Source organism: Cellulomonas sp. P2_F12 (genome assembly GCF_056403775.1).
The window spans coordinates 1-57,272 of the sequence record NZ_JBFUEV010000005.1 but is presented as its reverse complement, the minus strand read 5'-3'; the positions used below and the strand labels follow the sequence as shown (position 1 = coordinate 57,272).

The 57,272-nt window shown below is 73.6% G+C and carries 49 protein-coding genes (1 of these 49 running past the window's edge); 27 read left to right on the top strand and 22 right to left on the bottom strand.

The window, feature by feature from the left end; translation table 11 throughout:
* Nucleotides 1-1,294: the 5' portion of an anaerobic C4-dicarboxylate transporter gene (locus AC1DWH_RS12875; RefSeq protein WP_477094007.1), read on the bottom strand. The gene continues 143 nt to the left of window position 1, outside the view; only the first 1,294 of its 1,437 coding nucleotides appear in the window; its start codon is at nt 1,292-1,294; its stop codon lies off the left edge, out of view.
* Between the two features lie 25 nt (nt 1,295-1,319).
* A complete protein-coding gene (locus AC1DWH_RS12870; RefSeq protein WP_477094006.1) occupies nt 1,320-1,754 on the bottom strand; it encodes a hypothetical protein in 435 nt (144 codons plus the stop codon).
* Nucleotides 1,755-1,967: 213 nt separating this feature from the next.
* Here AC1DWH_RS12870 and AC1DWH_RS12865 point away from each other — a divergent pair, with 213 nt between their 5' ends.
* On the top strand, nt 1,968-2,360 hold the full coding sequence (locus tag AC1DWH_RS12865) for a DUF7144 family membrane protein (RefSeq protein ID WP_456846897.1): 393 nt from the start codon (nt 1,968-1,970) through the stop codon (nt 2,358-2,360).
* A complete protein-coding gene (locus AC1DWH_RS12860) occupies nt 2,357-3,538 on the top strand; it encodes a peptidoglycan-binding domain-containing protein (protein ID WP_477094005.1) in 1,182 nt (393 codons plus the stop codon). Before AC1DWH_RS12865 ends, AC1DWH_RS12860 begins: the two co-directional genes overlap by 4 nt.
* A gap of 35 nt (nt 3,539-3,573) precedes the next feature.
* On the opposite strand, the gene nhaA is transcribed toward AC1DWH_RS12860, so the two are convergent.
* Nucleotides 3,574-4,947 (bottom strand): Na+/H+ antiporter NhaA, encoded by a 1,374-nt coding sequence (gene nhaA / locus AC1DWH_RS12855; protein WP_456847372.1) that lies wholly within the window; start codon nt 4,945-4,947, stop codon nt 3,574-3,576.
* Between the two features lie 55 nt (nt 4,948-5,002).
* Entirely contained in the window at nt 5,003-5,854 is an 852-nt protein-coding gene (gene ppk2 / locus AC1DWH_RS12850) for a polyphosphate kinase 2 (RefSeq protein ID WP_477094004.1), read from the bottom strand.
* Nucleotides 5,855-5,964: 110 nt separating this feature from the next.
* Between ppk2 and AC1DWH_RS12845 the strand changes: the two genes are divergently transcribed.
* From AC1DWH_RS12845 to AC1DWH_RS12815, 7 genes are all read left to right on the top strand, one after another.
* Nucleotides 5,965-6,369: a TOBE domain-containing protein gene (locus AC1DWH_RS12845; RefSeq protein WP_477094126.1), complete on the top strand. Its 405-nt coding sequence runs from the start codon at nt 5,965-5,967 to the stop codon at nt 6,367-6,369.
* Nucleotides 6,366-7,166: a molybdate ABC transporter substrate-binding protein gene (modA, locus tag AC1DWH_RS12840; protein WP_477094003.1), complete on the top strand. Its 801-nt coding sequence runs from the start codon at nt 6,366-6,368 to the stop codon at nt 7,164-7,166. Before AC1DWH_RS12845 ends, modA begins: the two co-directional genes overlap by 4 nt.
* Nucleotides 7,163-7,963, top strand: a complete 801-nt coding sequence (locus tag AC1DWH_RS12835; RefSeq protein WP_456847368.1) for an ABC transporter permease — start codon at nt 7,163-7,165, stop codon at nt 7,961-7,963. The genes modA and AC1DWH_RS12835 overlap by 4 nt, the downstream gene beginning before the upstream one ends.
* Nucleotides 7,960-9,015 (top strand): sulfate/molybdate ABC transporter ATP-binding protein, encoded by a 1,056-nt coding sequence (locus tag AC1DWH_RS12830; protein WP_477094002.1) that lies wholly within the window; start codon nt 7,960-7,962, stop codon nt 9,013-9,015. Before AC1DWH_RS12835 ends, AC1DWH_RS12830 begins: the two co-directional genes overlap by 4 nt.
* A 126-nt stretch (nt 9,016-9,141) precedes the next feature.
* Nucleotides 9,142-10,500, top strand: coding sequence for an MFS transporter (locus AC1DWH_RS12825; RefSeq protein WP_477094001.1), 1,359 nt, complete (start codon nt 9,142-9,144; stop codon nt 10,498-10,500).
* Nucleotides 10,500-12,647: a molybdopterin oxidoreductase family protein gene (locus tag AC1DWH_RS12820; RefSeq protein ID WP_477094000.1), complete on the top strand. Its 2,148-nt coding sequence runs from the start codon at nt 10,500-10,502 to the stop codon at nt 12,645-12,647. The genes AC1DWH_RS12825 and AC1DWH_RS12820 overlap by 1 nt, the downstream gene beginning before the upstream one ends.
* Complete coding sequence (locus AC1DWH_RS12815; RefSeq protein WP_477093999.1) at nt 12,644-14,149, top strand: FAD-dependent oxidoreductase; 1,506 nt, start codon at nt 12,644-12,646, stop codon at nt 14,147-14,149. The genes AC1DWH_RS12820 and AC1DWH_RS12815 overlap by 4 nt, the downstream gene beginning before the upstream one ends.
* On the opposite strand, the gene AC1DWH_RS12810 is transcribed toward AC1DWH_RS12815, so the two are convergent.
* From AC1DWH_RS12810 to AC1DWH_RS12800, 3 genes are all read right to left on the bottom strand, one after another.
* Complete coding sequence (locus AC1DWH_RS12810; protein ID WP_477093998.1) at nt 14,119-15,660, bottom strand: molybdopterin-dependent oxidoreductase; 1,542 nt, start codon at nt 15,658-15,660, stop codon at nt 14,119-14,121. The genes AC1DWH_RS12815 and AC1DWH_RS12810 overlap by 31 nt on opposite strands.
* A 140-nt stretch (nt 15,661-15,800) precedes the next feature.
* A complete protein-coding gene (locus AC1DWH_RS12805) occupies nt 15,801-16,247 on the bottom strand; it encodes an HIT family protein (protein ID WP_477093997.1) in 447 nt (148 codons plus the stop codon).
* A 14-nt stretch (nt 16,248-16,261) separates the two neighbouring features.
* On the bottom strand, nt 16,262-16,792 hold the full coding sequence (locus AC1DWH_RS12800) for a DUF1697 domain-containing protein (RefSeq protein WP_477093996.1): 531 nt from the start codon (nt 16,790-16,792) through the stop codon (nt 16,262-16,264).
* Between the two features lie 136 nt (nt 16,793-16,928).
* Between AC1DWH_RS12800 and nirB the strand changes: the two genes are divergently transcribed.
* The 6 genes from nirB to AC1DWH_RS12770 are packed head-to-tail and all read left to right on the top strand — an operon-like array spanning nt 16,929 to nt 23,683.
* The gene (nirB, locus tag AC1DWH_RS12795; protein ID WP_477093995.1) at nt 16,929-19,511 is read left to right on the top strand and encodes a nitrite reductase large subunit NirB; all 2,583 of its coding nucleotides are present in this window, start codon (nt 16,929-16,931) and stop codon (nt 19,509-19,511) included.
* Nucleotides 19,508-19,882 (top strand): nitrite reductase small subunit NirD, encoded by a 375-nt coding sequence (gene nirD / locus AC1DWH_RS12790; protein ID WP_477093994.1) that lies wholly within the window; start codon nt 19,508-19,510, stop codon nt 19,880-19,882. The genes nirB and nirD overlap by 4 nt, the downstream gene beginning before the upstream one ends.
* Nucleotides 19,879-21,114, top strand: coding sequence for a uroporphyrinogen-III C-methyltransferase (gene cobA / locus AC1DWH_RS12785; protein ID WP_477093993.1), 1,236 nt, complete (start codon nt 19,879-19,881; stop codon nt 21,112-21,114). Before nirD ends, cobA begins: the two co-directional genes overlap by 4 nt.
* Complete coding sequence (locus AC1DWH_RS12780) at nt 21,111-22,229, top strand: uroporphyrinogen-III synthase (RefSeq protein WP_477093992.1); 1,119 nt, start codon at nt 21,111-21,113, stop codon at nt 22,227-22,229. The genes cobA and AC1DWH_RS12780 overlap by 4 nt, the downstream gene beginning before the upstream one ends.
* Complete coding sequence (locus AC1DWH_RS12775) at nt 22,226-22,954, top strand: sirohydrochlorin chelatase (RefSeq protein WP_456846567.1); 729 nt, start codon at nt 22,226-22,228, stop codon at nt 22,952-22,954. Before AC1DWH_RS12780 ends, AC1DWH_RS12775 begins: the two co-directional genes overlap by 4 nt.
* Before the next feature lie 6 nt (nt 22,955-22,960).
* Nucleotides 22,961-23,683 carry an alpha/beta hydrolase family protein gene (locus AC1DWH_RS12770; protein WP_477093991.1) on the top strand — a complete coding sequence of 241 codons (723 nt, stop codon included), beginning with the start codon at nt 22,961-22,963 and terminating at the stop codon, nt 23,681-23,683.
* A 64-nt stretch (nt 23,684-23,747) separates the two neighbouring features.
* Here AC1DWH_RS12770 and AC1DWH_RS12765 read toward each other — a convergent pair whose 3' ends face one another.
* The 4 genes from AC1DWH_RS12765 to AC1DWH_RS12750 all read right to left on the bottom strand — a co-directional run bounded on the left by AC1DWH_RS12765 (nt 23,748) and on the right by AC1DWH_RS12750 (nt 29,281).
* On the bottom strand, nt 23,748-26,279 hold the full coding sequence (locus AC1DWH_RS12765) for a hypothetical protein (protein WP_477093990.1): 2,532 nt from the start codon (nt 26,277-26,279) through the stop codon (nt 23,748-23,750).
* Nucleotide 26,280: 1 nt separating this feature from the next.
* The gene (locus AC1DWH_RS12760; protein ID WP_477093989.1) at nt 26,281-26,922 is read right to left on the bottom strand and encodes a hypothetical protein; all 642 of its coding nucleotides are present in this window, start codon (nt 26,920-26,922) and stop codon (nt 26,281-26,283) included.
* A 260-nt stretch (nt 26,923-27,182) separates the two neighbouring features.
* The gene (locus tag AC1DWH_RS12755; protein ID WP_456847612.1) at nt 27,183-27,758 is read right to left on the bottom strand and encodes an NYN domain-containing protein; all 576 of its coding nucleotides are present in this window, start codon (nt 27,756-27,758) and stop codon (nt 27,183-27,185) included.
* Between the two features lie 71 nt (nt 27,759-27,829).
* The gene (locus AC1DWH_RS12750) at nt 27,830-29,281 is read right to left on the bottom strand and encodes a glycoside hydrolase family 10 protein (RefSeq protein WP_477093988.1); all 1,452 of its coding nucleotides are present in this window, start codon (nt 29,279-29,281) and stop codon (nt 27,830-27,832) included.
* Nucleotides 29,282-29,460: 179 nt separating this feature from the next.
* Between AC1DWH_RS12750 and AC1DWH_RS12745 the strand changes: the two genes are divergently transcribed.
* Nucleotides 29,461-29,937 (top strand): MarR family winged helix-turn-helix transcriptional regulator, encoded by a 477-nt coding sequence (locus tag AC1DWH_RS12745; RefSeq protein WP_456847563.1) that lies wholly within the window; start codon nt 29,461-29,463, stop codon nt 29,935-29,937.
* 4 nt (nt 29,938-29,941) lie between these two features.
* Here the strand turns inward: AC1DWH_RS12745 and AC1DWH_RS12740 are convergent, their stop codons facing one another.
* Nucleotides 29,942-30,802 (bottom strand): serine/threonine-protein kinase, encoded by an 861-nt coding sequence (locus AC1DWH_RS12740; protein ID WP_477093987.1) that lies wholly within the window; start codon nt 30,800-30,802, stop codon nt 29,942-29,944.
* Nucleotides 30,803-30,941: 139 nt separating this feature from the next.
* Here AC1DWH_RS12740 and AC1DWH_RS12735 point away from each other — a divergent pair, with 139 nt between their 5' ends.
* The 8 genes from AC1DWH_RS12735 to AC1DWH_RS12700 all read left to right on the top strand — a co-directional run bounded on the left by AC1DWH_RS12735 (nt 30,942) and on the right by AC1DWH_RS12700 (nt 39,863).
* Nucleotides 30,942-32,021, top strand: coding sequence for a LacI family DNA-binding transcriptional regulator (locus tag AC1DWH_RS12735; RefSeq protein WP_477093986.1), 1,080 nt, complete (start codon nt 30,942-30,944; stop codon nt 32,019-32,021).
* Between the two features lie 255 nt (nt 32,022-32,276).
* Complete coding sequence (locus AC1DWH_RS12730; RefSeq protein WP_477093985.1) at nt 32,277-33,920, top strand: glycoside hydrolase family 13 protein; 1,644 nt, start codon at nt 32,277-32,279, stop codon at nt 33,918-33,920.
* Nucleotides 33,921-34,019: 99 nt separating this feature from the next.
* Nucleotides 34,020-35,417 carry an ABC transporter substrate-binding protein gene (locus tag AC1DWH_RS12725; RefSeq protein WP_477093984.1) on the top strand — a complete coding sequence of 466 codons (1,398 nt, stop codon included), beginning with the start codon at nt 34,020-34,022 and terminating at the stop codon, nt 35,415-35,417.
* Between the two features lie 102 nt (nt 35,418-35,519).
* A complete protein-coding gene (locus AC1DWH_RS12720; RefSeq protein ID WP_456846279.1) occupies nt 35,520-36,449 on the top strand; it encodes a carbohydrate ABC transporter permease in 930 nt (309 codons plus the stop codon).
* Nucleotides 36,446-37,414 (top strand): carbohydrate ABC transporter permease, encoded by a 969-nt coding sequence (locus AC1DWH_RS12715; RefSeq protein WP_477093983.1) that lies wholly within the window; start codon nt 36,446-36,448, stop codon nt 37,412-37,414. Before AC1DWH_RS12720 ends, AC1DWH_RS12715 begins: the two co-directional genes overlap by 4 nt.
* A gap of 149 nt (nt 37,415-37,563) precedes the next feature.
* On the top strand, nt 37,564-38,778 hold the full coding sequence (locus tag AC1DWH_RS12710) for a ferrochelatase (protein WP_477093982.1): 1,215 nt from the start codon (nt 37,564-37,566) through the stop codon (nt 38,776-38,778).
* 23 nt (nt 38,779-38,801) lie between these two features.
* Nucleotides 38,802-39,494, top strand: coding sequence for a hydrogen peroxide-dependent heme synthase (gene hemQ, locus AC1DWH_RS12705; RefSeq protein WP_456846282.1), 693 nt, complete (start codon nt 38,802-38,804; stop codon nt 39,492-39,494).
* Between the two features lie 12 nt (nt 39,495-39,506).
* Nucleotides 39,507-39,863, top strand: coding sequence for an META domain-containing protein (locus AC1DWH_RS12700; RefSeq protein WP_456846283.1), 357 nt, complete (start codon nt 39,507-39,509; stop codon nt 39,861-39,863).
* A 23-nt stretch (nt 39,864-39,886) separates the two neighbouring features.
* Here the strand turns inward: AC1DWH_RS12700 and AC1DWH_RS12695 are convergent, their stop codons facing one another.
* The 3 genes from AC1DWH_RS12695 to AC1DWH_RS12685 form a co-directional block, all read right to left on the bottom strand.
* The gene (locus tag AC1DWH_RS12695) at nt 39,887-40,939 is read right to left on the bottom strand and encodes an LLM class flavin-dependent oxidoreductase (RefSeq protein ID WP_477093981.1); all 1,053 of its coding nucleotides are present in this window, start codon (nt 40,937-40,939) and stop codon (nt 39,887-39,889) included.
* A gap of 37 nt (nt 40,940-40,976) precedes the next feature.
* On the bottom strand, nt 40,977-42,248 hold the full coding sequence (locus AC1DWH_RS12690) for a Glu/Leu/Phe/Val family dehydrogenase (RefSeq protein ID WP_477093980.1): 1,272 nt from the start codon (nt 42,246-42,248) through the stop codon (nt 40,977-40,979).
* Nucleotides 42,249-42,427: 179 nt separating this feature from the next.
* The gene (locus AC1DWH_RS12685; protein ID WP_477093979.1) at nt 42,428-42,826 is read right to left on the bottom strand and encodes a hypothetical protein; all 399 of its coding nucleotides are present in this window, start codon (nt 42,824-42,826) and stop codon (nt 42,428-42,430) included.
* A gap of 198 nt (nt 42,827-43,024) precedes the next feature.
* Here AC1DWH_RS12685 and AC1DWH_RS12680 point away from each other — a divergent pair, with 198 nt between their 5' ends.
* Nucleotides 43,025-46,321, top strand: a complete 3,297-nt coding sequence (locus AC1DWH_RS12680; protein WP_477093978.1) for a proline dehydrogenase family protein — start codon at nt 43,025-43,027, stop codon at nt 46,319-46,321.
* A gap of 79 nt (nt 46,322-46,400) precedes the next feature.
* Here AC1DWH_RS12680 and AC1DWH_RS12675 read toward each other — a convergent pair whose 3' ends face one another.
* The 5 genes from AC1DWH_RS12675 to AC1DWH_RS12655 all read right to left on the bottom strand — a co-directional run bounded on the left by AC1DWH_RS12675 (nt 46,401) and on the right by AC1DWH_RS12655 (nt 51,716).
* On the bottom strand, nt 46,401-47,441 hold the full coding sequence (locus AC1DWH_RS12675; protein ID WP_456846530.1) for a LacI family DNA-binding transcriptional regulator: 1,041 nt from the start codon (nt 47,439-47,441) through the stop codon (nt 46,401-46,403).
* A gap of 158 nt (nt 47,442-47,599) precedes the next feature.
* Nucleotides 47,600-48,514, bottom strand: a complete 915-nt coding sequence (locus AC1DWH_RS12670) for a carbohydrate ABC transporter permease (RefSeq protein WP_477093977.1) — start codon at nt 48,512-48,514, stop codon at nt 47,600-47,602.
* The gene (locus tag AC1DWH_RS12665; protein ID WP_477093976.1) at nt 48,511-49,518 is read right to left on the bottom strand and encodes a carbohydrate ABC transporter permease; all 1,008 of its coding nucleotides are present in this window, start codon (nt 49,516-49,518) and stop codon (nt 48,511-48,513) included. The genes AC1DWH_RS12670 and AC1DWH_RS12665 overlap by 4 nt, the downstream gene beginning before the upstream one ends.
* 87 nt (nt 49,519-49,605) lie before the next feature.
* Complete coding sequence (locus tag AC1DWH_RS12660; protein WP_477093975.1) at nt 49,606-50,910, bottom strand: ABC transporter substrate-binding protein; 1,305 nt, start codon at nt 50,908-50,910, stop codon at nt 49,606-49,608.
* A gap of 287 nt (nt 50,911-51,197) precedes the next feature.
* Complete coding sequence (locus tag AC1DWH_RS12655) at nt 51,198-51,716, bottom strand: DUF2505 domain-containing protein (protein WP_477093974.1); 519 nt, start codon at nt 51,714-51,716, stop codon at nt 51,198-51,200.
* A 100-nt stretch (nt 51,717-51,816) separates the two neighbouring features.
* On the opposite strand from AC1DWH_RS12655, the gene AC1DWH_RS12650 reads away from it, so the two are divergent.
* On the top strand, nt 51,817-53,298 hold the full coding sequence (locus AC1DWH_RS12650) for a sensor histidine kinase (protein WP_477093973.1): 1,482 nt from the start codon (nt 51,817-51,819) through the stop codon (nt 53,296-53,298).
* 74 nt (nt 53,299-53,372) lie between these two features.
* On the opposite strand, the gene AC1DWH_RS12645 is transcribed toward AC1DWH_RS12650, so the two are convergent.
* A complete protein-coding gene (locus AC1DWH_RS12645) occupies nt 53,373-53,621 on the bottom strand; it encodes a WhiB family transcriptional regulator (protein WP_123370111.1) in 249 nt (82 codons plus the stop codon).
* Between the two features lie 399 nt (nt 53,622-54,020).
* On the opposite strand from AC1DWH_RS12645, the gene AC1DWH_RS12640 reads away from it, so the two are divergent.
* Nucleotides 54,021-54,416: a hypothetical protein gene (locus AC1DWH_RS12640; RefSeq protein WP_477093972.1), complete on the top strand. Its 396-nt coding sequence runs from the start codon at nt 54,021-54,023 to the stop codon at nt 54,414-54,416.
* On the opposite strand, the gene AC1DWH_RS12635 is transcribed toward AC1DWH_RS12640, so the two are convergent.
* Nucleotides 54,398-57,272, bottom strand: a 2,875-nt coding sequence (locus tag AC1DWH_RS12635; RefSeq protein ID WP_477093971.1) for an FtsK/SpoIIIE domain-containing protein, incomplete at its 5' end; no start/stop codon positions are given. The two genes, AC1DWH_RS12640 and AC1DWH_RS12635, sit on opposite strands and share 19 nt — an antisense overlap.

Below are 57,272 nucleotides of genomic sequence, written 5' to 3'. Positions count from 1 at the left end.
GGGTGCCGTTCGCCGGGAGGGTGTAGACGCCGCCGAGCGCTCCGGCCCACATGCCGGTCGCGACCCCGGGGGCGAGCCCGGCCGCCAGGCCGATCGGCACGATCGTCCTCGTCGCGGTCGACTGGCTCGTCGTCAGGGCGGCGACCATGAAGACCGCCAGCGCGAACAGGAACGTCCAGTTGGTCACCCAGGCGCCGACGGTGTCGATGATGAACTCCTCGTGCGCGGCGATGAACGTCGCGGTGAGCCACGCGATCCCGAAGAGGGCGATGGCGGAGATCATGCCCGCCTTGAACACGGACTGGTCCGGGACCTTCGACACGTCGGGCTTGCCGACGAAGAGGATGGCCACGCCCACCACGAACATGACCAGCACGATCGTGTTGGTCATGTCGAGCGAGACGCTCTCGCTCCCGGCCACCTCGAACGTCGGTCGCAGGCCCGGGAAGAGCCCGAGGATGACGATCGCGATGACGCCGGCGAAGAACACGAGGGCCGAGTTGCGCCCCTCCCGCGTGTAGGTGAGCTGGCTCGACACGGACGCCGGCGGTGACGCGGTCCCGGTGCCGGCGCCCACGTCCGACGTCGGGCCGGTGCCGGCCGCCGACGCCGACGCGGCGCCCGCGCCGACCATGACCGCCTCGGGCGCGAGCAGCTCGCCGGACGCGATCTTGGCCTGCACCTCCGGGTCGTCGTCGAGCTCCTTCCACATCCGGTTCACCACCAGCGAGGTGACGATGATCCCGATCACGCAGGCGGGGATGGTGATGGCGAGGATCTGCGTGAGACCCAGGTCGTACGGCGCCACGTCGGTCAGCGTCAGCATGGCCGCCATGGCCGCCGAGACGGGCGACGCGGCCAGCGCGATCCCCGACTGCACGACGGTCACCGTGAGCGGTCGGGAGGGTCGGATGTGGTTGCGGTAGGAGACGTCGTAGATGACGGGGAGCAGCGGGTAGATGATGTTGCCGGTCCCCGCCCCCACGCAGAACGCGAACGCCGTCAGCGGCGCGATCAGCGTGATCTGCTTGGGATGGCTCTCGATCACCTTGGCCGCCGCGGACACCATCCAGTCGATGCCGCCGGCCGCCTGCATCAGCGCCGCGGCCGTCACGACGGCGAGGATGATCGCCATCGCCGCGGCGGGGGGCTCGCCGGGCGCCTCGCCGAACACGAAGACGAGGACGAACGTGCCCAGGCCGCCCCACAGGCCGACGCCGACACCGCCGGACCGCGTGCCCATCACGATGGCCCCGAGCACCACCAGCGCCTCGAGTACGAAGCTCACGCTCATGCCGATCCTCCCGTCGTGAGCCGCGTCATCCGACGCACTGCGTGTCGAGCGAGTCCTGCAGGTCGGCGAACGCGACCTTCACCTCGTCCATCGAGTCCGCGAGCAACGGGGCCGCCGTGTCCCTTGCGGTCCTCGCCGCCAGCGCGGACTGCTCGACGTCGTCGGTGGCGGTCCGCAGGGCCGAGACCAGGGTGTCGACGTGCCCCTCGGAGACCGCCTGGAGCCGGTCGATCGCCGTCTTGAGCAGCAGGGCCTTGGCCACGACGTCATCGGACGCGTTCGACGGCGTCAGCGCGCGCAGCCCGTCGACCGCCGAGGTGAGCTCGGCGTACTGGGTGCACAGGTCTCGTCCGGCAGCCTGGCCGCAACCGGCAGCACCCGCCACGACGGCGACGACGAGCCCGAGCCGGCCGAGACGCCGACGTCCCCGGCGGCTGACGCCGCGCGGCACCTGTGCCATGTCCGCAGCATGGCACCGGCCAGGGCGGGTGGTCCACGTCCTGCCTGAACGAGTGACGCTGCGCGAGCCTGCTGGTGTCTGACCCCATTCATCCGCAATGATCCAGGTCAGGGTGGTTCTCGGCCGATTCCGGGGGTCGTATGACTCAGGACGGACAGGCTGTCGACAGCCCTGCGCAGGGTACTCATCACCACCTCGAGAAGGGCCTGGACCGTGACTGAGCAGCGCAGCGGATTCGCCGTAGGACTGACCGTGTTCGCCGGGACGATGATGATGATCGCCGGGGTCCTGCACGCGATGCAGGGACTGGTCGCGGTCGTCAACGACACGTTCTACGTGGTCGGCCAGAAGTGGCTCTTCGAGTTCGACGTCACGACCTGGGGCTGGATCCACGTCGTCGTGGGCATCATCGTCGCGTTCGCCGGCATCTTCGTGCTCAGCGGCCAGGTGTGGGCCCGCACGGTCGGCGTGATCGTGGCCGCCCTCAGCATCGTGTTCAACTTCGCCTGGCTGCCGTACTACCCCGTGTGGAGCCTGATCATCATCGCCATCGACTTCTTCGTGATCTGGGCGCTGACGGTCCACGGCCGCGACATCGTCGAATGAGCGGGTCGAGCGTTCGACGGGGCGCACTCAAGGTCGTCGCTCTCGCGGTCGGCGGGAGCCTCGCGCTCGTGCTGTCGGCCTGCACCCCCGGCTCGCCGGAGCCGTCGGCGTCGCCGGAGACCGACGTGTCGCGCGCGGAGGCGAACGTCGCCGCCAAGGAGAAGGCCCTGGCCGACGCGGAGGCGGCGGCGACGGATGCGGCGGCCACGTTCTGCGACGCCAGCTCGACCTACATCACGGCGCTGGACAGGTACGGCGACGTGCTGAACCAGAGCGCCGTCACCGTCGGCGACGTCCAGACGGCGGGCACCGATCTCGCGGACCCCGCGGCGGCGTCGAAGGACGCCGGCCAGAGCGCGGTCGACGCGCGGGACGCCGTGGTCCAGGCCCAGCAGGACCTGGCCGACGCCCAGTTCGAGCTCGCCGTGGCGCAGGCGGCGGCCGCCGGCGAACCCGCACCCGAGCCCACCGAGGCGTCGCCGAGCCCGGTGCCCACCGTCCCGGCGGCCAGCGTGACGCGCGTCCAGCAGGCCGAGGAGGAGTTCGCGTCGGCGCAGGCGGGCATCACGCAGGAGACTCCGCTGGTGCAGGCGTCCGAGCAGTTCAACTCGGCGGCCGTGGCGCTCGAGATGGCCTGGCTGCGCCTGTTCGCCGACTCGGGGTGCCTCTCCGATGAGCGGCAGGCGGAGGCGAGCGCCACCGTGAGCGCCTACACGACCGCGCTCCAGCAGTCGCTCGCCGACACCGGGTACTACACCGGCGCGGTCGACGGCATCTACGGACCCCAGACGGTCGCGGCGGTGCAGGCCCTGCAGAAGGCGAGCGGGCTGCCCGAGACGGGGACCGTGGACAAGGCGACCGCGGCGGCGCTCCAGGCCGCCGTGGAGGCCAAGGGGGCCGCGGCTGCACAGGCGTCGACGGCCTCGACCGCGGCCCTGCAGCAGACCCTCAAGCTGGCGGGGTACTGGGACGGACCGATCGACGGTCAGTGGTCGGACGCGCTCACGGCGGCCGTCGGAGCAGCGCAGACCGACCTCGGGGTCCCGGTGACCGGCACGGTCGACGCGGCGACGCTCGCGGCGTTCCAGGCGGCGCTCACGGCCGCCAAGGACGCAGCATCCGCCGAGCCGACGACCGACGCCCCGAGCGCCGAGCCGTCAGCGACGGAGGGCGGATGACGGCGGACGGCGGTTGACGACGGACGGCGGTTGACCTAGACGGGGGCCCGCCACGGCAGTGGCGGGAGCGGTGGCGGGGCGTCGCTGAGCGGGGAGCACAACGGCAGCTTCTCGCCCAGCCACCGCAGCAGGATCGAGCCCAGCACGGCGGCGGTGAGCGAGCCCGCGAGGATCCCGATCTTCGCGTTCTCCAGCTGCACGGGGTCGTCGAACGCGAGGCCGGCGATGAACAGCGAGATCGTGAACCCGATCCCCGCGAGCACGGCGCCACCGAGCAGGTGACCCCAGCGCACGCGGCCGGGCAGCTCCCCGAGCCCGAGCCGCAGGGCGATGCTCGACGCGCCGGTGATGCCGATCGCGTTGCCCAGCACCAGCGCGACGGCCACTCCGACGGCCAGCCGGGAGTGGGCCGCCGCCTGCAGGGAGTCCGCGTTCAGGTGGATGCCCGCGTTGGCCAGGCCGAACAGGGGCACGACGACAAACGCGCTCCACGGGTGCAGGAGGCGCTGCAGCCGGTCGTTCGTCGGGACCGCCGCCCGGGCGGCCAGCTCGGCCAGGTGCTCGCGCTCGGCGGTGGCGTCGTCGATGAGCTTGCGGCCGTAGCCGGCGACCTCGTTGATGGTCTCCTGGTCCGCCGGCCGGGCCGGGACGAGCAGGCCGATGATCACGCCCGCGAGGGTCGCGTGCACGCCCGACGCCTGGACGGCGAACCAGAGCAGGATGCCGGCCACGACGTAGGGCGCCAGCTGCCAGACGTTCAGCCACCGCATCACGACGACGCCGACGACGATCGCCCCCGCCAGGGCCAGGGCGCGCATGTCGACGTCCGACGTGTAGAACACGGACATCACGGTGATCGCGCCGATGTCGTCGACGATCGCCAGCGTCAGCAGGAACAGCCGCAGCCGGTCGGGGCACTTGGGGCCGAACAGGGCGAGGATTCCGACCAGGAACGCGGTGTCGGTCGACATGACGACGCCCCAGCCGTGGGCCGCGTCGGTCCCGCCGTTAAACCCCAGGTAGATCAGCACGGGGACGAGCAGGCCGCCCAGCGCGCCCAGGGCCGGGACCGCGACCGTCCGCTTGTCCCGCAGGTCGCCCGTGGTGGCCTCGCGGCTGATCTCGAGACCGACGACCGCGAAGAAGATGGCCATCGCCGCGTCGTTGACCCACCCGTGCAGGTCGAGCTCGATGCCCCAGGTGCCCACGTGGAAGCCGGCCGTCGTCGACCACAGGGTCTCGTAGGCGTCGGACCACGGTGAGTTCGCCCAGACCAGGGCGACGACGGTCGCGGCCAGCAGGTAGACGGCGCTGCCGGCCTCGTTGGTGAGGAAGTCCTTGACGGACGGCTGCAGGCCGGGCAGGGAGACGCGCAGCGCCGGGCCCGGGGAGGTCGAGGTCGTCGACATGCGGATCAACGTCGCAGGTGGACGACCTCGACGCAACGGTCGTTCGCCGTCGGCGTCAGAAGTGCTTCTCCGGGTCGCCCATCAGCTCGGCGACGTGGTCGGGGACGTAGGTCGACAGCTCGCGCGGCGGCCGGACGTACCCGTTGGACGCGGCCGGCCGTTCCGGGAGCGTGACCTTCTCGTGCGGCACCTCGGTGTACGGGAGGGTCGAGAGCAGGTGGCTGATCATGTTGAGCCGCGCGTGCTTCTTGATGTCCGACTCGACGATGAACCACGGGCTGACCGGCACGTCGGTGTGCACGAGCATCTCGTCCTTGGCCTTGGAGTACTCCTCCCACCGGCTGAGCGACGCGGTGTCCATCGGGCTGAGCTTCCACTGCCGCACCGGGTCGTTGAGGCGGGAGCGGAAGCGCTTGAGCTGCTCGGTGTCCGAGACGGAGAACCAGTACTTGCGCAGCAGGATGCCGTCCTCGATGAGCATCTGCTCGAAGATCGGCGTCTGCCGCATGAACCGGCTGTACTCCTGCGGCGTGCAGAAGCCCATGACGTGCTCGACCCCGGCGCGGTTGTACCAGGACCGGTCGAACAGGACGATCTCGCCGGCGGCCGGCAGGTGGGCGACGTAGCGCTGGTAGTACCACTCGGACTTCTCGCGCTCCGTCGGCGTCGGCAGCGCCGCGATGCGCACGACGCGAGGGCTGAGGTACTCGGAGATCCGCTTGATCGTGCCGCCCTTGCCGGCGGCGTCGCGGCCCTCGAAGACCACGACCACCCGGGCGCCCGTGGCCTTGGCCCACAGCTGCACCTTGACCAGCTCGGCCTGCAGGCGGAACAGCTCCGCCTCGTAGACCTTGTTCCCGATCTTGCCCTTGTCGGACTTGTGCTTCTTGCCGGACTTCTTCGCCATGATCGGACCGTACAGGTCGACGACGCGCTCCGCCGATGATCAGGCAAGTGACCGCATTCGCGGAACTGATCGCCCTGGACAGCCGCACCTGCGGTACTACGATCGCCCTCGTGACCGACTACCGGATCAGCGAGGCGGCGGAGCTGCTGGGCGTGAGCGACGACACCGTGCGCCGGTGGGTCGACTCGGGCGCCCTCGTGGCGCGGACCGACGAGGCCGGGCGGAGCGTCGTCGGGGGAGTCGAGCTGGCGGCGCTGGCCGTGGAGCGGGCGCGCACCCCCGAGGACCCCGACGCCGGCACCAGCTCGGCGCGCAACCGGCTGTCCGGGCTGGTCACGGGGATCCTCATGGACACCGTGATGGCGCAGGTCGAGCTGCAGGCCGGCCCGTTCCGGCTGGTGTCGCTGATGTCGAGCGAGGCGGTCCGCGAGCTGGGCCTCGAGGTCGGCTCCCGGGCCACTGCGGTCGTCAAGGCCACCACCGTCCTCGTCGAGACCCCGCGGGCGCAGCGGTGAGGGCCCGCGCCCTCCTCGGGGCCGGGGCCGTGCTGCTCGCGCTGGTCGGGTGCTCGTCCGGCACGCCGGAGGCGCAGCCCACCCCGACGGTGTCCTCCACTCCGGAGCTCACGGGCGAGCTGACCGTCTTCGCCGCGGCCTCCCTGCAGGGCGCGTTCGACGCCCTCGCGGCCGAGTTCGCGGCGCAGAACCCCGGCGTCACGGTGCACCCGACGACGTACGACGGGTCGTCGACGCTCGCGACCCAGCTGGTCGGCGGGGCGTCGGCGGACGTGTTCGCGTCGGCGGACCAGAAGAACATGACCACGGTGACGGACGCCGGCCTGGCGGAGGGCAGCCCGACGGTGTTCACGACGAACACGCTCGAGATCGTCGTCGCACCGGGCAACCCGAAGAACATCGCGTCGCTGGCGGACCTCGCCGCGCTGTCGACGTCGGGCGGCAAGGTCGTGGTCTGCGCCGCCGAGGTGCCCTGCGGCTCCGCCGCGCACACGGTCCTCGACGGCGCCGGCCTCACGCTCACGCCCGTCAGCGAGGAGCAGAACGTCAAGGCGGTCCTCACCAAGGTGCAGACCGGGGACGCCGACGCCGGGCTGGTCTACCGGACGGACGTGCAGGCGGCCGGCGGGACGGTCGAGGGCGTCGAGTTCCCCGAGGCGGCCACGGCCGTCAACACGTACCCGGTCGTGGTGCTGAGGACCGCGAGCGCCCCGGACGTCGCCCAGGCGTTCGTCGACCTGGTGCTCTCCGACGAGGGGCAGACGATCCTCACCGGCATGGGGTTCTCCGCTCCGTGACACCAGGCCGGGTCCCGGGTCTCCTGTGGCTGCCCGCCGCGCTCGCGGCCGGCCTGCTCGTGCTGCCCGTCGTCGCGCTGATCCTGCGCGCCGACTGGTCGACCCTGCCGGCGGACATCACGACCCCCGAGGCCCTCGACGCGCTCTGGCTCTCGTTGACGACGTCGGTCGCCGCCACGGCCGCGTGCCTGGTGCTCGGGGTGCCGCTGGCCATCGTGCTGGCGCGGGCGAACGGCTGGCCCGCCGACGTGCTGCGCGCGCTGGTGACCCTGCCCCTGGTGCTCCCGCCGACGGTCGGCGGCATCGCCCTGCTCTACCTGCTGGGACGACGCGGCCTGGTCGGCGAGTCGCTCGACGCGTGGTTCGGGATCACCATCCCGTTCACCACGGCGGCCGTCGTCATCGCGCAGGCGTTCGTGGCGATGCCGTTCCTCGTGCTCTCCGTCGAGGGGTCGCTGCGGACGGCGGGCACCCGGTTCGACGTGGTCGCCGCCAGCCTGGGTGCCCGTCCGTGGACCGTGCTCCGGCGCATCACGATCCCGCTGGTCATGCCCGGCCTGGTGAGCGGCACGGTGCTCTGCTTCGCCCGGGCGCTCGGCGAGTTCGGCGCGACCGCCCTCTTCGCCGGCAACTCCCCGGGCGTCACGCAGACGATGCCGCTGGCCATCTACTCGGCGTTCAACGGCGCCGGCGTCACGCAGGGCACGGCCGTGGCGCTGTCGCTGCTGCTGGTGTTCGCGGCCGTCGCGGTGCTGCTGGCGGCCCGCGCCTGGCGCCCGGGTCGGGCGGCCGCATGACCTCGCTGCACGCCGAGGTCGCCGTCCGCCGCGGGACCTTCGCGCTCGACGTGACGATCGCCGCCCACCCCGGCGAGATCGTCGCGGTGCTCGGGCCCAACGGCGCGGGCAAGTCCACGCTGCTCGCGGTGCTCGCCGGGCACCTGGTCCCCACGGACGGCGTCGTGCGGGTGGGGGAGCGCACGCTCACGGCCGTCTGGCACCAGAGGGTGGAGACCGCGGTCCGGCCCGAGCGTCGGTCCGTCGGGCTGCTCGGCCAGGACCCGCTCGTCTTCCCGCACCTGACCGCGCGCGAGAACGTCGCCTTCGGGCCGCGCGCGGCGGGCATGGCCGCGGTCGACGCCCGGCGCGCGGCCGACGAGTGGCTCGCGGCCGTCGGCCTGGAGCAGCTGGCCGAGCGCCGGCCCGACGCGCTGTCCGGCGGGCAGCGGCAGCGGGTCGCGCTCGCCCGCGCGCTCGCCGCCGAGCCCGACGTGCTGCTGCTGGACGAGCCGTTCGCGCAGCTGGACGTGCGCACCGCCGCCGACCTGCGCGAGCTGGTCCGCGACCAGGTGCGACGCACCCGGACGCCCACGATCCTGGTCACCCATGACGTGCTCGACGCCGTGAGCCTGGCGGACCGGGTGGTGGTCCTGCACGAGGGCCGGGTGGTCGAGCAGGGGCGTCCCCTCGACGTGCTCACCGACCCCGTGCACGCGTTCACCGCGGCGCTGGCGGGGGTCAACCTGGTCGTCGGCACCCTCGCGGCGCAGCCCGACGGCTCGACGGTCCTGGTCGGCCCGGACGGGGTCGTCGTGCCGTGCGGGGAGCAGCCGCCCGGCGGTCCGGCCCAGGTGACGTTCCCGCCGGGCGCGGTGCTCGTCGGCGACGACGGCTGGCCGGCACGGGTCGTCGACCTCGAGCCCGGCACCACCGGCGTGCGTCTGCGGACCACCGGCGACATCCTGGTCGACCTGCCCCCGGCCCGGGTCGCGCAGCTCGGGCTGCACGTCGGTGCGCTGGTCCGGCTGACGGTCCCGGCCGAGCACGTGCGGGTCCGCACGCTGTCCTGATCTCACAGAGCCCCGCGGCGACCGGTGCGCGAATGGTTCCGTCGCCGCAACGGACCGGGCAGGTCGACCGAAACATGCGCTCCCTAGCGTCGTCGGCGACACCCCACCCGTCCTCCGGAGGTCCCCATGGCGACACAGCTCGTGACCGACGCACCGGTCCTCGACCTCGCTCCTGCTCCGCTCACGCACCGCCCCGGCCGCTGGATCGACGGCTGGAACCCCGAGGACGGTGGCCAGTTCGCCACGGTCGGCCGGTCCATCGCCCGCCGGAACCTCGGGCTGTCGGTGTTCGCCGAGTTCCTCGGGTTCGCCGTCTGGGCGCTGTGGAGCATCGTCGTGCCGCAGCTCCCCGCCGCCGGCTTCGCCCTGACCGTCGACCAGATGTTCTGGCTCATCGCGGTGCCCTCGCTGGTCGGCGCCACGCTGCGCATCCCCTACACGTTCGCGGTGCCGCTGTTCGGCGGCCGCAACTGGACGATCGTGTCCGCCCTGCTCCTGCTGGTGCCGACGATCAGCCTCGCGGTCGTCGTGCAGAACCCCGGCATCGGCTTCGGCGTGCTCCTCGGGGTCGCCGCGCTCGCCGGGGTCGGCGGCGGCAACTTCGCCTCGTCGATGGCGAACATCTCGTTCTTCTACCCGGAGCGCGAGAAGGGCCGGGCTCTCGGCCTCAACGCCGCCGGCGGCAACCTCGGCACCGCCGCCGTGCAGTTCACCGTCCCGCTGGTCATCGTCGGCGCGGCGGGGCTCCAGCTCGAGCGGGCCGGCCTGATGTTCGTGCCGCTGGTGCTCGTCGCCGCGCTGCTGGCCTGGCGGTTCATGGACAACCTCTCCAACGCCAAGTCCGACCCGCGCTCCTACGCCGTCGCCGCCCGGTCCCGGAACACCTGGATCATCTCGTTCATCTACATCGGCACCTTCGGCTCGTTCATCGGCTTCTCCGGGGCGTTCCCGACGCTGCTGAAGAACCAGTTCCCCGAGGTGACGATCACGATCGCGTTCGCCGGTGCGCTGGTCGGCTCGATCGCCCGGCCGCTGGGCGGCATGCTGGCCGACCGCCTGGGCGGCGCGCGCGTCACCATCGTCGCGTTCGGCGTCATGGCGGTCGGCGTGGTCTGCGCGATCTTCGCCCTGCGGGCGCACGCGTTCTGGCCGTTCCTCGCCTCGTTCCTCGTGCTCTTCGTCGCGACCGGTGCCGGCAACGGCTCGGTCTACCGGATGATCCCCGCGGTGTTCCGGTTCGGCACCACCGACGACGAGGACCGCGCCCGGCGGGTCAAGGCTGCCGCGGGCTGCCTCGGCATCGCGGGGGCGGTCGGCGCCTTCGGCGGCTTCCTCATCCCGCGCGGGTTCGCGATCTCCACCTCGGCGACGGGCACCATCCAGTCCGCGCTCTGGGTGATCGTCGGGCTGTACGTCGTCATGGGCGCCACCACGTGGGCTGTCTACCAGCGGCGCTCCGGCACCTACGGCACGACGGTCATCTGATGTCCTCGCCCGCGGCGGTCTCGGCAGACACGCACTGCCCGTACTGCGCGCTGCAGTGCGCGCAGACGCTGCACGCCTCCGCCGACGGCCCCGTCACCGCCGCGGGCCGGGACTTCCCGACGAACAAGGGCGGCATGTGCCAGAAGGGCTGGACGTCGCCCACCCTCCTGCAGGCGCCGGACCGGCTGACCACGCCGCTGCTGCACGGCGCGCCGGTCTCGTGGGACGAAGCGCTGGGCTTCGTCGCCTCGCGCCTGGCCGAGCTGCGCGCGTCCGACGGGCCGCAGTCCGTCGCAGTGTTCGGCGGCGGCGGGCTCACCAACGAGAAGGCGTACGCGCTGGGCAAGTTCGCGCGGACCGTCCTGGCGACACCGAACATCGACTACAACGGCCGGTTCTGCATGGCCAGCGCCGCCGCCGGCGCCAACCGCACGCTCGGGGTGGACCGCGGGCTGCCGTTCCCGCTGGCCGACCTGGGCGGGGCGCAGGCCGTGCTGCTGCTCGGCTCGAACCTCGCCGAGACCATGCCGCCCGCCGTCCAGCACCTCGCGCACGCCCGGTCCGCCGGCGGGGTCCTGGTCGTCGACCCCCGGCGGTCGGCCACCGCGGACCTGACCGCCGACGGCGCCGGCGTGCACCTGCAGCCCGTGCCCGGCACCGACCTGGCGCTCCTGCTGGGCCTGGCGCACATCGTGCTGGCCGACGGGCTCGCGGACCTTGCCTACCTCGCCGCCCGGACCACGGGGCTCGACGACATCCGGCGCTCGGTCGCCCTCTGGTGGCCCGAGCGGACCGAGCAGGTCACCGGCGTCCCCGTCGCGACCCTGCGCCGGACCGCGTCCCTGCTGGCCAAGGCGTCGCCGTCCCGGGGAGGCGCCGGCGCGTACGTGCTCACGGGGCGCGGGGTCGAGCAGAGCACGCAGGGCACCGACACGGTCACCGCGGCGATCACGCTCGCGCTCCTGCTCGGCCTGCCCGGGCGCGTCGGCTCCGGCTACGGGGCCATCACCGGACAGGGCAACGGGCAGGGCGGCCGCGAGCACGGCCAGAAGGCCGACCAGCTGCCTGGCTACCGGTCCATCGAGGACGAGTCCGCGCGGGCCCACGTCGCCGGGGTCTGGGGCGTCGACCCCGCCGACCTGCCGCGCACCGGCCTGCCCGCCGTCGAGCTGCTGCACGCGCTCGGCACGCCCGGGGGCCCGCGCGCCCTGCTGGTGCACGGGTCGAACCTGCTGGTCAGCGCCCCGGACGCCGACCGCGTGCGGGAACGGCTGGCGTCCCTCGACCTGCTCGTGGTGTGCGACTTCCTGCCGTCGGAGACCGCGCTGCTGGCCGACGTCGTCCTGCCCGTCACGCAGTGGGCCGAGGAGGAGGGCACGATGACCTCCCTCGAGGGCCGCGTGATCCGCCGCCGCCGGGTGCTCGCGCCGCCGGCCGGGGTGCGCAGCGAGCTCGACATCCTCGCCGACCTCGCCCGCCGCCTGGGGTCCGCGGTCCGGTTCGACACCACGCCGTCGGACGTCTTCGACGAGCTCGCGCGGGCCTCGGCGGGGGGCCGGGCCGACTACAGCGGCCTGAGCCACGCGCGCCTGGACGCCGAGCCCGACCTCTTCTGGCCGGTGCCCGCCGGCCCGACCCCGCACCCAGGCACGCCGCGCCTGTTCCTCGAGCGCTTCGGGACGCCCGACGGCCTCGCGCGGCTGATCCCGGTCGACCACCGCGGACCGTCCGAGGACCTGCGCCGCGACGCGCCCGTCTTCCTGGTGACCGGCCGCGTGCTCGCGCACTACCAGTCGGGCGCGCAGACGCGGCGGGTCCCCGAGCTGGTGCGCAGCGCGCCGGCGCCGTACGTCGAGATCCACCCGCTGCTGGCGGACCTGCTCGGGATCGCCGACGCCGACCTGGTGCAGCTGGACACCGCTCGCGGCCGCGGGGTGGTCGCGGCGCGGGTGACCGACGCGGTGCGGCCGGACACGGTGTTCCTGCCGTTCCACTGGAGCGGGACCGGCAGCGCCAACCGGCTGACCACCGACGCCACCGACCCCGTCTCCGGGATGCCCGAGTTCAAGGTGTGCGCGGTCGACGTCCGGCGCTGGGACGGGTCCGCGGACGTGCTCGACGACGTCTCGCTGGTCGGCTCGCGATGAGCCCGACGCGGGTGGTGGTGGTCGGCCACGGGATGGTGGGGGCCCGGTTCGTCGACGACCTGCACCAGCGGGACCGGTCGGCCCGGTTCCGCACCCTCGTCCTCGGCGCCGAGGAGTACGAGCCCTACAACCGCGTGCTGCTCTCGGAGGTGGTGGCCGGCAAGCTCGACGTCGCCTCGATCACGCTGCCGCGCGGCACGCACAGGGCCCCGAACGAGGTGCTGCCCGGCACGCGCGCGGTGACCGTCGACCGGGCCGCCCGCGTGGTTCACGACGACGCCGGCGAGCGGCACCCGTACGACGTGCTGGTGCTGGCCACGGGCGCGCGCGCCCGCGTCCCGGACCTCTTCGGCCGGCGCGACGACGACGGTCTGCCCGCCGGCGTGCATGCCCTGCGCACCCTGGACGACGCCCGCGAGATCGTCGCCGCCACTGTCAACGCGAAGCGGGCCGTCGTCGTCGGAGGCGGCGTGCTCGGTCTCGAGGTCGCGTGCGGGCTGGCGATCCGCGGGGTGCCTGTGACCGTCGTGCACGGCGGTCGACACCTCATGGACCGCCAGCTCGACGACGCGGCGGCCGAGGTGGCGACGGCACGGCTCACGTCGCTGGGCATCGCCGTCCGCGTGAGCGCGCGCACCGAGGAGGCGCTGGTCCGCGAGGGGCGGGTCGCCGGGGTACGGCTCGAGGGCGGCGAGGTCCTGGCCACCGACCTGCTCGTCCTGACCGCCGGGACGTCGCCCGAGGTCGGGCTGGCGCAGCGGGCGGGCCTGGACGTCGCGCGCGGCATCGTCGTCGGCCCGGACCTGGCGACGCCCGCCGACCCGCGGGTGTTCGCCATCGGCGACTGCGCCGAGCCGCCCGAGGGCGGGTCCGGGCTGATCGCGCAGGGCTGGGACCAGGCCCGGCGGCTGGCCACCCTGCTCACCGAGCCCGCCGTGGCGCGCGACGAGTCGCCGCTGCCCACCGCCGGCACCGACGTGGTCAAGGTCAAGGGCGTGGGGCTCGACGTCGTCGCGATGGGCGTCTGCGGTCCCCGGGCCGGCGGCCGGCGGGTCCGGCTCCACGACCCGGAGGGCGGCCGGCACATCGAGGTCGTCGTCGCCGACGGGCGGGTGGTCGGTGCGACCTGCGTCGGCGCGGGACCGGTCGCGGCGGACCTCGTCGCGGCCTACACGCGGGGCACGCCGGCGCCCGCCGACCCCGCCCAGCTGCTCGTGCGACCGGTCGCGGGTGTCGCGGTCCCGGCCGCGAGCCCGACGATGATGCCCGACCGGGCCGTCGTGTGCCGGTGCAACGGCGTGACCAAGGGCGACCTCGTCGGCTGCTGGCGGCACGGCGCACGGTCCGTCGCGGAGGTGGCCGCGGCCACACGTGCGACCACCGGGTGCGGGGGCTGCGCGGACGCGGTCTGCGGCATCGTCGACTGGCTGCGCAGGTCGGACCCGGACCAGCCCGAGCCGGCGGACACCCGTCAGGAGACCTTGACCCGGACCGTGTCGTAGCCCGTGGCGCCGTCGGGCACCACGTCCGCCGGCGTGCCGGTCTGCGGACCGAGCGGGTCCGACGCACGGACGTAGAGGTCGTGGTCTCCCGGCTCGGCGTCCCAGGTCCAGGACCACTGCCGCCACGAGTCGATGCCGCCGTCGTCGGCGAGCGTCGCGTCGTTCCAGTCGCCGTCGTCCACCCGGACCTGCACGCCCGTGATCCCGCGGTGCTGGGCCCACGACGTGCCGGCCACGACGACGGACCCGGCGGGCACGGAGGTGCCAGGCTTGGGTACCTCGATGCGCGACTGGGTCTTCACCGGACCCTCGGGGGACCAGCCGCGGTCCGTCCAGTACGACGTGGCGTCCGCGAACCGCGTGACGTTCAGGTCCGTCACCCACTTCGTCGCCGAGACATAGCCGTACAGCCCCGGGACCACCATGCGCACGGGGAAGCCGTGCTCGACGGGCAGCGGCCGGCCGTCCATCGCGATCGCGAGCAGCGCGTTGCGGTCGTCGGTGAGGGCCGCCAGCGGGGTCGACGCCGTGAACCCGTCGATGCTCCGCGACAGCACCATGTCCGCGTCCCCGGTCGGCCTGGCGCGGGCCAGGAGGTCACGGATGGGCAGGCCCAGCCACTTCTGGTTGCCGACGAGGTCGCCGCCCACCGGGTTGGACACGCAGCACAGCGTCACCCACGCCTCGATCAGGTCGCCGGCCACCAGCTCGTCCCACGTGAGCGTGACCTCCTGCTCGACCATGCCGTGCACGCGCAGGCTCCACGTCGACGGGTCGACCTGCGGGACCACGAGCGCGGTGTCGATCCGGTAGAACTCGTCGGCGGGCGTCAGCCACGGCCCGACCCCGTCCACGCCGACGTCGACGCCCGCCGGCACCGGGGCGGCGGTCGTGCTCGGGCGGGGGATCGTGATCGCGGCGCGGGCCGCCTGGGCTCCCCGGGCGCCGGCACCGACCGCGCGGCCGATCACGACGCCGACCACCCCGAGCGCGCCGGCCGCTGCGGTGGCCTGCAGGAACGCGCGACGCTCGGCGGGCTCCGGGCGCGGGCGGCGGCTGGGGGCCCCCGGCAGCCGACGGACCAGGGCGCGCAGCGTCATCAGGCCGGCGACGGCACCCGCCACGCTCGGGAGCGCCGCGAGCGAGCCCGCGTCGGGCCGGCCCATCGCCGCCAGCCCGGCGACCGCCCCGAGGACGACGACGAGCGTGGCGCCCCAGGCCCACCGCCGCGCGGCGAGCACCCCGGCCAGCGCGGCGAGCGCGAGCACGACGACCACCGAACCGAGCCGGAGCACGAGCTTGTCCGCCGTGCCGAACGTCGACGCGGCGAAGTCCTTGAGCCAGGTGGGCGTCGCGTCGACGAACGCGGACCCGACGGCGACCAACGGGTCCGACGTCGGCCCGGTCGCGAGCGCGACGATCGCCCCGACGCCCAGCGTCACCGCGCCGGCGGCCAGCCCTGCGAGCGCGGCGAGCCCCGTGTGCTGCCCGTCATGAGTGCGCCCGGCCATCGCTTGCCTGCCTCTCGTTGTGACTGCTGGTCCGACTCTGCACCGCCGACGCCCCGATGTCGTCACCCATCGAGCGCGCGCCACCTGTGCATCTCCGCAGGCACAACGCCCGCGCGCACCCGCATGATGCCCTGACGCGATCAGAGCGCGGGGGAGCCCAGGGACGGCGGGACGTGGGCGCCGTGGCCCAGCTCGACGAGCGCGTCGCGAACCCGCGACGCCGCGGCGTCCAGCTCGGCCGCGGGGACGTCGGTGCGGGCGTTGCGGAACGTCAGGCTGGCCTCGTCCCAGGCGGGCAGCACGTGCAGGTGCAGGTGGGGCACCTCGAAGCCGGCGACCAGCACCGCGGCGCGCGGCGCGGACCAGGCACGCTGTTGGGCCTGCCCGATGGTGCGGGCGACCAGGACCAGGTGGGAGAGAACGTCGTCGGGGGCCTCGGTGAGCTGCACGATCTCGGCGCGCGGGACCACCAGCACGTGCCCGTCGGTGATCGGGGCGATGGTGCCGAAGGCGACGGCGACGTCGTCGGCCCATACGAACCGCCCGGGGATCTCGCCGCCGATGATCTTGGTGAACAGGGTGCTCATGGCGCCCACGCTAGTCAGGCGCGCTCGCGGGCGAGCCGCTGCAGGGCGAGCACGGTGTTCCAGTTGCGGGCGGTGCCGCGGCGGCCGGTCGACTTCTCGATCAGCGGGAGGGTCAGCTTCGAGCGTCCGATGCCGTCGGGGAAGTAGGCGTACATCTCGTGCCCGGCGAACGCGACCGTCTCGTTGCCGTAGGGCGTCGGGTCGAAGCCCGTCGCCGGTGTGCCGTCCCAGCAGTAGAGGACCAGGTGGGACGGGTCCGACGCCGCCTCGTCGGTGAACGGCAGCCGCTCCACGATCGCGTCCCACTGCGCGAGCGTCCGGGTGAGCACGGGGACGTCGAAGCCGAGCGACGCCGACAGGGCGTCGGACAGCCCGGGGCCCACCGCGGACGCGGCCCCCGCGGGCACCAGCACGAGGTTGCCGCTGTTCACGTAGGTGGCGACCTCAGTGTGGCCGAGGCCTTCGGCGGCGGCGCGCAGCTGGGCGGCCTTGATGGTCCGACCGCCGACGTTCGCGGCCCGCAGGAGGGCGATGACGGGACTCATGCCCTCACTCTCACACCGTGCACCGACGCCGTGTGCGGGAAAGGTTCCTCCGGGGTAACGGAGCAGCACCCCCCACGGAAACACGCCGTTCCTAGCGTGGGAGGCGCCCCCGGACCCCAGCCAGACGGAGCACACCATGAACCAGCACCTCGTCGTCGTCGGCGGTGGCATGGTCGCGCAGCGGCTGGTCGAGGCGATGCGCGACCGCGACACCGCCGGCGCGTGGCGCATCACCGTCCTGGCCGAGGAGCCGCGCCGCCCGTACGACCGCGTGGCGCTGACCAGCTACTTCTCGGGCCGCGACGCCGACGACCTCGCCCTCGGCGACCCGGCGCTCTGGTCCGACCCGCTGGTGACGCTGGTCCGCGACGACGCCGTGACGCACGTCGACCGCGACGCGAAGACCGTGACGACCGCCCGCGGCCGGGTCGAGCACTACGACCACCTGGTGCTGGCGACCGGCAGCTCGGCGTGGGTCCCGCCGCTCGAGGGCGCGGACCTGCCGGGCGTGTTCGTCTACCGCACGGTCGACGACGTCGCGGCGCTGCGCGGGTACGTCGAGAACCTGTCGCAGGACCGGGTGGTCAAGGGCGCGGTCCTCGGCGGCGGCCTGCTCGGCCTGGAGGCGGCCGGCGCGCTGCAGGCCCTCGGAGCGCGCACGACCGTCCTGCAGGTGGGCACGCACCTCATGTCGGCCCAGGTGGACCTGGGCGGCGGCGAGGCCCTGCGCCGGCTCATCAACCAGCTGGGCGTCGGCGTCCGGCTCCACGCCATGACCACGCGCATCCGCCCGCACCGCCGCGGCGGCGTGGGCCGCCTGGAGCTCGCCGACGGCGGCCGCGTCGACGCGGACGTCGTCGTGATCGCCGCCGGCGTGCGCCCCCGCGACGAGCTGGGGCGCGCCTCGGGCCTGGAGATCGGCGAGCGCGGCGGGGTCGTCGTCGACGACACCTGCCTGTCCAGCGACCCTGACGTGTCCGCGGTCGGCGAGGTCGCGTGCATCCAGGGCGCCTGCATCGGCCTGGTCGCCCCGGGCTACGCGATGGCCGAGATCACGGCGGACCGGCTGCTGGGCGGCACCTCGGAGTTCCCCGGGGCGGACACCGCGACCAAGCTCAAGCTCTCGGGCGTCGACGTCGCCAGCTTCGGGGACGCGTTCGGGGTCACGCCCGGTGCTCTCGAGATCGTCTGGGCGGACCCGGTCGGCGGCGTCTACAAGAAGCTCGTGATGTCCGACGACGCCCGCACGCTGCTCGGCGGCGTCCTGGTCGGCGACGCGAGCGCGTACGCGGGCCTGCGCCCGATGCTGGGCCGCGAGCTGCCCGGCGACCCGGCCGCGTACCTGCTGCCCGAGGGCGGCGGGGGAGCGCCCGAGCTCGAGCTGCCCGACGACGCGGCGGTGTGCTCGTGCAACAACGTCTCGGCCGGCACGATCCGCGGCGCTGTCACCGACCACGCCTGCACCGACCTCGGTGCGGTCAAGGCCTGCACCAGGGCCGGCACCAGCTGCGGCTCGTGCCTGCCGCTGGTCAAGAAGCTGGTGACCACCGAGCTGGCCGCCCAGGGCATCGAGGTCAGCACGGCGCTCTGCGAGCACTTCGCCCTGTCCCGCGCGCAGCTGTACGACGCCGTGCGGGTCAGCGGGGCCTCGTCGTTCACGCAGGTCATCGAGCGGTTCGGCACCCGGGCGGAGGGTCGTGGCTGCGACATCTGCCGGCCGACCGTCGCGTCGATCCTGGCGACGACGTCGCCCGCGCACGTGCTGGAGGGCGAGCGGGCCACGCTGCAGGACACCAACGACCACGTGATGGCCAACCTGCAGAAGGACGGCTCGTACTCGGTGGTCCCACGCATCGCGGGCGGCGAGGTGACTCCCGAGGGGCTCATCGCCATCGGTGAGGTGGCCAAGGACTTCGGGCTCTACACCAAGATCACGGGCGGCCAGCGGATCGACATGTTCGGCGCCCGCATCGACCAGCTGCCGCTCATCTGGCAGCGGCTGGTCGACGCGGGCTTCGAGTCGGGCCACGCCTACGGCAAGTCGCTGCGGACCGTGAAGTCGTGCGTCGGGTCGACGTGGTGCCGGTTCGGCGTGCAGGACTCGGTGGCGCTGGCGGTGATGCTGGAGCTGCGGTACCGCGGGCTGCGGTCGCCGCACAAGATCAAGCTCGGCGTCTCCGGCTGCGCCCGCGAGTGCGCCGAGGCCCGCGGAAAGGACGTCGGCGTCATCGCCACCGACAAGGGCTGGAACGTCTACGTCGGCGGCAACGGGGGCTTCACGCCGCGCCACGCACAGCTGTTGGCCGAGGACCTCGACACCGAGACGCTGGTCCGCACCATCGACCGGTTCCTCCTGTACTACGTGCGCACCGCGGACCGGCTGCAGCGCACGGCGCCGTGGATCGAGGACGTCGAGGGCGGGCTGGAGGGCGTCCGCGCGGTGGTCATGGACGACTCCCTCGGCATCGCCGACGACCTCGACCGGCAGATGGCCCATCACGTCGTGGAGTACGAGGACGAGTGGAAGGCCACCCTCGAGGACCCGGAGAAGCTCCGCCGGTTCGCCAGCTTCGTCAACGCCCCGGACACCCCCGACCCGTCGCTCGCGTACGTGCCGGAGCGCGGCCAGTCCCGCCCGGCCACGCCCGACGAGCGAGCGGCCGCCCTGCGCGGCGAGCCGGTCCTCGTCGCCGGCACGACCCTGGAGGTCCGCTCATGACGGTGCTGGAGACGGCGGTGTGGACCCTGGTCTGCCGCGTCGACGACCTCGCCCCCGAGCGCGGTGCCGCGGCTCTTCTGGGGCCGGACCAGATCGCCCTGTTCCGGCTGGTGGACGGGCGGGTGCTCGCCGTCCAGCAGCACGACCCGTTCAGCGACGCGTTCGTGGTCTCCCGCGGCATCGTCGGCTCCCGGGCCGTCGACGGCGCCGAGGTACCGACGGTCGCGTCCCCGATGTACAAGCAGGTCTTCGACCTGACGACCGGTCGCTGCCTCGACCCCGCCGGCAAGGTTCCCGTGCGGGGGCTGGCCGCCGACCTGCGCACCTGGCCGGTCCGGGTGCGCAACGGGCTCGTGGAGGTCGGACGATGACGACGATGCTCGGGCTCGAGCTGACCGGCCGTCGCGTGCTCGTGGTGGGCGGCGGGCCGGTCGCCGCCCGCCGGGTGCAGGCCCTCCTCGCCGACGCCGCGCGGGTCGTCGTCGTGGCGCCGCAGCTGTGCGAGGTGCTGCTCGACCTGCATCGCGGGGGGCTCGTCGAGTGGAGTTCCCGCGAGGTCGAGGAGCCGGACCTGGACGGCGCCTGGCTGGTGCACACCGCCACCGGCGACCGGGCCACCGACGCGGCGGTCGTCGCGTGGGCGGCGGCGCGGCGGACGTTCTGCGTCGACGCGGGCGACGGGTCGGCCGGCTCGGCGCGCACGCCGGCGACGACGCAGCAGGCCGACGTGCTGGTGGGCGTCGTCTCGACCGGCTCGCCCGACCCCCGGCGCACGGCCGTGGTCCGCGACGCCCTCGCCGAGCACCTGCGCGAGGGTCGCGTCGACCTGCGCCGCCGTCGCACCGGCGACGGGCGCGTCGTGCTCGTCGGCGGCGGCCCGGGGGACGTCGGGCTGCTCACCCTGGCCGGTCGCCGGGCGCTCGCCGAGGCCGACGTCGTGGTCACGGACCGGCTCGGTCCTGTCGCGGTCCTCGACGAGCTCGCGCCCGGGGTCGAGGTCATCGACGTGGGCAAGACGCCTGGCCACCACCCGGTCCCGCAGCACGAGATCGGCCGGATCCTGGTGGAGCAGGCGCAGCGCGGTCGCACGGTCGTCCGGCTCAAGGGCGGCGACCCGTTCGTGTACGGGCGGGGCGGCGAGGAGGTGCTCGCGTGCCGGGAGGCCGGCGTCGCGGTCGAGGTGGTCCCCGGGGTGAGCAGCGCGTTCGCCGCGCCGGCCGCCGCGGGGATCCCGCTCACCCACCGCGGGACGGTCGGCGCCGTGCACGTGATGAACGGGCACGACGGCTGGTCGTCCGCGGCGCTCACAGGCGTGCGGGACGCCTCCTGCACGGTCGTCGTGCTCATGGGCGTCGGCGCGCTGGCGACGCTGGCCGGCGAGGCGCTCGAGGCAGGGGCGGACCCCGCCACGCCTGTCGCGCTCGTCGAGGAGGGCACCCTGCCGGGTCAGCGCGTGACGCGTGCGCGGCTCGACGACGTCGTCCAGGTGGCAGTCGCGGCGGGGGTGCGGGCCCCCGCGGTGATCGTGCTGGGCGCCGTGGCCGCCGCGGGGCTGCTCGACGTCGGCACGACGGCGGCCGCACACGTCACAATGTCGCCGTGAGCGAACCCATCGACCAGACCCTCGCCGGCCTCGTCGTGCTCATCACCGCCGACCGCCGGTCCGCCGAGCTCGCGGCCGCCCTGGAGCGTCGCGGTGCCGCCGTCCGGCACGCGCCCGCGCTCGGGATGGTGCCGCACACCGACGACGCCGCGCTGCTCGAGGGGACCCGCTCGCTGCTCGCCGACCCGCCGGACACCGTCGTCGTGACCACGGGGATCGGGTTCCGCGGCTGGATCGAGGCCGCGGACGCGGCGGGCCTGGACGAGCCGCTGGTGGAGATGCTCCGCGGCGCGCGCATCGTCGCCCGGGGACCCAAGGCGCGCGGTGCGATCCAGGCCGCGGGCCTCACCGCCGACTGGGTGGCCGAGTCGGAGACCAGCGCGGAGATCGCCGAGGTGCTGCTGGACGAGGGTGTCGCCGGGCGGGACATCGCCGTCCAGCACCACGGGGCGGGCGCCGACGGTCTCGACGAGGCGTTCGCCGCCGCCGGTGCCCGCGTGCGCAGCCTCGTCGTCTACCGCTGGGGGCCGCCGCCGGACCCCCAGGCCGTCGCCGCGTCGGTCCGCGCGGTCGCGGCGGGCGAGGTCGACGCGGTCGTCTTCACCTCGGCGCCGGGCGCGGCCGCCTGGCTGGCGGCCGCCGACGAGGCCGGGGTCACCGACAAGATCGTCGCGCTCGCCCGGCGCGGCAACGTGCTGATGGCGGCGGTCGGTCCCATCACGGCGAAGCCCCTGCAGGAGCGTGGCATCGCCCCGCTGGTGCCCGACCGCGGTCGGCTGGGCTCCCTCGTCCGCGCGCTGGTCGGCCACTACGGCGGGCTCCAGGCGCTGCAGACGATCGCCGGGCCGCTGCAGGTCCATCGCGGGACCGCGGTGCTGGACGGTCACGTGCTCGCGCTGACGCCGACGGGCCTCGAGGTGCTGCGGCTGCTCGCCGCGGCGGGCGGCGCCGTCGTCCCCCGCGACCAGGTGCTGGCCGCGCTGCCGGGCGACTCGCGCGACCCGCACGCCGCCGAGGTCGCGATCGCGCGCCTGCGTGAGGCCACGGGCAGCCGGTCGCTCATTCGCACGGTGGTCAAGAGGGGATACCGTCTCCAGCTGGAGGAGGTCGGATGACGAACGCACTGCACGCCCGCGGCCCGGTCCCGCTCGACCTCGAGGGGCCCGTCCTCGTCGGCTGCTCCCACGGCACGGACGACGTCGCCGGCCGGGCGGCCGTCCGGTCGATCCTCACCGGCGTCGCCGCGGCCCGCCCCGAGCTCGACGTGCGCGAGGCGTTCGTCGACGTGCAGGAGCCGGAGGTCGCCGACGTCGTCGCGCACGCGCTGGACAGCGACGCGTCCGGGGCCGTCGTGGTGCCCCTCCTGCTGTCCGTCGGCTTCCACGTCAAGGTCGACATCGCCGAGGCCGTCGACCAGCCCGGCGCCACCGCCGCCTCCCCGCTCGGCCCCGACCCCCGGCTCGTCGACATCCTGGTGGACCGCCTGGACGCCGTGGGGCTCGGCGCCGACGACGCCGTGGTGCTGGCCGCCGCGGGCTCGACCGACCCCGCCGCGGCGCTCGCCGTGGAGTCCATCGCCGCCGGGCTGGCCGACCGCATCGACCAGCCCGTGACGATCGGCTACGGCGCCGGCGCCGAGCCGCGGGTGCCGGCCGCAGTGGCGAGCGCGCGGGAGGACAGGCCGCCGGGGGGCCGCGTCGTCGTGTCCTCCTACCTGCTCGCCCCCGGCTACTTCTACGACCGCGTCCTCGAGGCGGGTGCCGACGTCGTCGCCGAGCCGCTCGCGCCCGACAGCCGCCTGGTCGACATCGTGCTCGACCGGTACGACGCCGCGACCTGAGCCGTCGTGCGCACCGCCGTCGCCGTGGCCGTCCTCGCGCTCGGGCTCGCGGGGTGCGCGCCGTCCGGCGACGAGACGGCGACGCCCGCCCCCAGCCGCGTCGCCGCCTCCACCCGCCCCGCCGACACGCCCTCGTGCCTGCCCGACGGCACCACGGCCGTCACCACCGGGCCGCAGGACGACCCCACGCTCGTCGCGTTCTCCGGGACCGGGACGAAGGGCGTGGTGCTCGCGCCGCAGAGCGAGGGCGGCCCGTGCCAGTGGGCCGGCGAGCTCGAGAGGCTCGCGGGGGAGGGCTACCTCGTCGCGACGTTCGCCTGGTCGGCCGACGACCAGGCGTGCTTCCTCGGCGCCGTCGACGTGCTGCGCGGGCTCGGGGCGCAGGACGTCGCCCTGGTCGGGGCGTCGAAGGGGGGCACGTACGCGGCGGCGCTCGCCGACGAGGTCGACCCCGTGGCGGTGGTGGCGCTCGGGCCGCCGGCCAGCTTCGACGGCCTGAACGCGATGCCCGCGTCGAGCGACTACACCGGGCCGCTTCTCGTGATCGCGTCGACCGACGACCCGAACGTCGCCGTCAGCTCGTCCCGGGCCGTCTCCCGCACGAACGATCCGAGCACGTTCCTCGAGGTCAGCGGACGCGCCCACGGCGTGGAGCTGTTCACCTCGCCGCACCGCGCGCAGGTCCAGGACGCGATCGACGCCCTGCTCGCCACGGGCTTCGAGGGCTAGACGGACCGAAGGCGTGCGACCCGGGGGGAGGTCGCACGCCTTCGGTGTGCCGGGCGGGCAGCGGTCAGACGAACCGGCGCCGCGCGAACGTCGCGAGGCCGATGCCCGCGGCGAACAGGGCGATCGCCGCGATGAGCCGACCCATCGAGCTGGCCCCGGAGCCGTCGGCCCCGGCGATGTCGATCGAGTAGGCGGTCGCGCCGACGGCACCCTCGGGTGCGCCGTACGCCATGCCCTCGGTCGCGGCCCGCTCGGCGCCGGCGGAGAGCACGGCGTACTTCACGCCGAAGTCCGCCGCGGTCTCCTGCCCGCTGACGACCACCTGCGAGGTGCCCTCGTCGGACAGCTGCTGGGTGCCGTCGACCAGCTGCGGTGCGCCGTCGGCCGCGTCGTTCAGGCCGTCGGACAGCTGCGTCGACCCGTCGGCGGCGGCGCTGAGGCCGGCCGAGAGCCGCTGCGAGCCGGCCGCGGCCGCGGCGATGCCCGCGGAGAGCTTGCTCGAGCCGGTGCCGGCCTCCTGCAGCTTGGTGGCCAGCTCCGACGCGCCGGACCCTGCCGTGGTCAGACCGTCCGCGATCTGGGTGGAGCCGGTGGCCGCCTCCTTCAGCTTCGAGGAGAGCGTGCCGAGGCCGCCGTTGAGCTGGGACGAGCCGGCCTTGAGCTGGCCGAGGCCCGAGCTCAGCAGCGCGCCGCCGTCGCTGAGCTGGTCGGTCCCCGCCTGCAGCGAGTGCACGCCGCCGCGCAGGGTGCCGTCGACCTTCGTGTCGTCGCCGTCGCCCACGCCCGCCTGCACGTTCGTCACGACGCCGCTGACCAGCGCGGTGACGCCCGCGTCGACACCCGCGAGGCCCTGGAGCAGGCCCGGCCTGGTGGTGTCACACACGCCGGGCAGGGCCGCCGCGCTGAGGCCGCACTCCACCTTGGCGAGGTTGGTGGCCGCGCCGCTCAGCCCCTGGCCGAGGGCGGTCGCGCCGCCCGCGATCGTGGCCGGGTCCGCGGTGTCCGTGAGGACCGGGACGCCGCCCGAGAGCTGACCGACGACGGTGTCGTACTGACCGAGGTACGCGGCGTTCATGCCCGCCCGCAGCGCGGTGAGCGCGGCGACGGCTGCCGAGAGCTGGTTGCCCAGCTGCACGGACCCGGCGGCGAGGGTCGACGCGGACGTCGCTGCGCCCGAGACGCCCTGGCGCAGCTGGTCGACGCCCGCGAGCAGGGTGCCCGGCGTCGTGGTGCTGCCGATGGCGGCCCGCAGGGAGCTGATGCCGTCGTGCAGCGGCTGCGCCTGCGTGGGCAGCGTCCCGATGTCGCCGTACAGCTTGGCCAGGCCGCCGTCGACCTGCGCGAGACCGGCGTCGACCTGCGCCAGGCCGCCGATCAGCTGCGGGGCCTTCGCGACGGCGTCGGCCAGGCCCGCGTCCAGCTGCGACGCGCCGAGCGCGAGAGCCGTGGCACCCGGGACCGCCTGCCCGTTGAGCCCCGCGGCCAGCTGCGCGGCGCCGGGGGAGAGCTGCCCGTTGAGGCCGGCCGCGATCTTGGCCGCGCCGGGGATCGCCAGGCCGTTGAGCCCGGCGGCGAGCTTCGCCGCGCCCGGGGCGGCCTCGCCGTTCAGGCCGGTCGCCAGCTCGGCGGCACCGGGTGCCGCCTCGCCGTGCAGGCCGGTCGAGAGCGTCGCCGCGCCGTCGCGCAGCTGGATCAGGCCCGCGAGCAGCTGGGCCGCGCCGTCGTGCAGCTGCAGCACGGAGTCGTCGATCTGCAGGGCGCCGGAGGTGAGGTCGACGCCCTTCTGCGCGCCGGACTTGTAGCTCTCCGCGCCACCCTTGAACGAGGGGTAGTCCAGGGGCGAGACGGGCATCGACGTGAGGTTCGCCGTGGGCACGACGGCGTGGGTGACCTGAGCGGTGTAGCCGAACTCGGCGGTGTCGGACCCGATCGGCGGGAAGAGCGTCATCTGGAACTGCATGCGCGTGCCGCCGTGCCCGTCGCCGGCCATGCCGGCCTCGTCGGACCGGACGTCCGTGAACGTCGACGGCAGGACCGTGACCAGCTGGCCGATCATCGGGATGACGGTCTGGGCCGAGGCGGTGGCCTGCGCGCCGGTGCCGTCGTCGTAGGTGACGTCCTGCGTCCTGCCGGTCGTGTTGGTGACCTTGTAGTGGACGCCGAGCGTGCCGCTCCGGCCGACGACCGAGCCCGGCTGGACCGGCTTGCCGTCGAACGTGTAGGTGACCTCGACCGTGAGCGGGAGGTCCTTGTCGTAGGTGCTCACCGACCGCTCGCGGCGCTCGCCGTCGACGCTCAGCGTGGTGACCAGCTTGCCGTCGACCACCTTGTAGCCGCTGAAGCCGTCGAGGTTGCGCAGCCCCGTCGTCGAGACGGGGTTGGTGATGGTCGTGGTGCCGTGGCCGCTCAGCGCGAGCTGGTCGTAGACGCGCGCCTCCTGGAACGCGCCGGTGGCCGAGAGGCGGGCCTGGATCGTCTCGGTGTTGGTCACGGCGACGTCGCCGGAGTCGGCGGCGAGCGCGGGGGAGCCCGCCGCGCAGACGAGCAGGGGGATCAGGACGACGGCTGCCGCCGCCGTGGTGGTCGTGCGTCGCACGTCAGGCCTCCGGCTGGGGGTCGAAAGGACGGGTGGCGGGCAGGCCGCGGCGCGGGGCGCGGGGCGCCTCGGCCATGGTGGCGGCGCCCTCGTACACGGCGGCGGGCTGCGGCTCGGGCTCGGCGGCGGGTGCGGCCTGGGCGGCCCGCTCCTCCTCGCGGTCCTGCACGACGACGACGCCGAGCAGCGACGTCGCCAGGAAGCCGGCGCCGGCGGCGAGCAGGATCGACGTCGCCGTGGTGGCCGAGGACGTGACGAACGCCGTCGGGTCGGCCGTGTAGGTGGCCTCGTACGCGCCGGCCATCGCTGCCGCGCCCAGGAGCGCCGACCACAGCGGCAGCCTCCCGCGGGTGAGCCCGGCGACGGCGAGGCAGAGCCCCAGGACGATGAGCACGGCGACGGCGCGGCCGGCGGCGGCGTCGGGCAGCGCCGCGGCGCGCAGCGCGTAGCCGAGCCACGCGGCGGCGAACCCGACGGCGAAGCCGCCGGCGCGCTGCGCGGGGGAGCGGTCCGGGACCAGGCCCAGGGCCCCGCCGAGCGCGGCGCCGAGCAGCGCGACGCCCTGGAGCTCGGGGCCGGAGAACAGCACGATCGCCGTCGTGAGGAGTGCGAGGACGAGCCCCGCCAGGATGTGACGCTTCATGACCACCTCGTCGTGGTGACCGTCCGCACGGCCAGGGCCGCGCGGACGGTGCTGCCGGTAGATGGCCGCCCGAGAAGCCGCTGACCTGCGCCGTCGCCGTTGACGGGCGGATCGGCGCCCTTCTCGGGCGGAACCAGGCGCTTGTCTACCAGCGCACAAAGCATCTGAGCCACGCGGTACTAGGTAAAACCCGACCGGTAGCAGATAGATCGTTATGTCGCCGTGACCTGAGTCGCGGCGAGCGCCCGGGAGCTACAGCCTCAGAGGTAGCGCAGCGGGTCGAACTCGTCGAGCGGGATGATCCGCAGGCGGGGCAGCTGCACGTTGAACGCGGCGACGTCCCCCTCGAGGTCGAACGTCGTCAGGCCGCGCGCGACGAGGGCCGAGAGCTGGGTGCTGGTGAACTCGCGGAAGGCGAGCAGCCCGACCCGGCGGTCCTCGTCGTCCACGAGTGCCTCGAGCTCGGGTGCGAAGTCGCCGTCGTGGCTGGCCAGGAGCACGTCGCCGCCGCGGCCCGAGATGGCCTCGAGCGTGCGCTTGATGCCGATGTCGACGACCTTCTCGTACGACTCGCCCGACAGCGGGATCGGCTGGAACCCGATGGCCAGGAGCGCCTGGACGAACGACATCGGCAGCGAACCGTTCGAGGCGTTGAGGAAGAACAGCGCCTTGACGGGCTGGTTCCACGTCTGCTGCGCGAAGGTCAGCACCCGCTCCCAGCGCGGACGCTGCTCGGGGGTGGGCCGGCCGCCGAGGATCGACGACCCCAGCGTCGCGTCGATGTTCTCGCCGTCCACCAGCAGGTAGGTGGTGCGCGGTGCCGCCTCGGTCGTCATCGCGTCAGCGTATCCGCAGGTGGCACGGACCGGGCCGGACCCCGACGGGGATCCGGCCCGGCGTGCGCGCGTCAGGCGACCGCGCAGGTCGTCCCGTTCAGCGTGAACGAGGTCGGTGCGGTGTTGGTGCCGGTGTGCGACGCGTTGAAGCCGAGCTGCTGGCTGCCGCCGGCCGGGATCGCGCCGTTCCAGGCCGCGTTGGTGATCGTCACGGCCGAGCCGGACTGCGTGGCCACGCCGCTCCACGCCTGCGTGATCACCTGGCCCGACGGGAACGTGAACCTCAGCGTCCAGCCGGTGAGCGCGCTCGACGAGGTGTTCTTCACGACGACGCTCGCCGTGAAGCCGGTGTTCCACTGGTTGACGCCGTAGGTGACCTGGCAGCCGGCGCCGGGCGGCGGGGTGGTCGTCGGCGTGACTGTCGGCGTCACCGTCGGGGTGACCGTGGGAGTGGCCGTGGGGGTCACCGGCGGGGCGGCGCCGAACGCGGACGCGATGGCGTCGTACGCCGGCTTCTTCGTGTAGCCCTCGTCCCAGACCAGCGCCGCGCCCTGGCCCGGGAACGTGCTGGGCACCCACGAGTACTTGTCGGTGATGCCCCAGATGGTCACGCCCTGGCAGCGGGTGACCGCGAGGCACGCCTGGAAGACCTTCTTGTAGTCGGCCGCCTGGTTGGCCAGCTTGCCGGCGTCGGACGGGGTCTGCATGCGGATGTCGAGCTCGGTGACCCGGACGTCGACGCCCAGGTCGGCGAACCGCTGGAGGTTGGCCTGCAGGTCCGACGGCACCTGGCCGACGATCAGGTGGGCCTGGAACCCGACGCAGTCGATGGGGACGCCGCGCGCCTTGAAGTCCTTGACCAGGTTGTAGATCGCGGTGCTCTTCGCGTTGATGCCGTCGGTGTTGTAGTCGTTGATGCAGAGCTTGGCCGTGGGGTCGGCGGTCCGGGCGGTCCGGAAGGCGGTCTCGATGTAGCCGTCGCCCAGCTTCTGCTGGAACGGTGACTCCGCGCGGCGCGCGCCGTTGTCCGCGAACGCCTCGTTGACGACGTCCCAGGCGAACACCTTGCCCTTGAAGTGCGTCGCGACGTTGGTGATGTGGTTGGTCATCGCCGACTGCAGGGCCGTTCCCGACAGGGTCGTGACCCAGCCCGGGAGCTGGGAGTGCCAGACCAGCGTGTGGCCGTACAGCTTCTTGCCGCTGCTCGCGGCGTAGCCGGCCACCTGGTCGCCTGAGCCGTAGCTGAACGAGTTCTGCGACGGCTCGGTGGCGTCCCACTTCATGGCGTTCTCCGGCACGACGAGCGTGAACTCGCTGTCCGCGATCGTCTTGTAGGCCGGCTCCGAGAGTCTGCTCGGGTCGAGCGCGAAGCCGATGTCCTTGCCGGCCGCGGTGGCCAGGTCCTTGAGGGTCGAGGCCGCCTGGGCCGGGATCGCGAGCGCTGCGCCGACCGCGAGGGTCGCCACGACGGCGACCGCGGCCGTGCGGAGCGCAGAGCGGCGGGGTGGATGGACGACAGGCATGGGGTTTCCTCCTCGTTGAGCCGGTGCCGGATCGCAGAGTGGTCGCCGCCGGGCCGGTGCCGCGAGGTGCCGAAGCGTTTCAGCAGCGCGCGGGCGGCTCTTTCGATACCGCGGCGGAACAGCGGCACCGCACAGGGCGTTGAGATCGATACGTTTGCATGGACCGAAGGGGTGCACCGATGGACGACGCAGCACGGGAGCTGCCCGGCACGCGCGAGGCGGCGGAGGCGTGGGAGTCGCTGTTCCGCGCCCAGGTCGCGCTCATGCGGCGGTTCCAGCGCGACGACGTCTGGGGCGAGCTGACCATCCGCGAGTACGACGTCCTGTTCACGCTGTCGGGCTGCGCGGACGGCACGGCGCGGCTCAAGGAGCTGGGGGAGGTCAGCCTGCTGACCCAGCCCAGCCTGTCGCGGATGGTGGAGCGTCTCGAGCTCGCCGGCCTGGTGCGGCGGGGGCCGGTCGAGGGCGACGCGCGGGGCGTGGCCGTCAGCCTGACCGCCGAGGGGGCTCGGGTGCAGCGGGAGATCGGCCGACGGCACGTGCGTACGATCCGCCGGCTGGTGGGCGGCGCGCTGGACGCCGAGGAGCTGGCGACGTTGCGGTCGCTCACCGACAAGCTGCGGGCCGCGCAGGCGCGGATCCCCGACCCGGCCTAGGGCCTCAGCCCCGCAGCACGCGCAGCTCCGCCGCGACGGCCGCCGGGGCGGGCCGGGCGTCGGGCTCCGGGGACGTCATGGCCCGCAGCAGGCGGGACCAGTCCCGACCGAAGTCCTCGGGGATCTGGACCGGGTCGAGCAGCCGGGCCAGCGCGCTGGTCAGGGGGTCGCCGGGGTAGGCGCGGGTGCCGGTGAGGCATTCCAGGAGCACCAGGCCCAGGGAGTAGACGTCGCTGGCCGGACCGGCCGGGGTGCCCAGGGCCTGCTCCGGGCTCTGGTAGCCGGCGGTGCCGGACGTGCCGGCCGGCGTCGGTGAGCTGCCGGCCGTGGTCACCGCGATGCCGAAGTCGGCCAGCACCACCGGGAGCCACGGCGCGTCGCGGTGGCCGCTCTCGGCGCGGTCGGTGGCGACGAGGACGTTGGAGGGCTTCACGTCGCGGTGCACCACGCCCGCCGCGTGCGCGTGGCCGAGGGCCAGGGCGAGCTGGCGCCCGACGTCCGCCGCGAGCGCCGGGGCGAGGGGTCCGTCGGCGATGGTGTCGCGCAGCGTGCGCCCGTCGACCAGCTCCATCACGAGGAACGCGACGGGTCCGACGTCGGGGAGCACGTCGGCGCCGACGTCCAGCAGGGCGACCAGGCTGGGGTGGGCGAGCGCGGACAGCACCCGCGCCTCGTGCGCGTAGCGGCGGATCTCCTGCGGCGAGGCGGCGCCGAGGGTGAAGACCTTGAGTGCGACGGCGCGGTGCAGCCGGTCGTCGGTCGCCCGGAACACCTCGCCGGAGCCCCCTCGCCCGAGCTGCTGCTCCAGGCGGTAGCGCCGCCCGAGCGTCGGGCTCGCCGTCGGGCGGGACTCGGTCAGCGGCACAGGGTTCCAGTCTCTCGAGGGCGTCTCCGTCGGGGGCGTCGCACGGGTCGGACTGCTCCGACGGTAGAAGGACGCCGGCCGCACCGCACGCCGGCGGCTGCAGCATGCACCGAACGGGTGAGTCACGACAGTTCGGCGTTTGCGGCCGGATGCAAGCCACTTGCAGCCGCGCGACTGTAGAGTGACGAGCATGTCACGGCGACTCGCAGAGGTGGCACGCAAGGTCGGCGTCTCGGAAGCGACCGTCAGCCGCGTGCTCAACGGAAAGCCCGGTGTCTCGGAGTCGACGCGGGAGGCCGTGCTCACGGCGCTCGACGTGCTCGGCTACGAGCGCCCGACCAAGCTGCGCGGCGAGCGCGCCCGGTTGGTCGGGCTGGTCCTGCCCGAGCTGCAGAACCCGATCTTCCCGGCGTTCGCGGAGGTGGTCGGCGGTGCCCTCGCGCAGCAGGGCTTCACGCCCGTCCTGTGCACGCAGACCGCCGGCGGGGTGTCCGAGGCGGACTACGTGGAGCTGCTCCTCGGGCAGCAGGTCTCGGGGATCGTCTTCGCCGGTGGGCACTACGCGCAGCGCGACGCCACGCACGGCCACTACGAGCGGCTCACGGGCCGCAACCTGCCCGTCGTCCTCATCAACGCCTCCATCGAGGAGCTCCCGTTCCCGCGGGTGTCCTGCGACGACGAGGTGGCGATCGAGCAGGCGGTGGGCCACCTCGCCTCGCTGGGCCACACGAAGATCGGCCTGGTCCTGGGCCCGATCGACCACGTGCCCTCCGAGCGCAAGCTCCGTGCCGCGCAGGCGATCACCCAGCGGCTCGGCCTCGAGCTCGGCGCCAACCAGGTGGTCCGCAGCGCCTACTCGCTGGAGAGCGGCCAGGCGGCCGGCAACCGGCTGCTTCGCGAGGGTGTGACCGGCATCGTCTGCGCGAGCGACCCGCTCGCGCTCGGCGTGATCCGGGCCGCACGGCGCGCGGGCTTGCGGGTGCCCGACGACATCTCCGTCGTGGGGTACGACGACTCCGCGTTCATGAGCTGCACCGAGCCGCCGCTGACCACCGTGCGCCAGCCCATCGAGCCGATGGGCCGCGCGGCGATCGACCTGCTGGTCAGCCAGATCCACGGCGGGGCCGTGCCGCAGGACGAGCTCCTGTTCGAGCCCGAGCTCGTCGTGCGCGGCTCGACCGGCCCCGCGCCCGCGCAGCCGGCGGCGCTCGCCGACTGACCCCGACCTGCACCGACGGACCCCGTCCCGCCCACCCGGCGGGGCGGGGTCCGTTGCTTCCGGACCGCGTTCGGTCACACTTCGATAACTGTCCTGTCAGTTTCTTGCGTGGTTCCAGTCGCTTCCTTTAGTGTCTGGAACGCGACAGCGACGTCTCGCGGTGGTCCCCAGGGTCCGCGGAGCACGACGCGGCCGCAGGAAGCGGACAACCGGCCCCGTCGCCGTCGACGGCGGCCCACGAGAGACGAGACCCGAGTGGCGCAGGCTCAGCCCGAGACCGACCCGCAGTGGTGGCGTGGCGCAGTGATCTACCAGGTCTATCCGCGCAGCTTCGCCGACGGGAACGGGGACGGCACCGGTGACCTGGCAGGTCTGCGTGCGCACCTCCCGTACCTGCGGGACCTCGGGGTCGACGCGATCTGGGTGACCCCCTGGTACGTGTCCCCGCTGGCGGACGGCGGGTACGACGTGGCCGACTACCGGGCGATCGACCCGGCGTTCGGCACCCTCGAGGAGGCCGAGCTCGTCATCGCCGAGGCCCTGGCCCTCGGCATCCGGACCATCATCGACGTGGTCCCCAACCACGTGTCCGACCAGCACGAGTGGTTCCAGGCGGCGCTCGCCGCCGGTCCCGGCTCGCCGGAGCGCGACCGGTTCTGGTTCCACCCCGGCAAGGGCGAGCAGGGCGAGCAGATCCCCACGCACTGGGTCTCCGACTTCCAGGGCAGCACGTGGACGCGCACCACCAACCCGGACGGCACCCCCGGCGAGTGGTACCTGCACCTGTTCGCGCCGCAGCAGCCCGACGTCAACTGGTCGCACCCGGAGGTCGTCGAGGAGTTCGAGTCGGTGCTGCGGTTCTGGTTCGACCGGGGCGTCGCGGGCATCCGGATCGACTCGGCGGCGCTGCTGGTCAAGGACGCGTCGCTGCCCGAGGTCCCGGCCCACCCCGGTCCCGGCGAGCACCCGCACGTCGACCGCGACGAGCTGCACGACGTCTACCGCGGCTGGCGGTCGGTGGCCGACTCGTACGAGGGCACGCGCGTGCTCGTCGGCGAGGTCTGGCTCCAGGACAAGGCGCGCTTCGCGCAGTACCTGCGTCCCGACGAGATGCACACGGCGTTCAACTTCGACTTCATGGCGCGGCCCTGGGACGCCAAGCAGCTGCGGGAGTCCATCGACATCACGTTGGCCGCGCACGGGCCCGTCGGGGCGCCGGCCACCTGGGTGCTGTCGAACCACGACGTCACGCGGCCGGTCACCCGGTACGGGCGCGACGACACGTCGTTCGCGTTCACCGCCAAGCGGTTCGGCACGCCGACCGACCTCGCCGTCGGCCTGCGCCGGGCCCGCGCCGCCGCGATGCTCACCGCGGCGCTGCCCGGGTCGCTGTACATCTACCAGGGCGACGAGCTCGGGCTGCCTGAGGTCGAGGACCTGCCGCTCGACGTCCTGCAGGACCCGATGCACTTCCGCTCCGAGGGCGTCGACCCCGGCCGGGACGGCTGCCGCGTGCCGCTGCCCTGGTCCGGCTCGTCGGCCCCCTACGGGTTCAGCCCCGCCGGCTCGACCGGGCGGCCGTGGCTGCCGCAGCCGGGCGCGTGGGCGGAGCTGACCGTCACGGCGCAGGAGGCCGACCCCGCGTCGACCCTGCACCTGTACCGCGACCTCCTGGCGATCCGCCGGGCCGAGCACGCCCTGGGCGACGGCCCGATGACGTGGATCGACTCGGCCCACGACGTGCTCGCGTTCGCCCGTGGCGGGCTCGTGTGCGTCGTGAACCTGGGCGACGAACCCGCCGCCCTGCCCGCCCACACCGATGTCCTGCTCACGAGCGCCCCGCTCGTCGCAGGTCTGCTGCCGCGCGACACCGCCGCGTGGCTGCGCACCCCCGCCTGACCCGACCGCAACACCAGCTCGACCCGCACTGATCCCGACCGCAGAACACGACCGCGACCTGGCACCCTGTCAGGGGCGATCCCTCACGAAGGAGTGACGATGAGGTCCTCACGCACCACCGCGCTCACCATGGCCGGTGTGCTCTCGCTCGGCCTGCTGGCCGCGTGCAGCAACGACGACACCCCGTCGGGCGACTCGTCGTCGGCCGGCGCCGACAAGGTCACCATCACGGTCGCCGGGCTCCAGCCCGGCGCCGAGCAGACGGCCGTGGACGCCCTGAACGAGCGCGTCCAGCAGTTCGAGGAGAAGTACCCGGACATCACGATCAAGACGCAGGAGTACAACTGGCTGGCCTCGACCTTCGCGGCCGACCTCGCCGGTGGCACCCTGCCCGACGTCTTCGAGGTGCCGGCCACCGACACCAAGGTGCTCATCCAGAACGGCCAGATCGCCGACATCGACGCGCAGGTCAAGCAGCTGCCGTACGCGAACGACTTCAACAAGGAGGTCCTCGCGGCCGGGCTGAGCGACGACGGGAAGATCTACGCGGTCCCCGCCAAGTCCATCTACGCCGTGGCGCTGCACTACAACCGCAAGCTGTTCACGGACGCCGGGCTGGACCCGGACAAGCCGCCGACGACGTGGGACGAGGTCCGCGCGGACGCCAAGACCATCCACGACAAGACCGGCACGCCGGGCTACGCGATGATGGCGCTCGACAACGCCGGTGGCTGGCAGCTCACGGCCGCGGCCTACTCGCGCGGCGGTCGCACCCAGGTGCTCGACGGTGACAAGTACAAGGCCACGCTGACCGACCCGGCCGTCAAGGAGTCGCTGCAGTTCCTCGGCGACCTCAAGACGGACGGCTCGCTGCTGGAGAACACGCAGCTGGGCTGGGGCGACATCAACGCGGGCTTCGCGGCCGGCCAGTTCGCCATGTACACGTCGGGCTCGGACATCTACACCGCTCTGGTGCAGAACAACGGCGTCACCGCGGACAACCTGGACTACGGGCTGACCGCGCTGCCGAACGAGGGCGACGACTCCGGGACGCTCGGCGGTGGCACCTACGCCGCCGTGGCGCCGCAGGCGACGGACGAGGAGAAGGACGCCGCCGTCAAGTGGATCGACTTCTGGTACCTGTCCAAGCTGGTCGACCAGGACCAGGCCGTGGCCGACGCCAAGATCCTCGCGGAGCAGACGCCTCCGCAGGCCGTCGGTACCCCGACCCTGCCGATCTTCAGCAAGGACCAGTACACGACGTCGCTCGGCTGGATCAAGGACTACGTCAACGTCCCGCTGGACCACATGACCGGCTACACCGACGTCATGTTCACCCAGCCGGTCATCCCTGAGGCCGCTCGCGCGACCCAGGAGACCTACGGGCTGCTCTTCCCGATCGTGCAGGCGGTCATGACCGACCCCGGCGTCGACCTGGACAAGCTGCTCGCGGACGCCAACACGCAGTCGCAGGCCCTGATCGACCAGGCCGGCTGACACCGGTGAGGGTGCCCGGCCCGGGTCCGTCCCCGGGCCGGGCACCATCGCCCTGTCCAGCAGACCGATGACGACGACGACACGCACCGAGAGAAGGACCGCATGACCACCGACACCATCGTCGAGCCACCGACCAGGAGACGATCCCCGGCGACCTGGGTGCGCGGTGGTGGCCTGAGCACGCTCGTGTTCGCGCTGCCGATGCTGGTGATCTTCGGGGTCTTCTCGTGGGCGCCCATCGTCAAGGCCGTCATCATGAGCTTCCAGAAGACGAACCTCATCGTGACGTCGTGGGTCGGGCTGGAGAACTTCCAGCGGGTGTTCGCCGACCCCGTGCTGCCGATGGCCATCCGCAACACCGCGTACTTCGCCCTGCTGGCCCTGATCTTCGGCTACCCCGTGCCGCTCATCGCCGCGGTGCTCATGAGCGAGGTCCGGCGCGCCAAGGGCCTGTACTCGGCCCTGGCCTACCTGCCCGTCGTCGTGCCGCCCGTGGTCGCCGTGCTGCTGTGGAAGTTCTTCTACGACCCGCGGCCCGAGGGCGTGTTCAACACGATCATCGGCTACGTCGGGATACCGCCCCAACCGTGGCTGCAGAGCGCGACGTCGGCCATGCCGTCCCTCGTGCTCGAGGCCACCTGGGCCGCGGCCGGCGGGACCGTCATCATCTACCTCGCCGCGCTGACCGCAGTGCCCACCGAGCTGTACGACGCCGCCGAGGTCGACGGCGCCTCGGTCTGGGGCAAGATCTGGCACGTCACGATGCCGCAGCTGCGCGGCGTCCTGCTCATCACCTTCATCCTGCAGATCATCGGGACCGCCCAGGTGTTCCTCGAGCCCTACCTGTTCACCGGCGGTGGTCCCGCGAACGCGACGATCTCCGTGCTGCTGCTGGTGTACCGGTACGCGTTCCAGAACAGCCTCGGCGGGAACTACGGCATGGCGACGGCGCTGTCCCTCATGCTCGCCGTGTTCCTCGCCGTGATGTCCCTGATCTACTTCCGCCTCACGCGCAGCTGGAGCACCTCGTGACCACGACCACCCCGTCCCTGCCGGAGGCGGTGCTCCCCGACGAGGTCCCGACCGGACCGGCCGAGGGCGTCAGGACGCCGCCGCCCGAGGACGACCGCACCGCGGTCTCCACGTCCGACTGGCGCCGGCCGCGCGTGCGGCACACCTGGAACACGATGCACGTGCTCCTGCTGGTCCTGCTGATCGTCTGGTGCGTCGGGCCGCTGCTCCTGCTGGGCAAGTTCGCCATCACGCCGACCCAGGACATCCTGCGCACGCCGCTCGCGATCTTCCCCAACGGCATCAAGTGGTCCAACCTGCACGACGCCTGGTTCGACATCGACATCAGCAAGTACTTCGTCAACACCGTCGTGCTGGCCGCGGGCTCGTGGGCCTCGCAGATGCTCGTCGCGACGACCGGTGGCTTCGTCCTGTCGGTCCTGCGGCCGCACTGGGCCCGTTACGCCCAGGGCCTCGTCCTGGCGACCCTGTTCGTGCCCGCCGTCGTCCTGCTGGTGCCGCTGTACCTGATCATCCTGCACCCGCCCCTCATCGATCACTCGCTGGTCAACTCGTACTGGGCCGTCTGGCTGCCCGCCGGCGCCAGCGCGTTCAACGTCGTCCTGGTCGCCCGGTTCTTCGACAACCTGCCGCGCGAGATCTTCGAGGCCGCCCGCGTCGACGGCGCCGGACCCTTCCGGCTGTTCTGGTCGATCGTGCTGCCGATGAGCAAGCCGATCCTCGGCGTCGTCTCGGTGTTCGCCGTGATCGCGTCCTGGAAGGACTTCCTCTGGCCGCTGCTGGTCCTGCGCAACCCCGACCTGCAGCCCCTGTCCGTCCGGCTGCCGTCCCTCGAGGCGACGACCGACAAGGGCACGCTCATGGCCGCGTACGCGATCGCGACCGTCATCCCGATCCTCATGTTCCTGGTGTTCCAGCGCATGTTCCTGCGCGGCGCCGGGCTCGGAGGGGCCGTCAAGGGCTGAGCGTCCGCAGCGTTCGCCCGCCCGACGCCCGGTGGTGCTCGTCGCCGCCGGGCGTCGGCGTGCTTTCTGACAACGCGTCCCGACAATCTCACGGGCCGGTGCGGCCGCTCGCCGCGAGGGCGCCGGGCGGCCGGTGCGATGATCGGACGGTGGCCCCTGACACCGCCGTGAGCACCCGTACGCCCTCGTCCGACCTCAGCCCTGTCGCTCCGTACGACGCGCTCCTGCTGTTCTCGTTCGGCGGCCCGGACGGCCCCGACGACGTGTTGCCGTTCCTGCGCAACGTCACCGCGGGAAAGAACATCCCCGACGAGCGCCTCGCCGTGGTCGCCGAGCACTACCACCACTTCGGGGGAGCCAGCCCGATCAACGGGCAGAACCTGGCGCTGCAGAAGGCGCTCACCGAGGAGCTCGCCCGTCGTGGGCTCGAGCTGCCGGTGGTGTGGGGCAACCGCAACTGGGAGCCGTACACCCGCGACGCCCTGGGCGCGGCCTACGCGGACGGCGCGCGTCGGATGGTCGCGCTGGTGACCAGCGCGTACTCGTCCTACTCCGGCTGCCGTCAGTACCGGGAGAACCTCTGGGCCTCGCTCGACGAGCTCGGCCTCGACGTCGGCCTGGGCGAGGGCGAGCACCCGCTGGTCGTCGACAAGGTCCGCTCGTACTTCAACCACCCCGGGTTCGTGCAGGCGAACGTCGACGCGGTGACCGAGGCGTACGAGTCGCTCGGTCGGGACGCCCGGCTCGTGTTCGTCACCCACTCGATCCCGGACGTGATGGAGGAGGCGTCGGTGGTCAGCGGTGCGTCGTACAGCGCGCAGCACCTCGACGTCGCCGCGACCGTCGCGGCCGCGGTCGGGGAGCGGCTGGGCCGGCCGGTGACCTGGGACCTCACCTACTGCTCGCGCTCGGGACCGCCGAGCCAGCCGTGGCTCGAGCCCGACGTCAACGACCATCTGACGGCCCTCGCGACCGAGGGGGTCGAGGCCGTCGTGCTGTCGCCGATCGGGTTCGTCTCGGACCACATGGAGGTCGCGTTCGACCTCGACACCGAGGCCCTGGAGACGGCCGCGGAGCTCGGGCTCGTCGCGGTGCGGGCGGACACGGTCGGCACCCGGGAGCCCTTCGTCCGCGGTCTGGTCGACCTCGTCCTGGAGCGGGCCGCGCTGGCTCGCGCGGGCTACGGCCCGTCGACGGGCGTGACCGCCGACCTCGCCGCCGACGCCGCCGCCCGGCCGGTGCCCGAGGCCACGGTCGGCGAGCTCCCGCCGTGGCGGTCCGTGTGCCGCCCCGGCTGCTGCGAGATGCGCGCCGGCCAGCCCACGGGCATCCCCGCCGCCTGCTCGACCGACCCCCTGTCCTGACCCCCTGACCTGGAGCACCCGCGATGACGCACGACGCCGAGACCCTCAACGCCACCGTCCGGTACACGATGTGGACCGTCTTCGCCCTGGAGGAGGTCCTGCCGGAGGACGACGACGAGCGCGCCGAGCTCATCGCCGCCGCCCAGGCCGCCGTGGCCGACGACGGCCTGGTGGTGCGCGGCTGGTACGACGTCGCGGGTCTGCGGGCGGACGCGGACCTCATGGTGTGGTGGCACGCCGCGACGGTCGAGGAGGTCCAGGGCGCCTACCAGCGGCTGCGCGCGAGCGACCTCGGGCGTCACCTGCTGCCCGTGTGGTCGGTGGTCGGCCTGCACCGGCCCGCCGAGTTCAACCGCTCCCACGTCCCTGCGTTCCTCGCGGGTGAGCCGGCCGGCGACTACATGACGGTGTACCCGTTCGTCCGCTCCTACGACTGGTACGTGCTGCCCGAGGACGACCGCCGCCGCATGCTCGTCGAGCACGGCCAGGCCGCCCGGGGGTACGCGGACGTGCGCGCCAACACGGTCTCGGCGTTCGCGCTCGGCGACTACGAGTGGATCCTCGCGTTCGAGGCCGCCGAGCTGCACCGGATCGTCGACCTGATGCGCGACCTGCGCGCCACCGACGCCCGCCTGCACGTCCGCGAGGAGGTGCCGTTCTACACCGGCCCGCGCGTGACCCTGGAGACGTGGGCGGACCGTCAGCCGCGCGGGTGACATCATCGGGGGATGGTCGATCTGGCGGGTACCTGGCGGTTCACCGCGCTCGAGGGCGCCGAGGTCGAGGGACCGCGTCGCGCGACGCCGTGGCTGACCTTCGACGGTGACGGTCAGGTGTTCGGCATGGCCGGGGTCAACCGGGTGCGCGGCACGTGGGAGCTCGCCGGCGACGGGCTGACCTTCGGGCCGGTGGTGTCGACCATGATGGCGGGCCCGCCGGACGCGATGGACTGCGAGCAGCGCGTGTTCCGGCTGCTCAGCGGCACGGTCGCGGTGTCGACGCCCGACGACGACACGCTGGAGCTCACCGGGGACGGGTCGGCGCGGCTGGTCCGCGACCCCACCGCCGGGGACCAGCCGGTCTGACTCGGGAGGCGTCCCCGGTCGGGTCAGGCCGCGACCGTGACGGCCGGCCAGCGGGACGCGACCTGCGACAGCGTGTGCACCCGGGTGGCCACGTCGAACGCGGTCCCGGTGATCATCAGCTCGTCGGCTCCCGTGCGGGCCACCAGCGCGGCCAGCTCGTCGACCGCCCGGTCGGCGGTCGTGGCCACCTGCGTGCCCGGGACCCGCGCGAAGAAGTCGGCGGCCGCCGCCGGGTCGAGCAGGGCGAGCTCGCGGGCGGCGTCCTCGGGCGAGACGATCGGCCCGAGCGGCCGACCGGTGCGCAGCGACAGGGCCATGACCCTGCTGGGACCCGCCAGGTAGTGCGCCTCGTCGTCGGAGTCGGCGACCAGCACCGACGCGGAGACCATGAGGCGCGGCGCGTCCAGCACGGGCGACGGACGGAACGCGCGGCGGTAGGCGTCGGCCGCCTGCAGCGTGTGGCCCGTGTTGAAGTGGTGGGCGTAGCTGAACGGCAGCCCCAGCTCGCCGGCCAGCTCCGCGCTGAACGAGCTGGACCCGAGCAGCCAGACCTGGGGCGTCGACGTGGCCGCCGGCGTGGCGGACAGGCGGGTGGCGCGCAGGGACGGCGCGCGTCCCTCCAGCCGCTGGCCGAGCAGGGCCAGGACGTCCACGACCTCGGCGGGGAAGTCGTCGGCGCCCAGGCCCTCGACCGTGCGGCGCAGCGCGGCGGCGGTCATGGGGTCGGCGCCTGGCGCGCGGCCGATGCCGAGGTCGATGCGGCCGGGGTGGAGCGCCTCGAGCATCGCGAACTGCTCGGCGACTACGAGCGTCGGGTGGTTGGGCAGCATGACCCCGCCGGATCCGACCCGGATCCGTGACGTGGCCGCGGCGAGGTGCGCGAGCAGGACGCCCGGGGACGTGGACGCGACCGCGGGCATCGCGTGGTGCTCCGCCACCCAGAAGCGTGCGTAACCGGCGTCGTCGGCGGCGCGGGCGAGGGTCGTCGTCGCGGCGAGCGCGTCCGCGGAGGACTGGCCGACGGCGACCGGGGAGGTGTCGAGCACGGACAGGGGCACCGGGTTCTGGCGAGTCACCTCGTCAGCAACACCGGCACCCCCGTCCGTACTCCCGTCAGGGGTAGAGGCCGCGGATCTGGTGCGCCTCGGCGACGCGCCGGACGCCGATGGTCAGCGCCGCGTCGCGCAGCGAGATCCCCTCGGCGCTCGCCACGGCAGCCACCGCCCGGTGGGCCGTGATCATCCGGTGCTCCAGGCGGTCCTCGATCTCGCGCTCGGTCCACCAGTACGCCTGGTTTGCCTGCACCCACTCGAAGTACGACACGACCACGCCACCCGCGTTGGCCAGGATGTCGGGCACGACGACGACGCCGCGCTCCGCGAGGATGCGGTCGCCCTCGTGCGTCGTCGGGCCGTTGGCGGCCTCGACGACCCACCGCGCCTTGACCCGGCCCGCCGCGTCGGCGTCCAGGACACCCTCGACTGCCGCCGGGATGAGCAGGTCGACGTCGAGCGCGAGGAGCTCGGTGTTGTCGATCGGTTCGCCGCCCTCGAAGCCGACCACGGTGCCGGTCACCGCGACGTGCCGCTCGAGCCCGGCGATGTCGAGGCCGTCGCTGTGCATGACGCCGCCCTGCTCGTCGCTGACCGCGACCACACGGGTGCCCGCGTCGTGCAGGAAGCGGGAGGCGTGCGAGCCGACCTTGCCGAAGCCCTGCACGGCGGCGCTCACCTCGCGCAGCTTCACGCCCGCGTCACCCAGCGCGGCAGCCGCGGAGTGCACGACGCCCCGGGAGGTCGCGGTCGCCCGTCCGAGCGAGCCCCCGACCGCGAGCGGCTTGCCCGTGGTCACCGCGGGGATGGTGTAGCCGAGGTTCACGGAGTAGGTGTCCATGACCCACGCCATGGTCTGCTCGTTGGTGCCGATGTCCGGCGCCATGATGTCCCGCTCCGGGCCGATGATCGGCATGATCTCGCTGGTGTAGCGGCGGGTGACGCGCTCGAGCTCCGCCTGCGAGTACAGCCGAGGGTCGATGGTGACGCCGCCCTTGGCGCCGCCGTAGGGGACGTCGACGACCGCGCACTTCCAGGTCATCCACATGGCGAGCGCCCGCACCTCGTCGACGTCGACGGAGGAGGAGTAGCGCAGCCCGCCCTTGCCCGGGCCGCGGGAGATGTTGTGCTGCACGCGGTACCCGGTGAACAGCTCGATCTCGCCGTCGTCCCGACGCAGGGGGACGGCGACGTTCATCTCGCGCCGGGGTGTGGCGAGCATGCGGTGGAGCCCCTCGGTGTAGCCGAGGATCTCGACGGCCGAGGCGAGCTGTGCCTGGGCGGTGGCGAGGGGCGTGGTCTGCTGCGGGGTCTCCGCTGTGAGGTCCGTCACGTCCCCCACCTTGTCACCGCCGACGGTCGGCGCACGGTAGGCCCGAAGACTGAGCCGGGCGTGTCCGAGGCGCGGGCAGGACGAACCGGGCAACGCGGGCGTCACCGGGCGACGATCCTGGTCAGCGCCGCCCCACGGGCCCGGACCGCGCGCGGGATTCACCCGCTGCGCGGGTCCGCTCAGCAGACCTGCGCGTCGTCGAGCGGCTTCACGACGGATCCGCCGAGGTGCCGCGAGTGCCGCGCAGGGACGAGGACGCACGTGCCGAACGAGCCGTTGAGGTACGTGCCCTTGACGAAGACGTCCGTGTGCCGGCAGTTGTAGACGCGCACCGTGTAGTACGTCGGGTGGTTCACGTAGACGCCGGTGAGCCACCCGCAGAACGCCTCCTCGCCCTCGATCGTCGCCTGCGGCTGGACGACGCCACCGGCGCTCAGCGCCGCGCGCGGCAGGGTGGGGTCGGCCGCGACGCCGGGCGAGTCCGCGGCGACGGACGGTGCCGCGACCGCGAGGCCGCCGAGCACGAGGGTCAGGGCCGCGGCGGCCGTGACGAGGGCGCGTCGAGCAAGAGCGATCATGGTGGTCCCCCGGGTGGGTCGACAGTGGCGTCGGCTCATCCGCACGTGCGTGCCCGTGTGCGCGGCCGGTCCCACCCTGGCGACGGGCTGACCGGCCGGTCAACCGGCATCCGGGCGACCCACGTCGCACAGACGGTCCTTGACAGCCCAGACTGGCCCCGGGCCGAGACCCGGTCCACCCCGAGGACGAGGAGAACCATGTCGACCACAGGCGACGTGACCGAGGACGCGATCCGGCTGGCCCGGACGTGGCTCTCGGCGACGGCGGAGGGCCAGACGGCCACCGAGCGACGGACCACCGGCCGGTTGGCCGCACTCGTGGCGGACCCCGCCGGGCTCGAGCTCGCGGTGCGGTTCGTCGACCGGGTCGCGCGCCCGCAGGACGTGCGCGTGGCCGCCCGGGAGCTCGCCGGTCTGACGTCGGGGGCCGCCTCGGGGTTCCTCGGCCCGCTCGACCGGGCGATGCTCGGCGCCGGTGCGCTCGTCGCCCCCGTGCTGCCCGACGTCGTCGTGCCCGCGGCCCGCCTGCGCCTGCGGAGCCTGGTCGGCCACCTGGTCGCCGACGACGGTCCGGGGCTGGCCAAGCACCTCGCGGCGACGCGCGCCGCCGGGTTCCGGCTCAACCTCAACCTGCTCGGCGAGGCCGTGCTGGGGGAGCGCGAGGCGACCGCGCGGCTGGCCCGGGTGCACGCGCTGGTCGAGCGTCCCGACGTGGACTACGTGTCGGTCAAGGTCTCGGCCGTGGCCAGCCAGCTGTCCACGTGGGACACCGAGGGGAGCGTCCGCCGGGTGGTGGACCGCCTGCGACCGCTGTACCTGACCGCGGCGCGGCACGGCACGTTCCTCAACCTCGACATGGAGGAGTACCGCGACCTCACGCTGACCCTGCGGGTGTTCGAGCGGCTGGTCTCGGACCCGGCGCTGCTCGACGCCGAGGCGGGCATCGTGCTGCAGGCCTACCTGCCCGACGCCGCCGACGCGCTGGACGAGCTGACCGCGATCGCCTCCGCGCGGCGCGAGGCCGGCGGCGCCCGCCTCAAGGTGCGGCTGGTCAAGGGGGCCAACCTCGCGATGGAGCAGGTCGAGTCCGAGCTGCACGGCTGGCCGCAGGCGCCCTACGGCTCGAAGGCGGAGGTCGACGCCGCGTACCTGCGGCTGGTGGACCGGGCCCTGGACCCCGAGCGCACCGCCGTCCTGCGCGTCGGCGTCGCCAGCCACAACCTGTTCCACGTCGCCGCCGCGCACCTGATCGCCCAGCGACGCGGCGTCGCCGAGGCCCTCGACATCGAGATGCTGCAGGGCATGGCGCCGGCGCAGGCCCGCGCGGTCCGCGACGAGGTCGGCGCGGTCCTGCTGTACACGCCCGTGGTCGCGCGGCACGACTTCGACGTCGCCATCTCCTACCTGGTCCGGCGCCTGGAGGAGAACTCGGCCAGCCAGAACTTCCTGCACGCGCTGTTCGCGCCGGGTGCGGCGATGGACAGCCAGGAGGAGGCCTTCCGCGTCGCGTTCCGTGACCGCGACGAGCCCTCGACGGCGGCCCGGCGGGCGGCCCGGCCGTTCGCCGACGCCCCCGCGCCCGAGGGCTTCGCCAACACGCCCGACACGGACCCCGCGGTCGGCGTCGCACGCGCCTGGGCCCGCGGCATCGTCGACCGCGACGTCCCGACGCCCGACGGCGCGGTCGTGGTGACGACGACCGACGAGGTGGACGCCGTGGTCGCGCGGGCCGCCGCCGCCCAGCCGGCCTGGGCCGCGACGGCGCCCGCCGACCGGGCCGTCGCGCTGCACGCGGTCGCGGCCGCCCTCGAGGACGCGCGTGCCGACCTGGTCGCCACCATGGTCCACGAGGCCGGCAAGACCGTCGCCGAGGCCGACCCGGAGGTCAGCGAGGCCGTCGACTTCGCTCGGTACTACGCGGAGCGCGCCGCCGAGCTCGCGGACGGCGTCGTGCCCGGGGCCGTGCACCGACCGTCCGGGCTCACGGTGGTGACCCCGCCGTGGAACTTCCCCGTCGCGATCCCGGTGGGCTCGGTGCTGGCCTCGCTGGCCGCGGGCAGCGCTGTGCTGGTCAAGCCCGCCCCGCAGGCGCCGCGGTGCGGCCAGGTCGCGATGGCGGCGATCCAGCGGGGTCTCGCCGCCGCCGGGGCGCCTCCCGGGATCCTCACCGTCGTGCTCAGCCCGGAAGGGGACGTCGGTCGCCGGCTGGTCACGCACCCCGACGTGGCCCGCGTCGTGCTCACCGGGTCGATCGAGACCGCCCAGCTGTTCGCCGGCTGGCGGCCCGACCTCGACGTCCTCGCCGAGACCTCCGGCAAGAACGCCCTGGTCATCACGCCGTCGGCGGACGTCGACCTCGCGGTCGCGGACCTGGTGCGCAGCGCGTTCGGGCACGCGGGCCAGAAGTGCTCGGCCGCCTCGCTCGCCATCCTCGTCGGCTCCGCGGGCCGCTCCGACCGCCTGCGCCGCCAGCTCGCCGACGCCGTCGCGTCCCTGCGCGTCGGGCCGGCGACCGACCTGGGCACCGCGGTCGGGCCGCTGACCGAGCCCGCGTCCGGCAAGCTGCTGCGTGCGCTGACGACGCTCGACCCGGGGGAGTCCTGGCTGGTGCAGCCCCGGCAGCTCGACGACGAGGGCCGACTGTGGAGCCCCGGCGTGAAGCACGGCGTCGCGCCCGGCTCCTGGTTCCACACCACCGAGTGCTTCGGGCCCGTGCTCGGCATCATGCGCGTCGAGACGCTGGACGAGGCCATCGACGTGCAGAACGCGGTGGCATTCGGCCTGACCGGTGGCCTGCACTCGCTGGACGAGGGCGAGATCGACCACTGGCTGGACCGGGTCGAGGTGGGCAACGCCTACGTCAACCGGCACATCACCGGCGCGATCGTGCAGCGCCAGCCGTTCGGCGGCTGGAAGGCGTCGACCGTCGGACCCGGCGCCAAGGCCGGCGGACCGCACTACGTCGCGCAGATCGGCCGGTGGCAGGACGCCCCCGACGTGCCGCAGGACGACGCCGGCTGGCTCGCATGGGCCGCTCGCGACGACGCCCGGGTGTGGTCCGGCGACCTCTCCCTCGAGCACGACCCGTCCGGCCTGCGCGCCGAGGCGAACATCCTGCGCTACCGGCCGGTGCCCGGGCTCGTGCTGCGCGTGGGCTCCGACGCCCGCGACCGCGACGTCGCCCGGGTCCGCCACGCGGCGACCACCGCGGGCGTGGCCGTCACCGTGAGCGACGCCGCGACCGAGCCCCACGAGGCGTTCGCGGGCCGGGTGCGCGCCGGGTCCGTCACGGGTCGGGTCCGGGTGGTCGGGTCGGCCCCCGGCCTGCGCGAGGCGGCGGCCACCCGCGTCGGCCAGGTGACCGTGCTCGACGGCCCGGTGCTGGCCAGCGGCGCGCGGGAGCTGCTGGCGGTCGTCCGTGAGCAGGCGGTGAGCCGGACCCTGCACCGCTTCGGCCACGTCCCGCCGACGGCGGCTGACCGCACGGACCGCTGACGGCGCAGAGGCCCGGTGGGATCTCCCACCGGGCCTCTGGTTGTGCGCGCTCCCGCTGCGCCGCGCTCTGACGCTCCCGCTACGCGGACGCCCTGATGACCAGCTCGGGGGCGAAGATCAGCGGCGGCGACGGGGGCGCACCGTTGAGCTGGTCGAGCAGCCGGGCACCCGCGGCACGCGCCATGGCCACGACCGGCTGGATCACGCTGGTCAGCGGGGGAGTGGTCGACGCGGCGACACCGAGGTTGTCGTACCCGACGACCGCGACGTCCCCGGGGACCTCCTTGCCGTGCTCCGCCAGCACGCTCAGCGCGCCGGCGGCCATGAGGTCGGAGGCGATGAAGATCGCGTCGACGTCGGGGAACCGGGACAGCAGCTCGCGCGCCGCGATGGTGCCCGAGGCCATGGTGAAGTCGCCGTAGACGACGGCGTCGTCGTGCAGCCCGGACTCGCGCATCGCGTTGCGCCAGCCCGTGAGGCGGTCGATGCCGGCCGACATGTCCGCCGGTCCGGCGATCGTGCCGATGCGCCGGCAGCCGCGGTCGATGAGGTGCTGGGTGGCCAGGCGACCGCCCTCGACGTTGTCGGTGTCGACGTACTGCACATCCCGCTCGTCGGCGGACAGCGGCCGGCCGACGAACACGTTGGGCACGTGCGAGACCTGCAGCGCGCGGTCGAGCTCGTCGTTCGCGTGGTGCGAGACGACGATCGCGCCGTCGACGTGCCCGTTGCGCAGGTACCGGACCGTGCGCTCGCTCTCGCCGGGTCGGGCGATCACGAGGACGACCTGCACGTCCGAGTCGGCCAGCGAGGTGCTCAGCCCGTTCAGCGTGCCGGCGAAGAACGGGTCCGAGAGCACGCGCTCGTCGGGCTCGGGAACCACGAGCGCGATCGAGTCGGTGCGCTTGGTGACCAGCGAGCGTGCGGCGCGGTTCGGGGTGTAGCCGAGGTCGGCCACCGCGGCCTCGACCGAGGCGAGGGCCTCGGGAGACACGCGCAGGCCGCCGTTGATGGCGCGGGAGGCTGTCGAGCGCGAGACGCCTGCGCGCTCGGCGACCTGCTCGAGCGTCGGCGCGGGGGGCCGCGCTGGGTCCACGCGGACCGGGATGTTGTCGACCACCGTTGGTCTTCCCTCCTGTGGCTGCCGGAGCAGCGATGACGAGCTGGTGATGAGAAGGGCGGGGTGCTCGGGGAGCACCCCGCCCTTGCCATCGGCCGGACGACCGGGCCGATCAGAGACCAGATCGTCCGAGACGTGCCGTGGACAGTCTGCGGGCATCAGCCCTTGACGGCACCCTGCATGATGCCGGCGACCAGCTGACGGCCGGCGACGAAGAACAGGATGATGAGCGGGATCGTGGAGACGGTGACGCCCGCCATGATCAGCGACATGTCCTTGAAGTACGACGCCTGGAGCAGCTGGATGGCCACCGGGAGCGTCGGGTTCTGCGGACCGAGGACGATGAACGGCCAGAAGAAGTTCGTCCACGAGGCGACGAACGTGAACAGGCCGAGCATGACGGCCGCCGGGCGCGCCGCCGGGAGGGCGATGTGCCAGAACGTCCGGATCATCGAGGCGCCGTCGACGCGCGCGGCCTCGACCAGCTCGTACGGCAGCGCCGACTCGAGGTACTGCGTCATCCAGAAGACGCCGAACGCGGTGACCAGGCCCGGCACGATGACGGCGATGAGCTTGCCGGTCCAGCCGAGCTGCGACATCACGATGAACAGCGGCACGATGCCCAGCTGCGTCGGCACGGCCGTGGTGGCGATGACGAACACGAGCAGGCCGTTGCGGCCCCGGAAGCGGAGCTTCGAGAACGAGAAGCCCGCGAGCGTCGAGAAGAGCACCACGGAGAGCGCGGTGATCGTGCCGACGATGATCGAGTTGCCGAGCGCCTTCCAGAACTGGATGTCGCCGTTCAGCACCTTGGCGACGTTGTCGAAGAACTCGCCCTGCGGGATCAGCGACGGGATCGGGTGCTGCGCGATGTACGCCGAGTTCGACGACGCGAGCAGGAACGCGTAGTACAGCGGCGCGATCGCCAGGACGACGGCGACGGCGAGCAGGGTGTAGGTGACCCAGCCCGGACGACGTTCGGACCCGGCGGCCGTCGAGCGGCTCCGCCCGGCGGCACGCGCGGCGCCGCGGCCGGCCGTCTGCCGGATGACCGGGAGCGAGGGGGCGCTCATCGGGAGACCTTCTTCCGCTTGGCCGACGACGTGTCGGACGAGATGCGCCGCGTGATCGAGAAGTTGATGATGCCGATCAGCACGATGATCAGGAACAGGATCCAGGCGACCGCGGACGCACGTCCGAAGCTCTTCTGGTTGCCCCAGCCCAGCTCGTAGATGTACATGGTCGTCGTCATCCACTGGCGGCTCGGGCCACCCTGACCGGTCTGGTCGAACAGACGCGGCTCGTCGAAGATCTGCAGGCCACCGATGGTCGAGGTGATGACGACGAAGATGATCGTCGGACGCAGCATCGGGACGGTGACGGAGAAGAACTGCCGCACCCGGGTGGCACCGTCGAGGACGGCGGCCTCGTACAGGTCGCGCGGGATCGCCTGCATCGCGGCCAGCAGGATGAGGGTGTTGTACCCGGTCCAGCGGAAGTCGACCATCGTGGCGATGGCGATGTGGCTGGGGAAGATCTGCGCGTGCCAGCCGATCGGGTCGATGCCGACGTAGCCGAGCACCGTGTTGATCAGACCGGACTTGTCGGCGAACAGCTTGCCGAAGATGAGGCTGACGGCGACCGGCGCCACCACGTACGGCAGCAGGACACCCATGCGCCAGAACGTCCGGGCGCGCAGGTTCGCGTCGAGGAGGGCCGCGAGCACGATCGCGATGATCAGCTGGGGGACGGTCGACAGGAAGAAGATGCTGAACGTGTTGCGGATGCTCTTCCAGAAGTTGGGCTCCTGGAGCACGAACAGGTAGTTCTGCAGCCCGACGAAGTCACCCTTGCCGCCGATGAGGTTCCAGTCGTGCAGCGACACGAAGGCGGTGTACGCGAGCGGGAACAGACCGGTCAGGCAGAACAGCAGGAAGAACGGCGAGATGTAGAGGTAGGGCGAGACCTTGACGTCCCAGCGACCGAGGGTCTGGCTGAACCCGACCCGGCGCGGCACGCGCTCGGAGCCAGGCTGCGGACCGCGGTCCAGCTGGGGCGGGGTGGTGGAGGTGACCATCAGGAGTCCTTCGTGCTGGTGGGCAAGGAGCCTACGCTGGCGGGGCCGGGCCGATGGGAGACCCACCGGCCCGGCCCCTGGCTAGGGTCAGCCGAGAGCGTTGACCGCGCCCACGAAGGTGTCCCACTGAGCAGCGGCGTCACCACCGTTGACGTCGACCTCGGTCAGAGCCGACTGCATCGCGTCGTTGACGGCGAAGTAGTTCGGGCCCTTGAACGGGGCGATGATGCCCACGGCGCGGTTGGCCAGGATCTGGCCGGCCGGGGCGTTGTTGAAGAACGCGTTCGTGGAGCTGAGCAGCTCGTCCGAGGACAGCGCCTCGGTCTGGCTCGGGAACGTGCCCTTGTTCTTGTAGGCCTGGAGCTGCTGCTCCGGAGCCGTCAGCCAGGCGGCGAACTTCTTCGCCTCCTCGGTGTGCTTGCCCTGGGCGGGGACCGTCATGAACGAGCCGCCCCAGTTGCCGGCGCCGCCGGGGAAGACGTCCGCGATGTCCCAGCCGGTCACGCCGGCCGAGTTGCCCTCGATGACGCCGAGCATCCAGCCCGGAGCCAGCATGGTCGCGAAGCCGTCGTTCTGGAACGAGGCGGTCCAGTCGTCGCTCCACTGGCCGAGGTGGGCCGACAGGTTGTCGGTCACGGAGGCCTTGGTGACGGCGTCGTAGATGTCCTTCACCTCGGGGTTCGTGGCGGCGATGATCGTGCCGTCGTTCTCCTCGTAGGCGTTCGGGACCTGGTTGATCATGCCCTGGTAGATGGCACCAGCGGCGTCGAAGAACGGCTTGCCCGTGGCGGACGTGTACTGCTTGCCCACGTTGAAGTAGTCGTCCCACGTGGCGTCCTTGCCACCGAGCAGCTCGGCGACGGCGGCGCGGTCGGTCGGGAGACCGGCAGCGGCGAACAGGTCGGAGCGGTACGCGATGGCCTCGGGGCCGATGTCGGTGCCGTAGCCGAGCAGGACGCCGTCGGGCGTCGTGGCCTGCGCGACCTTCCAGTCGAGCCAGCGGCCGTCGAGCGCCGGGTCCGTCAGGTCGACGAACTTGTCCGGGTACTGCATGAGCTCGGGGAGCCAGTCGATCTCGATCATCTCGACGTCCGAGGCGCCCGAACCCGACGCGAGGCGCGTGTTCAGGTTGTCGCGGGCCTCGTTCGAGGTCGCGGCCTTCTTGTTCTCGATGGTGATGCCAGGGTTGGCGTCCTCGTAGGCCTTGAACATCTCGTCCGTGTAGCCAGGCTCGTTGAACGTGCCGAGCGTCAGCGTGATGTTCTCGGGCGCGGCGCTGTCCGAACCCTCGTCGCTGGGCGTGTCCGAGCTGCCGGAGCAGGCGGTGGCGAGGAGGGCGATGCCCGTGACCCCCGCCGCGGCCGCCCACATCTTGCTTGTGGTCTTGCGCACTGTGACTCCCTTGTCAGTCGGACGGCGTCCTCGCCGTACCCCTAGGGCACCCGTCGGCCGCTCGCCGCAGGGGGCGCGTACGGACGTCGGGTTGGGCCGTGTGGACCCGGCGTGGACACGTTCCCATCCGCAGTGATGCGGGAGCGTTCCCACGCGCTGCGGATACTGTCGTCGGCGGCCCACCGGGTGTCAAGGAGGCGGGGCCGTGTTTATGGCGTGGTAGCGATCCCACACCGACGTTTCCGCAGGTCAGAGCGATATCCGCCCCGCGCCGTGTTACCGAATCGTTACGGCTGCGGCGCCTGTCCGTGACCAGCGATCCAGCGACGCGCCACGTCCTGCTCGACCTCGAGCGCGGACCGGATGGCGCCGGCGGTCGCCTGCTCGACGGCGGAGCCGAAGAGCGGCACGCTCGCGCGCAGGTCGCCGTCGTACAGAACGGTGGTCGAACCCACCGCGGTCGGGGTCAGGGTGGTCCGCCCACTCAGTCGCACGGGCGCGCCGGCGATCTCGACCACGACGGTGCCCACGCGCGCGCCGTCGGCTCCCGGTGCCTCCCACGCCTCGACCTGCCGGACGTCGATCCGCGTCCCGACGAACCCGCGCAGGTGCGCCGGGATCTGGTCGGTGGGCAGCGCGCGGCGGGTGGTCACCGTGAACGCGCCGTCGGCGGACCCGGTGATGTCGACGTGCTGCTCGAGCGCGCCGGTGGCGAGGACCTTGTGGTGGACGAACTCGGGATCGGCCAGCAGTCGCGCGGCGGCGTGCGCGTCGGTGGGCAGGTCGAGCGTGACGCTCAGTCGCACGGCAGGTCCTTCGGAGGTCGGGGGTATGGGTCCGAGGCTATCTGCCCACGTCCTGGCCGTCCTGCCCGTACCGTCGTCGGCGCCACCTACCCTGGTCCCCGTGTCCACGCTGAGCACCCTCGCCGCTCGTCACGCCGCGCTCGAGCCGCACGACCTCGAGTGGCTGCACCTGCTCGTCGGCGACTGGCAGGTGCTCTCCGACCTCGCGTTCGCCGACCTCGTGCTCTGGCTGCCGACCGACGACGGTGACTTCGTCGCGATCGCCCAGTGCCGGCCCTCGACCGGCGCCACCGTGCACTACGACGACGTCGTCGGGTCGAGCGCGCCGGAGGGCCAGCGGCCGCAGCTGCAGCGCTCCCTCGACGAGCGGGCCGCCCAGCGCTCGCGCGAGCCGCGCTGGTTCGGCTCGTACGCCGTGCGCGAGGAGGCGGTCCCGGTGGTCCGGCGGGGCAAGGCGATCGCCGTGCTCGCGCGCCAGACGAACCTGGGCGGGGCCCGCACGCCCAGCCGCCTCGAGCTCAACTACGTGGAGGCGGCCGACGACATCTTCGCGATGGTCGGTCGCGGCGAGTTCCCGGCACCCGACGCCCCGACCGGTCCCCGCCGCGGCGCCCCTCGCGTCGGCGACGGGCTCGTGCGCCTCAACTCCGAGGGCGAGGTGCTCTACGCCAGCCCGAACGCTCTGTCCTGCTTCCACCGGCTCGGGGTGGTGGGCGACCTCGTCGGACGCGCCCTGGTCGAGGTCACCGCCGAGCTGATCGAGCAGCACGACACGGTCGACGAGTCGATGCCGCTGGTCCTCATGGGCCGGGCGCCGTGGCGGGTGGACGTCGAGGCGCGGGGCGTGGCGCTCTCCCTGCGGGCCGTCCCGCTCACCGAGCACGGCCAGCGCGTGGGTGCGGTGCTGCTGTGCCGCGACGTCTCGGAGCTGCGCCGCCGGGAACGCGAGCTCATCACCAAGGACGCGACGATCCGCGAGATCCACCACCGCGTGAAGAACAACCTGCAGACCGTGGCGGCGCTGCTGCGGCTGCAGTCGCGACGGGTGGACTCGCCGGAGGCCAAGGAGGCGCTCGGCGAGGCGATGCGGCGGGTGGCCACGATCGCGCTCGTGCACGAGACGCTGTCGCAGACGCTCGACGAGAGCGTGCCGTTCGACGACCTGGTCGGTCGGAGCCTGCGCCTCGCCGCCGACGTCGCCACCGAGGGCGCGCACGTCCGCACGCTGGTGCGCGGGTCGTTCGGCTCCATCCCGGCCGAGGACGCCACCGCGCTCGCCCTCATCCTCACCGAGCTGGTGACCAACGCCGTCGAGCACGGGTTCGAGGGGCGGGAGTCCGGCACGGTCGAGGTCATCGTCGACCGGCAGGACGACCAGCTGCGGGTCGAGGTGGCCGACGACGGCTCCGGCCTGCCGACCGAACGGGGTGCGGGCACCGGGCTCGGGACGCAGATCGTCTCGACGCTCGTCACCAACGAGATGCGGGGGACGATCGAGTGGACCGGCCGCGAGGGCGGGGGGACCTCGGTGGTCATCGAGGCCCGGCTGCGGGCGCCGCGGGACGCCGCGTCACTGATCTGAGGCGCGCGTCCTCGCCGGCCGGGCATGACTCGGCCCCGCCACCCGAGGGGTGACGGGGCCGGTGGAGCGAGAGATCAGCTGGCGCGGCGCTGGCGCGCGGTGCGGCGCTTGAGGGCGCGGCGCTCGTCCTCGGAGAGCCCACCCCAGACGCCGGCGTCCTGACCGGTCTCGATCGCCCACTTGAGGCAGGTGTCGACGACGGGGCACCGGCGGCAGACGGCCTTGGCCTCGTCGATCTGGAGCAGCGCGGGTCCGGTGTTCCCGATGGGGAAGAACAGCTCCGGGTCCTCGTCGAGACACGCTGCGCGGTGGCGCCAATCCATGATTTCTCTCCTAGGCACACGTCGAGCCGGCACCCGGGGGTCAGGGCGCGCGTGTCTGAACGTGAGATCGGGGGTGGGTTTCTTGCTTCGTCAAGGCTCGCACCGGTATGGAGACTGCACAAGGGGTTACGGGAAGGTTTCATCTCCGTAACGACTGAGGCGTTCGTCACACCTGTGATTCACCCGTGCGTGGCCTGAGCCCGCATGTTGATGCAGGTGAGGGGCATTGTCGGACAAATGTCCAGGTCAACACGCCGGTTTCCAGGGGTGATCGCCGTCACGTCGTGGCGTGAGACACCTTCTGGGCGTGGTAGTGCATCCCGCGTCCCGGGTGGGGATCGACCCAGGTCAGGAGGGGTGAGGGGTCGATCGGACCCTCCCGTGCCTAGGCTCCTGCGTGTGACCGACCGCCGCCCCGCCCTGCTCCTCGCCGTCTGCCTCCTGGTGACCCTCGAGGCCGCGGCCTTCCTCGGGCTCGGCATCGCCTGGGCCACCGACGTCGTCCGGGGCGCCGCGACCCTGCCCGCGGCGAGCCTCTTCCTCGCGGCGTTCGGCGTCGGCATCGCCCTGCTGCTCCTGCTCGCCGCGCGCGGCCTCTGGCGGGGCCGGCGCTGGGCCCGCTCGCCGGTGATCATGTGGCAGATCCTGCTCGTCGTGCTCACGCTGGGCTGGCTCGGGGCGCAGCCCTCGGCGTGGGCGGTCGCCGTGCTCGTCGTCGCGACGCTGGTGGGGGTCGGGCTGCTGCTCCCCCCGGTCGTGGCGGTCACCGCGCGCCGTCAGGATCCGGTCGAGTAGACCTGCACGACCACCGCGTCCCGCCCGCGCAGCAGCACGCCGCGACCGGCCGGACGGCGGCTCGGGTCGACGCACCAGGCCGCACGCGGACCCACCAGCTCGGCCGAGGCCGGGTCGTGCACGTCGAGCACGAGCGTGCGTCGTCGGCGCAGCAGGATGGGGACGACGCCGCGGAAGGCCTGCACGGCGGACGCCGACGTGACCGCCGCGACCACCGCCCCGGTCTCGACCGACGCGAGGAGCTCGCCGAGCGAGGGGTGGCTGCGTTCGAGGTCGTCGAGGTCGTCGACCAGCAGGACGGGCGGCTCGCGCGGCTCCCGGCACGCTGCCGGCAGGTCGTCGAGCCCGATGTCACGGACGCCGGCACGGGGCGGCCGGGCGTCGACGGACGGGTCGACCAGGCGCAGGACGCGGTGCCCGGCCCCGGCGAGCGCGCCCGCGACGCCGTCGAGCGCCGTGCTGCGGCCCGAGCCGGGCGGACCTGCCACGAGCAGCCCGTGAGCCAGGTCCACCCACACGGTCCCCGCGTCGTCGCCGCCGATCCCGAGGGGGACCAGGAGCGGGTCCGCGGCGGCGACCGGCACCGCCGGCGGGTCGGCGCGGTCCGGCAGCGAGCGCACGAGCACCGGTCGGGCACCGCCCGTTCCTGGTCGCGCGGGCGTGGGAGGCGGGTCGCCCGGGAGCGCCACCTGGCACAGCTCGGCGCCGGCGGCGTGGACGTGCACGGCCCGACCGGGCACGGTCCGGCGACCGGCCAGCGCGGTGGGCACCCCCGCGAGGGCGTCGAGCGTGGGGTCGGGCACCGGCAGCACCAGGCGCTGCGCGAACGCGCCCGCGTGGTGCAGCGCGGCCGCGCCCGGGTCGGCGGCCGCGGCGACGGCCGTCCCGCCTGCCGCGGCGCGCCAGAGGGCCGACAACCGCTCGGCGCCGGCACCGCGGGCGAGGCGCCCCAGCGACTCCAGGGCAAGGTCGAGCCGGTCGAGCAGGAGCACGGACCGGCCTCGCGACGCGCCGAGCAGCTCGAGGAGCCGCGCGGTGGCGAGGGTGTCGTCGGTGTCGAGGACGCTCCCGAGCCCGCCGCGCCGGTCGCCGGCGCGGAGCCGTTCGACCGCGAAGCTCGGGAGCCCGACGGAGTGCACGTGCCAGCCCTGCGCGAGGGCCTCGATCCCGGCGGTCAGCAGGGTGGTGGTGCGGCCCGAGCGGGGGCCGCCGAGCACCAGCAGGTGCCCGCCACCCGGGTCCCACCGGACCGGTCCGCGCCGCAGCTCGTCCGGGAGGTCGGCGACCGCGAGGGCGAGGCCCGGTCCCGCGGGCACGTCGACCGCGCGGACGACGGCCGGCAGCCCCGGCAGCCAGGGCGGTCGCTCGGCCGGCGGTCGCAGGAGCGCGGCCCGGGCAGCCGCCCGGACCCAGTGCTCGGCGCCGTCGACGGCGTCGCGCCGCGCGGTCGGCGCCGGCGCCCAGCTGCCGCCGGCGACCCACGGTCGCGCCACCCGGACCGCCGGGGCTGGGGTCGTCGTGATCGCCCGGGCGATCTGCACGGGCTCCAGCGACCGTGACCCGCGGCGCAACCACGCGCGCCCGGGCGTCGCCGGGTCGATCAGCGCGGCGTCGGGCGCGTCGAGGACGTCCGTGGAGTCGGCGGGGTCGGTGACCCGCAGGGCGACCCGGACGGCGACGTTCGCGCGCAGGTCGGCGCCGACCGCCCCCGCGGGCCGCTGCGTGGCCAGGACGAGGTGGACGCCGAGCGCGCGGCCCTGGGCGGCGATGCGGGTCAGCGCGGCGGAGGCGTCGGGGAGGTCCTCCGTCAGCGCCCGGAGCTCGTCCACCACGACGAGCAGCCGCGGGGGCGTGGCGGCGTCCGCGGGGTCGAGCTCGAGCAGGTCCCGGACCCCGGCTGCGGCGAGCAGGGCCTCTCGTCGGCGGAGCTCGGCGCGCAGCGCGGCCAGGATTCGTCGGGCGTGCGCCGCGTCGAGGTCGGTCACGTGCTCCAGGACGTGCGGCAGCCCCGCCACCGGCCCGAGCCCGGTGCCGCCCTTGAAGTCGACCAGCAGGATCGCCAGGCGGTCCGGCGGGTGCGTCAGCGCGAGGCTCAGGACGAGCGTGGTGAGCAGCTCGGACTTGCCGGCGCCCGTGGTCCCCGCGACCAGCACGTGCGGCCCGTCCGCGACGAGGTCCACGGCGACGGTGCGGCCGCCCGCGCCGATGCCGAGCGACGCGACGAGACCCGGCGGTGGTGGCTCCGCCCACGCGTCGGCGAGCCGGTCCGGGCCGGGGATCGCGTCGAGCGCGCCGAGCGAGGCCCGGTCGGGCAGGGCGCTGGCCGCGTCGTGCGTGCGCGCGACCGCGCGGGCGGCGGCCGCGGCGCGGACCTGCAGGAGCGCGTGCTCGGCGGTGACCGCGTGCCGCGGGACCTCGCGGGTCGCGCCGGTCGCATCCCGCAGCAGCACCGACCGCGGGCCTACGTCCAGGCGGGCGCAGCACCACGCGGGCACGGCGGACGCGTCGTCCGCCACGATGAGCACGCGCTGCGCCGCGGGTGCCGACGACCGCCAGCGGGCCAGCGCGGACGGGTCGCGCGGATCGTCGGCGACGACCAGGACGTCAGGCCCGGGCCCCTCGGCCGCCCAGACGCACCACGACCAGTCCTCGGGGTGCCGGGCGTGCACGGTGACGGTGGCGGCGAGCTGCGTGCCGAGGGCGCCCAGGACGACGGCCCGGGCCACGGGCAGCGCGATCGCGCGGGGTCCGACGACGGCGAGCGAGCCCCCCGGGTCCCACGGCTGCTCGACCGCCACGGGCTCGGCCGCGGCGACCCGCGCCCGGGCGGTCGCCGCCGCGAGCGCGGCCGGATCC

Coding starts and splice junctions, on each gene's coding strand:
- AC1DWH_RS12870 (WP_477094006.1), bottom strand. CDS start 1,754: ATGGCACAGGTGCCGCGCGGCGTCAGCCGCCGGGGACGTCGGCGTCTC.
- AC1DWH_RS12860 (WP_477094005.1), top strand. CDS start 2,357: ATGAGCGGGTCGAGCGTTCGACGGGGCGCACTCAAGGTCGTCGCTCTC.
- nhaA (WP_456847372.1), bottom strand. CDS start 4,947: ATGTCGACGACCTCGACCTCCCCGGGCCCGGCGCTGCGCGTCTCCCTG.
- ppk2 (WP_477094004.1), bottom strand. CDS start 5,854: ATGGCGAAGAAGTCCGGCAAGAAGCACAAGTCCGACAAGGGCAAGATC.
- AC1DWH_RS12830 (WP_477094002.1), top strand. CDS start 7,960: ATGACCTCGCTGCACGCCGAGGTCGCCGTCCGCCGCGGGACCTTCGCG.
- AC1DWH_RS12825 (WP_477094001.1), top strand. CDS start 9,142: ATGGCGACACAGCTCGTGACCGACGCACCGGTCCTCGACCTCGCTCCT.
- AC1DWH_RS12820 (WP_477094000.1), top strand. CDS start 10,500: ATGTCCTCGCCCGCGGCGGTCTCGGCAGACACGCACTGCCCGTACTGC.
- AC1DWH_RS12815 (WP_477093999.1), top strand. CDS start 12,644: ATGAGCCCGACGCGGGTGGTGGTGGTCGGCCACGGGATGGTGGGGGCC.
- AC1DWH_RS12810 (WP_477093998.1), bottom strand. CDS start 15,660: ATGGCCGGGCGCACTCATGACGGGCAGCACACGGGGCTCGCCGCGCTC.
- AC1DWH_RS12805 (WP_477093997.1), bottom strand. CDS start 16,247: ATGAGCACCCTGTTCACCAAGATCATCGGCGGCGAGATCCCCGGGCGG.
- AC1DWH_RS12800 (WP_477093996.1), bottom strand. CDS start 16,792: ATGAGTCCCGTCATCGCCCTCCTGCGGGCCGCGAACGTCGGCGGTCGG.
- nirB (WP_477093995.1), top strand. CDS start 16,929: ATGAACCAGCACCTCGTCGTCGTCGGCGGTGGCATGGTCGCGCAGCGG.
- nirD (WP_477093994.1), top strand. CDS start 19,508: ATGACGGTGCTGGAGACGGCGGTGTGGACCCTGGTCTGCCGCGTCGAC.
- cobA (WP_477093993.1), top strand. CDS start 19,879: ATGACGACGATGCTCGGGCTCGAGCTGACCGGCCGTCGCGTGCTCGTG.
- AC1DWH_RS12775 (WP_456846567.1), top strand. CDS start 22,226: ATGACGAACGCACTGCACGCCCGCGGCCCGGTCCCGCTCGACCTCGAG.
- AC1DWH_RS12760 (WP_477093989.1), bottom strand. CDS start 26,922: ATGAAGCGTCACATCCTGGCGGGGCTCGTCCTCGCACTCCTCACGACG.
- AC1DWH_RS12755 (WP_456847612.1), bottom strand. CDS start 27,758: ATGACGACCGAGGCGGCACCGCGCACCACCTACCTGCTGGTGGACGGC.
- AC1DWH_RS12750 (WP_477093988.1), bottom strand. CDS start 29,281: ATGCCTGTCGTCCATCCACCCCGCCGCTCTGCGCTCCGCACGGCCGCG.
- AC1DWH_RS12745 (WP_456847563.1), top strand. CDS start 29,461: ATGGACGACGCAGCACGGGAGCTGCCCGGCACGCGCGAGGCGGCGGAG.
- AC1DWH_RS12725 (WP_477093984.1), top strand. CDS start 34,020: ATGAGGTCCTCACGCACCACCGCGCTCACCATGGCCGGTGTGCTCTCG.
- AC1DWH_RS12720 (WP_456846279.1), top strand. CDS start 35,520: ATGACCACCGACACCATCGTCGAGCCACCGACCAGGAGACGATCCCCG.
- hemQ (WP_456846282.1), top strand. CDS start 38,802: ATGACGCACGACGCCGAGACCCTCAACGCCACCGTCCGGTACACGATG.
- AC1DWH_RS12700 (WP_456846283.1), top strand. CDS start 39,507: ATGGTCGATCTGGCGGGTACCTGGCGGTTCACCGCGCTCGAGGGCGCC.
- AC1DWH_RS12685 (WP_477093979.1), bottom strand. CDS start 42,826: ATGATCGCTCTTGCTCGACGCGCCCTCGTCACGGCCGCCGCGGCCCTG.
- AC1DWH_RS12680 (WP_477093978.1), top strand. CDS start 43,025: ATGTCGACCACAGGCGACGTGACCGAGGACGCGATCCGGCTGGCCCGG.
- AC1DWH_RS12670 (WP_477093977.1), bottom strand. CDS start 48,514: ATGAGCGCCCCCTCGCTCCCGGTCATCCGGCAGACGGCCGGCCGCGGC.
- AC1DWH_RS12665 (WP_477093976.1), bottom strand. CDS start 49,518: ATGGTCACCTCCACCACCCCGCCCCAGCTGGACCGCGGTCCGCAGCCT.
- AC1DWH_RS12645 (WP_123370111.1), bottom strand. CDS start 53,621: ATGGATTGGCGCCACCGCGCAGCGTGTCTCGACGAGGACCCGGAGCTG.